Raw genomic sequence first — 57,671 nt, 5'->3', positions numbered from 1 at the left:
ACGTTAGCAATTGTTGACGCTTTTTGACCAACCGCTACGTACACACACTTAACGCCTGTGTCTTTTTGGTTGATGATAGCATCGATTGCTAGTGCTGTTTTACCAGTCTGACGGTCACCGATCACAAGCTCACGCTGACCACGACCAACTGGGATCATCGCATCGATAGACTTATAACCAGTTTGTACTGGCTCATCTACTGATTGACGCTCGATTACGCCCGGTGCGATTTTTTCAACTGGTTCAAAACCATCGTTATCAACAGCGCCTTTACCGTCGATAGGCTCACCTAGCGTGTTAACAACACGACCTAGTAGACCACGGCCTACAGGTACTTCAAGGATACGACCAGTTGATTTAACTTTTACGCCTTCTTTAAGGTCAGCGTATGGACCCATTACTACAGCACCTACTGAGTCACGCTCAAGGTTTAGTGCGATAGCATAACGGTTGCCAGGAAGCTCGATCATCTCACCCTGCATACAGTCAGCAAGACCGTGGATGCGGATGATACCGTCGGTAACAGATACGATAGTACCTTCGTTACGCGCTTCACTTACAACTTCAAACTGCTCAATGCGTTGCTTGATCAGTGCAGAAATTTCTGTGGAATTAAGTTGCATGCTCTTTTTCCCAATTACGATTGTAGCGACGTCGCAAGACGATCTAACTTGCCGCGAACAGAACCGTCGATTACGGTGTCACCGGCTTTAATCACTAGGCCACTTACAATGGCTTCGTCGATGCTACAATTCAGCTTAACTTTGCGTGCGAAACGTTTCTCAAGTGCCGCGACCAATTTTGCTTGCGTATCATCTGCAAGCACTGTTGCTGAAACCACATCTACTTCGATTTCTTTGTCATAGTCTGCTTTTAATTCTGCAAACAATTCTGCAACAGCTGGGATGGCGGCTAAACGCTCATTTTCGGCCATCAGCTTGATAAGATTTTGACCTTGTTCATTGAGTTGCTCAGCACATAACTTGATAATGATTTCAGACTGCTGTGATTCAGTAGCGATGCTACCAAGTAGCGCCTGAACCTGCTCGTCGCTGGTAACTTGACCAGCGAAGAACAGCATTTCATTCCAAGCTTCAACTGTGCCTTTTTCAACGGCAAGTTCAAAAGCCGCTTTAGCGTATGGGCGAGCGATAGTAGTCAATTCAGACATGCTCATACCCTCCTACTTAAAGCTCAGCGACAAGTTTTTCAACGATGTCACTGTGTGTGGCTTGATTGATTTCACGCTCTAAAATCTTCTCAGCGCCTGCGATAGAAAGTGCAGCGACTTGTGAACGCAGCTCTTCTTTCACACGGTTGCGCTCAGACTCAATTTCAGAGTGTCCCTGAGCAATGATTTTTTCACGCTCTTGCTGACCACGAGTAGTCTCTTCGTCAACAATCAGCGCAGCACGCTTCTTAGCTTGTTCGATGATTTCAGCCGCTTGTGCTTTTGCTTCTTTCAGCTGTTCAGCACCTTGTGCACGTACGCGCTCAAGTTCTTTCTCAGCTTCATCAGATGCCGCTAAACCATCTTCGATTTTCTTCTGGCGAGCTTCAATCGCACCATTTAGTGGTGGCCATACGAACTTCATACAGAACCATACGAAGACCACAAATGCGATTAATTCACCTATTAGAGTGGCGTTTAAGTTCACGACCGCTCCTCCTTACTTGACAGTTGTTCGTTTCAGGTATTTTGCAATATTAAAGAGCGAACAACATGTACATAGCGATACCTACACCGATCATTGCAACGGCATCGATAAGACCAGCTAGGATGAACATTTTAACTTGTAGTGAAGGCGCAAGCTCAGGTTGACGAGCACATGCTTCTAGGAACTTACCACCCATGTTACCGAAGCCTAGTGCAGTACCGATAGCACCAAAACCGATTAGTAGTGCAACAGCGATAAGTTTAATAGCAACTGCGATTTCCATTTTTATCTCCAAAGTTTTAATAGTAAATTAAAGTTTAAGTTTAAGTTGTAAAAATCTTTATTATTCAGCTGATTAGTGACTTTCTGTACTAGCCATGCTGAGGTAAACGATAGTCAGCATCATAAATACGAATGCTTGAAGTACGATTACCATAATGTGGAATACTGCCCACACGAAGTGCAGTGGTAACTGCATCAAACCAATTGCACCGATAAGGATGAAGATCATCTCACCTGCGTATAAGTTACCGAACAAACGTAGTGCTAGCGAGAACGGCTTAGCAACCAATGCGATTGTTTCAAGTAGTAAGTTAAACGGGATCAACACTGCCATCATTAGTTTGTTTTTAGAGCTAAATGGGTGCAATGTTAATTCTGCAATAAAGCCACCGATGCCTTTGATTTTAATTGAATAACCGATCATCAGAATAAACACGCCTAGCGCCAGTGCAGCTGTCATGTTTAAGTCTGTTGTAGGTACAATCTTCATGTACACATCGTGTGAATCCATACCAAATGCTTGTTCACCAACAAAGCCAGCGAATGCAGGTAGGAAGTCAACTGGAATCAAATCCATCAAGTTCATTAGGAATACCCAAACGAAGACCGTTAGGGCTAAAGGTGCAACTAACTTGCTGTTACCATGATAAGTGTCACGTACGTTGGCACCAACGAACTCAACAACCATCTCGATAAAGCACTGGAATTTACCAGGAACACCTATAGTGGATTTTTTAGCGGCACTTCGGAAGATCCATAAAAATATTAGACCTAAACCGATTGACCATGCGAGGGTATCTACATGCCATGTCCAGAAACCACTATCCGCACATGCTTTGTTGAAGGCAAGACCGGCATCGGTCGAGCACATCTTGGCATTGGTCAAGTGGTGCTGAATATGGCTTGATAGAGTAACTTCTTCTGCAGCCATGTTTTATCCCAAAAGTTAATGATTAAAAAAAATCAGGACCAACCATTGTGTCAGCATCACGAGCATATACGCGCCAAAGAAAGGCAGCATCATTACTGAAAAATGCTTAAAAATCAGTGCAAAGAGCACAACAGTTAGCAAAAATTTTAATCCATTTCCTCGTTTTATCGAGGAATATACTTGATTTGCTTTGCTTGCACCCATAAATCGAAAGGCGTAAGCAGCAAATACAAAATTAGGGAGTACCAACACAGCGCCGCCAGCTAATGCTGAAACTCCGGCTTGTACTCCCCAACCTATAAAAACGATTACTGCAGCGACTAATGCTACGATACCCTGAATCAAAACACCTTGTAATGCGGCTCGCCTGTATGGGCGGGCTAACGAATGAGTCACTTTATATTAACCTTAATGACGTTAAATTTTATCAGGGTATGAAAACTGGCGAAATTATACTTGTTTCTGCTTAATTTGCAACTTGACGAGGCGAAATGTGACGTTTTTTGGACGCCAAATAGGTCAAAATTTGTTAGGGAGGAAGGCTTAAATTAAAGCCTGTACAAGAGTGGCTATTTTTCCATCAAAGTTCTTAGTATTCTCGCTATTTCGCAGCATATCGGTGAAGAAATAGCGGCGCAAAATAAAGCACCGCATTCACTGATAGTCAATTGGTTAAGTTTACCGTTAGTCAGCTTCATTCATTTCAGGGTTAATACGCCCCAAAATACCATCAAGCTCATCCAAACTAGCATAGGAAATGACCAGTTTACCTTTACCTTTTTGGTTGTAGTTGATCTCAACTTTCGCGCCTAAATTTTCCTGTAATTGCTGTTCAAGCAGCTTCACATCAGGATCTTTTTGCTTCGCTTCTTTTTTCTCAACCGGCTCTAAAATGGTACGAACCAGTTTTTCGGTTTCTCTTACGGTTAATCCTTTGGCCACAGCGGTTCTTGCCGCTTCAGATTGCGCCTCACCAGTTAGGGCAAGTAAACAACGAGCATGGCCCATTTCTATGTCGCCATGTTCCAACAAGATTTTTACATCATCATTGAGATTGTTTAGACGAAGTAAATTGGTGACCGTTGTACGCGATTTACCCACCGCATCGGCAACTTGCTGATGTGTGAGTTCAAATTCATTAAGCAATCGATCTAGAGCAATTGCTTCTTCCATTGCATTGAGGTCTTCACGCTGAATGTTTTCAATAAGCGCAATCGCAACAGCCGCTTCATCCGGCACATCTTTGATTAAACAAGGAACGGTATCTTGCTTTGCCAATTGTGCCGCACGCCAACGTCTCTCACCGGCAATAATTTCAAAGCTTTGCGTGGTAACTTTACGCACCACAATGGGCTGTAAAATCCCCTGTGAACGGATCGAACTCGCCAGTTCCTCAAGTGCCTGTTCAGACATATCTTTACGCGGCTGATATTTACCCGGCTTTAGCCACTCAATAGGTAATCGTTGTAACTCTTGTTCAACCGCCGATTCGGCAGGTGCTTCACTGACTGTTGCAACCGCTTCTTGTTGATTAGGCACAGGTGCCGCAGCACTTGGGTTAGGTTTAGCTGAGCTGAGTAGGGCATCCAACCCCCGGCCTAAACCACGTTTTTTAACCGACATGTTCTTTTTATCCTCTTAGGCAACCGCAGCTGCTTGCTTTTCTTTGCGTCTTAGCATTTCACCCGCTAGCGCTAGATAAGCTTTCGCACCGCTTGATGCTCTATCATAATACATCGCAGGCGCTCCAAAACTTGGCGCCTCCGCTAATCGCACATTACGAGGGATCACAGTCCGGTACACTTTATCGCCAAAGTGTTGTTTTAACTGCTCAGATACGTCGTTAGCTAGACGATTACGCGGGTCGTACATAGTGCGCAAAATGCCTTCAATTTGCAATCCTGGATTCACCAACTTACCGAGTTGGGTAATGGTGTCCATTAAAGCTGTTAATCCCTCCAATGCATAATATTCACACTGCATCGGAACTAAAACCGCATCGGCGGCAGCCATGGCATTTACCGTTAGCATATTTAATGAAGGTGGACAGTCGATGAATATATACTCATATTTATCTTTTATCGTCTCAAGGGCGTTGCGTAGTCTCACTTCGCGCGCAAACAACTCCATCAGTTTGACTTCTGCCGCGGTTACATCCCCATTGGCTGCGATCAGATGATACTCACCACTGGTTTCTGTGGTGATCACTTGATCCATTGCCGCTTCTTCGATCAATAGATCATAAACCGTTGCGACATCGGCGTATTTATCAACGCCACTGCCCATGGTTGCATTACCTTGGGGATCGAGATCGATCAACAGTACTTTACGTTTAGTCGCCGCCATGGACGCGGCTAAATTCACCGCAGTGGTTGTTTTACCAACACCACCTTTTTGGTTTGCTATTGCAATGACTCTTGCCACATTGTCCTCGACAATTAATCTTTAGAAAGAATGATTAAATGGCGCTCACCTTCAAGCTTGGGCACCACTAAACTAATATCTTGCGATAAACTCACGCCGTTTGGTAATTGTTCTAGCTCATCCGCAGGGTATTGGCCCTTTAGTGCTAAGAATACACCTTGGTTATCGATTAAATGTGAACACCACTGGATCATATCTTGTAGTGATGCAAAAGCACGGCTGAGTACACCGTCTAATTTAACACTTGGCTGATATTCTTCAACTCGAGACTGTACAGGGGTTACATTCTCAATGCCAAGCCCATGTTTTACCTGCATTAAAAATCGAACTCTTTTACCAAGGCTATCAAGAAGAACAAAATTGATGTCCGGTCTAGCTATCGCTAAAACCATACCCGGTAAACCCGGTCCGGTACCAACATCAATATAGTTACTGCCCGTTAGGTGTGGCGCAACAACCAAAGAATCCATGATGTGTTTTACCATCATTTCTTTTGGGTCACGAACGGAAGTGAGGTTGTAGGCTTTGTTCCATTTATCCAGCAGCTGGACATATTCGACCAACTGCTGCTTTTGTTGTTCGCTGAGCTCGATTGAGGTATCAGCGAGTAATTCATTCAATTGTTCTAGTAACACAGTGTTCCACTGCTATTACGCCGACTTACGTAATAGCCCTTGCTTTTTCAGATACACTAATAATAGCGAAATAGCAGCAGGGGTGATACCAGAAATACGTGAAGCTTGGCCAATCGTTTGTGGACGAGCATCACTTAGCTTTGCCACAACCTCATTTGACAAGCCGCTTACCAAGCTATAATCAAACTCAGCAGGCAGTAATGCCTCTTCATGACGAAGCTGTTTATTAATCTCATCTTGTTGGCGCGCAATGTAACCGGCGTACTTAGTTTGGATCTCAACCTGTTCAAGGGCTGGAATATTATCAAACTCAGATCCTAATCCTTCAATTGCCATCAGGTCGTGATAATTAACCTCAGGACGGCGGATCAGATCTTCAAGACTGGCTTCGCGTACCAGTGGTTTTTTCAATAATCCATTTACCGCTTCAAGTGCAGGGTGATCTTTATGGATCCAAGTATTGCGCAGACGCTGTGCTTCTTGTTCCATAACTTCAAGCTTGTCGTTGTATGCAGCCCAGCGTTCATCGTCAACTAAACCTAATTCGCGACCTTTTTCCGTTAGACGTAAATCCGCATTGTCTTCACGCAGTAACAAACGGTATTCAGCACGAGAGGTAAACATACGATAAGGTTCTTTTGTACCAAGCGTTGCTAAGTCGTCAATCAACACACCGGCATAAGCTTCATCACGGCGCGGTGTCCATGCTTCACGGCCTTGAACTTGAAGAGCTGCGTTCATACCTGCAATTAAACCTTGGGCACCAGCTTCTTCATAACCGGTTGTACCGTTTATTTGACCTGCAAAGAATAAGCCATTGATAAACTTAGTTTCTAATGATTGCTTAAGGTCACGGGGATCGAAGAAGTCGTACTCAATTGCATAGCCAGGACGACAAATATGCGCATTCTCAAAGCCTTTAATAGAACGCACGATCTCCAGTTGGATATCAAATGGTAAGCTGGTGGAGATACCATTTGGATATAGCTCGTATGACGTTAAGCCTTCAGGCTCTACGAAGATCTGATGTTTTTCTTTATCAGCAAAACGCACAATCTTATCTTCGATTGAAGGGCAGTAACGCGGACCAATACCCTCAATCACGCCAGCATACATCGGCGAGCGATGTAAGTTATTGCGGATCACATCATGGGTTTTTTCATTGGTATAGGTGATATAACAAGGGATCTGTTTTGGATGATCAGACACTTTACCCATAAACGAGAAAACCGGAGTAGGAGTATCGCCTGGTTGCTCTTGCATCACTGAAAAATCAACCGTTCTTGCATCGATACGTGGTGGGGTACCTGTTTTTAGACGATCAACTCTAAAAGGCATTTCACGTAAACGCTTAGCCAAAGCGATAGAAGGAGGATCGCCAGCACGGCCGCCTTTGAAGTTTTCTAAACCAATATGGATCTGGCCACCCAAGAAAGTACCAACCGTTAGCACCACTGAAGAAGCACTAAAGCGCAAACCCATTTGAGTTACGACACCTTTGACCTGATCGCCTTCAACAATCAGATCATCACAAGATTGTTGGAAGATCTTTAAGTTTTCTTGATGTTGCAAAATGTCTTGGATCGCCGCTTTATACAATGCGCGATCTGCCTGAGCACGAGTCGCTCGTACCGCAGGGCCTTTCGATGAATTAAGGGTTCGAAATTGGATCCCACCTTTGTCGATTGCTTTGGCCATTGCACCACCAAGCGCATCGATCTCTTTAACCAAATGACCTTTACCAATCCCACCAATAGCTGGGTTACACGACATTTGGCCTAAGGTATCCATATTGTGTGTTAACAATAAGGTATTCATACCCATACGTGCAGCTGCAAGTGCAGCTTCAGTGCCTGCGTGTCCACCACCAACAACGATGACATCAAAATGTTCATGATAAATCATTTACGGGATCCTACTTAAAACAACCGAGCAAATTTAGAAAGGATGCGTATTCTACCTAGAATTAACCAGAAGTGAAATGGTTAAACTTTGCACAACGCAAAAAAGAGATCACTTAAAATATATAAGGATCTTTTTAAAGATCTTTATTGATCTTACTACTACTGATCCTTTGATCTGTGAATAGTTTTGTATTCCTGTTTAGATCCAACTGCTTAACTAAGATCAATTGGTGTGAATTAGATCGGATCAACGGGCTTAAAACCTTTGATCAACTTGCCACTTTATTCACAGGGTTAGATCTGAATTATTTTATCCAATGGATAAGTAAGCATAGATCAGCAGTTAGATCATAGGTTATCCACAATACGATCTAAAATAGACTGAATTTGTGAATAACTTCTGTGTATTTCAATGTTGCACTGTTAAGCGACACATTCAACAAACTTAGGTAACCAAGCAATAGCGGTATCTTCTGGTAGATCTGGGTGTAAAACATCGATCTTTTCTATGTCTAACAGCTGTGTAGCACCTTTTTCTTTAAGTAGATCAGCAAGATTAATAGCTGCATGATTAAAGGTGTCGTAACTTGAATCACCAATTCCCACTACCGCAAAGCGTAACTGGCTTAGATCCGAGCTCGCTTTTAACGCTGATATAAAAGGTAATAAGTTTTCTGGATAGTCACCGGCCCCATAGGTTGATGTCACCACCAGCCAAAGTGCTTGCTGACAAGCTTCAAGCTCGGGTTTTTCATGCAAATTCACGGTATAACCTTGAGATTCAAGCGATTCCATAAGCTGTTCAGCAACGTATTCTGCTGATCCCATTTGGCTGCCTACAATAAGATCTAAAGTTTGCATTGTTACCCTTACCTAAGTCGTATTGCGCGCCATCTTAGCGTTTAACGTGAATATGTAAAGAGGGCTTTGAGGTTATTGGATAAAAATATTTGCACAAATAGTGTTTAATTTTTAGTGTTTTTACTTATCTATATGAAATAAAAGCAGAAAATAAAATATTCCTAAGCTTAACTCGGTGATTTATTTGTGGATAATCTATGGGATAGCTGAGCCTAAAAATACTTTTATAAGCCAAGGCTCATGCTTGAAACGGTAAGAACTTCGCTGTTTTTGAACAAATTTTGAGGTTGTGGATGAGGTGTTGTGGATAACGATCTAAAAGCTGGAAGTCGATCCAGGCTTTTAGATCTATATAGTTAGATCCATATAATAAAAGAATCTAAAAAAACGGTCAGATCTTGGGGGGTTATTTAGTTTGACAGCCAAGTTGTGCGGACTGATTGCTCAAATAAGAAGTCTACAGTATGTTCTTCGAGCAGCCTTCTGGTGGCTGATTCTTGTAGTGCTATCACATGATCGCTGAGAGCATTACCCGATGAGATACGTTTGACTCCTAACTCTGCTAACGCCTGTTTATCACTAAATCCAGGCAACAGCATCGCATTGACTGGAATTGAAAGCAGGGCTGTTAGGCGTTTTATCATGGTGGTGTTGGTTAAACCGGGAATAAAAAAGCCATCGCAACCTGCTGCTTGATAGGCGAGTGCACGCTCATGCAGCGCCGCTTCCGTCCACTGTGGTTGTAAGCAAAGATCACAACGGGCATTAATAAAGAAATGATCGAAACCGCCATGACGTAAAGCTTGTTTGATTGCCTGCAATAATGCTTGGTGTGCCTTTATATCGCGTAAGCTGCTCTGGTGACTGGGTTTGTCTTCAATATTGATACCTGCAACGCCAAGGTCGGCCAATTGGATAATATGTTTGATGATCTGATTTTGATCCGCGCTGTAGCCTGCCTCAATATCAACACTTAATGGAATAGTGATCACCTTAAGAATGGCACTTACTGTTTGTAGTACATGGTTAAATGTGAGTTGTTCTCCATCTTTGTAGCCCTGATGATTAGACATGCCCCAGCTTGTTGTCGCAACGGCCTGACCACCAGCCTGTTCGATGATAAGCGCTGATGATGGATCCCAGCAGTTAGCTAGAAAAAGCGGGGCTGATTGTTGGTGTAGTGCATTGAAAGTTGTAGATAGCGCCATTTTATTTCTCCTAAGTTGCAGCGCTTAGGATACGCAGTGTACGGGTGTTGGACTGGCCAGATTTAGCACTTAACGTGATTGGGTAGATTTGCGGTTATCGCTTAGAACCTTATTATAAGTGTGCTATTTTTTACTTTTTATTAATATTTATCAAAAGCTTAAGGGTAAGTTTGATGTTGACCTAGTTATATGGATTCGAAATAATAGTGTCGATATTAAGGAACTACAAAAGGTAAAACATGGATAAGGATCTGCACATTAGTGCTGCTGAAAATTGGTACTCATTTCGTATTAATGCATCTGGAGAGTTGGAATTTAAACGTGTTGCACTGTGGGCTGCTGATAAACAGGGTTCTGTCAGAGGATTAGTCTCTGGTACTGCCAACAAAAAATTCGCCAACTATTTATACAATGCGCCATACGCACACGGTGGTTATATTCATTGGGATGATATGACACCCGATCAACAGAAAAAAGCAAAGCAGGACTGTCAAATAGATATCGACAGGTTAAAAGAGCTGCAAGCAGAGGACGCCAACGCGTAGCTGCCACTCGCTGTACTTAGCATTTACTTGAAATTGCCGCAGTTCACAAAGCTGCGCTTCATTATCTTTTTCTACTCTATAGCCCGATTAGTGCGGCTATACGTCAAATTCAATTAGAAATAATGACATGAACCAATTCGATAAAAACCAGATAATCACGCTGGATATCCAAAGCCCGCAACAAATACAATTAGCATTAGCTCAGTACAAGACCTTGTTGGACAGCGATAAGGCCTGTTCTAATGGTCAGTTTGATGTTGAGTTTAAGCAACTTGATGAAGAGGGGACGCGCCGTTTGCAACCGCAAGATAGTGGCAATAACCTAAAGTTGCTTCAATCTGCATTAGATTTAGGCCAAGAAGGCGGTGCTCACCATTACGATCACACCATACTCGATGATACCGAAAGCTATATTTCTGAGGTCATTTTGTTTGCAGCTGCGCTGCAATATCCTGAAATTAAAGAGGATGTTGTAGAAACCACCAAGGCAATAGTGGCCTATAGCCGACGCCAAAATGACACCGATGAAATGTGGCTTGATGATATGCGGGTATTTGGCGTTGAAGCTTTGTATATGCTTGCAAAGACGGATATACAGTACACCTATTTGCTAGCACAATATTTTGTGCCTTATTGGGATGATGAACATGCCTGCGGCTATGAAAGCTATTTAAGTTCGTTGCTACACGAGCATGGTTGGCATCGTGAAATGATCAAAGCGTTTATTTGGTGTGACAACGATAACTTTAGATCTGGCATGTTCAAAAATGATCAATACAGTGAAGAATGTGACTACCAGCCGCTTGGGGAATATTTACGTGAGAACCCTACGAGTTATGAGCAATTTAAAGCATTAGTCATTGCACGTTTTCAAGCTGAACCGGTATTACTTGCCGATGTTGACACCATGTGTGATGAGGATGAAGAAGAAGACCTTAGTGGTCATCAGCCTGTGATCTCTCTGTATCAATCGCTATTCCCCCATAGCTGTTTTTATGACGATGAAGAGGCCAAAGACAGCTTTATGGCAATGCCATTTTTTGGCAGTACCCTCGAAAATGAAGCGTATGATTTGCAACAAAAAGTCCAATCACAGGTTGATGGCCCATTAGTTAAAATTGCACAGAGTGCCATTGCTGCTCGTGCAAGCTATCGCGCTTATCTTGCTAGAGATGAGCGTAAATATGAGCTTAACTATGGTACTAATTTGTTGAAACCTTTAGTGCTGGCTATGCCCCAAGGCCAAGTATTATGGCGCTATATTGAAACTGGGGAACCACAAACAGTATTAGAAACAGTCTGTGAAGTAGATGTGCTTGAATTAGCAAAACTGCATGCCAGTGACATGGCTGAGCACCTTATTGATCAATTGAGTAGTTTTGAGCGTAATAATCAAGGCATAGCTGAGGAGCTGGAGTCGGTGCTCAGTCTTGTGCGAGGCGACCTACTTACTGATCATTTCAGTGAAGAAGCTGAATATACACAACCCAATGGCATGGTGTTGACGCTTGCGGTACGCAAAGATGCAGAAAATAACTTACTACAAGCTCGTGCTGAGCAGTACCTTCGTGTAATTGATGTATTTTACCATGCCCTAGGCAAGCGTGAGTTTAGCAAATATATGATGGCATCTCTTACCGAAGGTGATGAAGCTCTACTCTCCAGAGAAGCCTACTATCAGCGCTACACTCGACTCTCCGTGTCTGATATCAAGAGCGCGGCTGAAAGTGCCAACGCCAAAAATATCCAGTCGATATTTCGTCACTTTACTAACCCGGATGAATTACTTTGTCGCAAGCATCTTAAGTTGGTTGATGAGCATTTTCGCTCATCGCGTGCGCTGTGCCACCCAGCGCAATGGCCGCAATTGGATATGGGATTAATTACACTGGCCAGCTATCACCTGCACAGTGATTATAATCAGCATATTGGCGACGATATTACTGAGGCACTAGCAAATTATCTAAACGACAGTCATATTTGGCAACTCGCTGCCCAACACATAATTCAGAAATGTCGTAAAAAGTCAGATCATTATAACCCTGATAATTTAGGATTGTCCGAGGCACAAATAACTCGGATCTGTGATTACTTTACCGCAGACACGCCGCAAGAAGATTTGAGCAGTTTATTGGCATTAGTGCAGCCGCAGTTGTATCGAGATGAATGTTGTCGCGGCGATCTTTATCTAAACAAGTTTAGTGAAAAGCAACCAAGCTATCAGCTTTTTAAAGATCATGATGATGATTTCCAACGCTTTACCCTAACTGCATTTTTGTTGCGACAGCTACCTTTCCCCCAGCAAAATAAAGCAGATCGTTTGTGGCAATTTATTATTGCATTAGCGCCAGTTAGGGCTGCACGCAACGTGCTTCGTGCTTATTCGGATGATCATTGGAGCATAGAATTTGACACTATACTCGATGAAATTGAGGTCTACGAACAGTTAAGTAAAGCTGGGATAGATGGCGGTATACTAAATGCCTATGAAATGAGCAACCAACGTTATAACTCCGAACGCTACTTGAATTGGATAGAGATTTACAGCGAAATAGCTAGTGATGATAACAGCATGTTTGGCAGCATGGGACGTAACAAAGCCAAAGCTATGGAGCAGGGACTCGCGTATATCAATGAGCGCACGAAAGTTGAGTTTTTACATCATGTATCGCTTAAACACCCGGAAGTTGAGCTTGATTTCAGTCATGATTTACAGCGCGCGATTGATATTTTTGTGCAATTGAACCTGCACTCTTGGGAGCATGCGTTAGCACAGGAATTAGGTAGGGATTGTCTATATTTTGGTGAAGGTGAAAAGTTACCAAAGAAGCTGCATAAAGCCATTGTAGCGGATAGCCTCTCAATACACGATAAGCCTTGCCATGTTGATGGTCGAAGTTGGGAAGCGTGCACTGTGCTACAACAGCAAGGAGACAATTACGTTATTGTGATGGCCGATCATGAGGTGCCACTTGCTTGGTATGAAGAAAGGCTGCCATCGGGGCCATTACTGATATTTTCAGAGCAGCTTGAGCGTGCGGCTATTATAAAATGCGTGGCTGAACTGCAAGTGCAATCCAATCGCATTAACGCGATTGTTGAGCAAACGATGACTTATTTAGATAACGAAGTCGAGTTTGATGTCATGGCTGCGCTGTTTAAAGGACAAATCTCCACCGAGTTTATGCGTATCGATGCCGATGAATATCAAATGTATAGTCTCCGTCAGTTTGTGTGGATGTTAGATGCTAAGCGTCGCAACAAACTGGTACGTCTGCTTCTTAATCATGATTATCGGGGCTTTAAATTAATTGAAGCGCAAATGGAACAACCTTGGCTATTACATCAACTGGCACACAATGAGATAGATTTTGAAACTTACCTATCGAAAAGCGGTGAATATGAAGGCGAAGCGTCCGAAACCGGGATGGCATTTTTGCTCACCTGGTTATTTGATATCGGCGTTAAACCCGAACATTTGGTGCTGTTTTGTATTAAGCGCAGTCACTTTGACGTATGTCGTGAATTTATCGTGGCACATGCCCGTGGCCAATATGGCAGTTTTAAACAGAGTTTGAGCTATTTATATGCTGATCGCCGCGCTGAACTTCCCGAAATATTCAGTCAAGCAGCAGACGCTGAAGCATTGCTAGCTCCATTAAGAAAAGACAAATCTCGCAAGGTAAAAGAAGCGGTAAACCAATACGCTAGTTAGTGTGTAGTCATACGCCCAAAAAAGGCGTATGACTACTTAGATATTTGGGTTATTTACCAATACAAAATGAGCTAAAGATTTTGCCCAGCAAGTCATCGGAGGTGAATTCACCGGTGATCTCATTGAGGTATTGCTGGGTAAGGCGTAGCTCTTCTGCCAAAATTTCACCGGCAATATGCATTTCTAGCTGAGTTTGACCTATTTCTAGGTGCTCAGCTGCGCGCTCTAGGGCGTCTAAGTGACGACGGCGAGCCATAAAGCCACCTTCAGTTGCACCAGTAAATCCAATACAGGCTTTTAGGTGTTCCCTCAATAAATCAATGCCTTGAATATCTTTAGCACTTAGACGGATAAGGGTATGGCCATCACTCGTTGTTGCGCCAACGGCTTCACCGCTTAAATCGACTTTATTGCGGATCACGGTAATTTCCATGCCTTGCGGTAATTGCTCGATAAAATCAGGCCAGATCTTCGCAGGATCGGTTTCGTGGGTTTCGGTGCCATCCACCATAAATAGTACGTGATCGGCGCCGCGGATCTCTTCCCAAGCACGCTCTATGCCTATCTGTTCTACTTTGTCTGGACTATCACGAAGTCCTGCGGTGTCGATAATATGAAGTGGCATGCCATCAATATGAATATGTTCACGTAGTACGTCTCGTGTGGTACCTGCGATGTCTGTAACAATCGCAGCTTCACGGCCTGCTAAGGCATTGAGTAGTGAAGATTTACCAGCATTAGGGCGGCCTGCAATCACCACGCGCATGCCTTCACGCATGATGCTGCCTTGTTTGGCTTGTTTACGCACTTCTGCGAGTTGCTGAATAATGGCTTCTAGGTCACCCGAGACTTTACCATCGGAAAGAAAGTCGATTTCTTCATCGGGGAAATCTATTGCGGCTTCTACGTACATGCGAAGATGAATTACTTTCTCAACCAACGTATTGATATGTTTAGAAAAGTCACCTTGTAGTGAATGTAGCGCACTTTTTGCAGCTTGCTCGCTGGTGGCGTTGATCAAGTCTGCGATAGCTTCTGCTTGCGTTAAGTCTAGCTTGTCGTTCATAAAAGCACGTTCTGAGAACTCACCAGGCTTTGCCAAGCGCACTTGCTCAATTTTGCTGATTTCCTTTAACAGCATATCAAGTACCACGGGGCCACCGTGGCCTTGTAACTCAAGGACATCTTCACCGGTGAATGAGTTCGGCCCTTGGAAGAACAATGCAATACCTTGGTCAAGTTGTTCACCTGCTAGGGTATTGAATGGCAGGTATTCGGCATAGCGAGTTTTTGGGCACTTACCTAAGATTTGCTCGGCAACTGCTCGGGCTTTACACCCTGAAACTCGAATAATACCAACGCCACCGCGACCCGGTGCGGTAGCCTGTGCTGCTATGGTGTCTTGTGCGATCATGATGACTCTTTAGACTGTCTGGTTAATAGCCATAATTGTACAGCAATTGATATATCTCAGGTATAGCTGGTGGGTAATATCTAAGTCTGCTCATTGCGTTTTGGGTGGTTGATGACCTTAATGATACGGTTATGCGCTTTTGTCAGGTATAATTATGGTCACAGTTTTTACTGTTCTTACTAGCAAAGGTTGTATAAGGGAAACTAACGCTGTGCTGCACTTTCTTCAATACCGCTTCGATCCAAATGTCTCGTGTTTATATCGTGATGCTGAGCAAGTGCCACTTAGGCCGAGAGTCGCGCAGCTGTTGGCTTATTTTTTAGCTCATCCAAATCAAATTGTTACACGTGAAACATTGCTCAGCACATTGTGGCAACACGGTGAGTTTAGAGAAGCTGCACTAACACAAAGTATCACTGAGCTAAGACAAGCCCTCAAAGATAACGCCCAGCAACCCACATTTATTAAAACCATACCGCAGCAAGGTTATCAGTGGATTTGTCCTGTTGAGAGCCGCACATTTAGCACATTCAAACTCACTACAACAATGAAAGCGATGTTTGTCGTTGGCGCTGTCGCGTTAAGTGGAGTAGCCGCGAGTGTTTACCTCGTTTCTAGCTCAGCACCCGTTGTCACTCGTGTTAAAGCTGAACAAGACTCGTTAATCATTGTGCCTATGGTGAATGAGACGGGTGTGCAAGCCAATGCGTGGTGGGGTTATGCGCTTGAAGCGGCATTGAGACAACATTTACAGTCTCATTATCAATTAGTACCGCGAAGCCAATATCCTGAGCTTGCAGAGAATAGTGCGATTAAACAGCTCACGCTTTCACTAAAACCGATACAACAGCGTTTTTTACTCAGTGTTACTTATGGAGATACGCAAAGCGAGATAATTGTTGAACAGTTAGATGAGAGCTTTGAAGCGATTGCAACAGAGGTTATTGCGCAGTTAGCGCTAGGTGTTGACACTAAAACCGCCAAAAAATCATCCTTAAATCTAGCAATGAATGACTATTACCGCGGTGTACAAGCATTAAATGAACAGGGACCTCAACTGGCAAAGGCATATTTTGAGGCGGCTGTGGCACAAATGCCAGAACATCTAGAAAGTCAGTTGGAGCTTGCGCAAATTTGTTGGCAGCTCGGTGATATTGATTCTGCCACACGTCGATTCGAACAGATTTCACTAAGTTCAGCTTCAACCGCAACTCGTGCTCGCTACCACCTCTATTACGGAGAGTTTTTCAAGGCACGAGGCTTACATCAGCAAGCGTTGCAGCAAGCTCAGCTTGCCCTCGATGCTGCTGAGCAAAGCCAGCAAGTTGAATTGATTGCGATGGCATATCAACTCAAAGCGGATGCTTTTTGGGTGTTACAACGTTGGGATGAATACCAGCAAGCGATGAGCTCAGCGCATGTTTTGATAGGCAGTCGCTCGTTTGCCTATAGCGAAGCACAGCGGAGTTTCTATCTTGCCAATCCACCAGCGGCTGGTCCCGCAGAGAAAACGTTACTAAACTTAGAGAAGAGTAAACCTGTGCTCGCGCAAGCCATTGCCTATTATGAGCAAACAGAGCAGACCATGAATCTAATAAAAGCTTTGTTTGCTTATGGTCAAAATTACTTAGTGCCAGTGGTTGAAAGTGAGCCTAGTTTATTAAAAGCCCTCGCTTTAGCTCAGAAAAATGGTTATCACTATTTAGAAAAGCAAATACTCACTTACCTAGGATTCTACTATATTCAGCTACATCAGGGAGAAAAGGCGCTACGGTATTTAAATGAGATTAACGGCGAGCCGCGTTTTATTCCAAGTTATGAGCAACAGCAATTACTGATTGGCATGGCGCATATGGATATCGCATTGCAAACGGGTGATACGGATGCAATGCAAAGTGCAATTACGCAATATCGAATGCTGTTAGAAAGCGATTATATTTCTTCGGTGACGCGTGCCAACGTTAAATTGTTACTGGGTTGGACCTGGATCAAAGCGGGCAAGCTCGAATTTGCAGAGCAGTTGACGATTGATGCAATGCACGATTATCAAATGTTACAGCTACAAGAAGTTGAGACCTATGCGCTCTATACGCAAATGTATATCCACCTTTTGAGAAACGAGCCTCAACAAGCGCTTGAGATCATTACAGCACATCAACATACCAATTCACATCTTTTATTGCTTTACGGTGTTGTTGCGGCTGATATGTTAAATGAAGAAGCGCTGCAAAAGCGCTTTTCAGATAAATTAGCTGGACTCGAAAACAGCCAATTACTACAGCAACAGTTGCTGCAAATACGCCAGCAAAGCAGCATCGATAAGCATTTTATTGCTGAGCTTATCGATGCCCCTTACAGCGTCTATTGTCAGAGTAAATGGACGATAAATTAGGCCCTAGTCTAAGTTGGGTGGCTGATTACCGCGATAAACGATTTCACCGCGTTTGTCTTGTACCACCCAGTAAGGTAGCTCTCTAATCTCAAACTGGCTAAATACTTCGTTGTGGTGATCGAACACAATATCGTGTTTGATCTCAAAACGTTGTTGGTAGTCTCGAGCACTTTGTTCTTCCACATAAAAGGGCTTAATCACAGTAACGACCGGATACGCACTCGAGGCAGCGAGTTGATTGTTTTGCTTTATTCTCATTTCACAGGCAGGAATATGTTGAAACGGACACAAGCTATCGCTGAAAAATAACACTCTGTATTGGCTGTTTATAGTCGCTATCGAAAATGGCGTACCAGTGAGTGTTTGCAATGGGATCCGTGTTTCTTTCTCTGTGCTTGGTGCACTGTTAGTCGTCAGCAACTCTCGTTTGATAACTTTGTCGTCTTTAACGATAACACGTACAGGCGTTTGCCTTACTGCAAAGCGTTGCATCAACTGGTTTTGCTTATCAATGGCTAACTCAGCATAGCTTGGATAGGCCATTTTAAACTGCGCTAAGCTTGCCTCATCAATATTAATATCGGGCTGTAGCAATCTCCTTGGTGCTAGTGGCGTTGGTAGAGTTGTGGGCTGTACATACTCATCCCAAATATTAATAAATACATACTCTTGCGTGTTAGCGTGCGCAAACAAGCTGAGACACACAGCGGCGAATATAAGCAGGGCTTTAATTGATGACATTAGTTTGCTCCTTGAAGTGTGTTCAGATGTTGTTGCAGTTCATCTGTAAACAACGCGCTGCGATAGATCTCTTTGCCGTTTTCATCAATGAGGATGTGTTGTGGCGTGCCTAACACTTGAAACTGCTGAGTTATCTTGCCACTACTATCAAATACCGTTGGAAACTGGTAATTATGTTTATCAAGGTAAGCTTGCACGCCTTTTTTCGACTGATTGAAGCCAATATTGATGGCGATAACTTGATAGTGGTTATTGGCTTGCTGAAAGCTTTGCTCAAGCAGTGGCATTTCCTCCACACAGTAGGAGCACCACGTTGCCCAAAACTTCAAGTAAGTGACTTTGCCCTGACTGGTTACGGTATTGTTTGCAAGCGTATTGGCGGTAAGTACGGGATAGTCCTTTGCTGCAGACATTGTGCTGAGTAACATAAAGAGTGAATAAAAAATGATTTTTTTCATGGTGGTTCCTTTGCGTTTTATAGCCAACTTTTGCCAGCTTGAATAAGAAAATATTGCGCCATCGCGACTAAGATAAGTGCGGTTGCTGTAGTGATGTGATTTAACCAAGCTCCAGATCTTGGTAATGTATGCAAAAAGCGCGTGCTTAGCCCTGCTAGCAGTAATAGGGTGCTCATACCGAGCGCAAAACTAAACAGCAACGCGCCTCCTAAAAGAGGTTGCTGGGCATTAGCAACGAAGAGCAATATGCCACCTAGTATTGTAGATGTACAAGGAGCCGCAACAAGAGCGCTGGCCATGCCCATTAGAAGAGGTGCTGGTGAGCCTGTTGAAATAGCATTTGGCAAGCGTGGCAGAGAGGTTAAGCCTTTTGATACCGCAGCAAAGTAGAGTAATAGATTGGCAAAAATAAGCAGGACCCAAGGGTTTGTAGCTACTTGGCCAAAGAAGCTACCGGTTAATGCTGCAATAAATCCAAGCGCGGCGTACACCGCTGCAAAGCCTAGTGCATACCAGATTGGAGCAAGGCGAATATGGCGTTGTTGGCTAAGGGTTGCAACTGTTATGGGAAGTATGGGATATACGCAGGGCGTAAAGCTGGTGAGTACACCTACTAAGAGTGCAATAGGCACTAACCACCAATCAGTTTCGGCACTGGAGAGTGCCTGTAGTAACGTAGATTCAAGCATCGTCTTCTCTTTGCATTTTTTAACTGCAAAAGAGCATGACGGATAGCACTAGTTTGACCTATCAAATCGTTATAAAATCGCTATCAAATTTTATCAAGTGCTTGTTTAAAATGCATAAAAAAACGGCTCAAAGGAGAGCCGCTTTTTACTATAGTGCGTCGGTATTAACCGCGTACTTTCATGCCTTTTTTCTCCATGCCACGGTAGATGATAAGCATCTGAGCGATAGAGATAAGGTTTGAAACCAACCAGTAAAGTACCAGACCTGATGGGAACCAAATAAAGAAGATTGAGAACACGACTGGCATGTAAGTCATCATCTTTTGTTGCATTGGGTCTGTAACTGTCATTGGCTGTAGTTTTTGGGTTAGGAACATACTTGCGCCAAATAGCACAGGTAGTACGTAGTACGGGTCCATAGCTGAAAGGTCTGTTAGCCATAACATAAACTCAGCATGACGTAGTTCTGTTGATTCAAGGAATACGTAGAACAAGGCTAGGAAGATTGGCATTTGTAGTAATAGTGGGAAACAGCCACCCATTGGGTTCACTTTTTCCTTACGGTACATTTCCATCATCGCTTGGCCGAACTTCTGGCGGTCATCGCCATAACGTTCTTTTAGTGCCTGCATCTTAGGCTGTAGCATGCGCATTTTAGCCATTGAGGTGTATTGCGCTTTAGTTAGAGGGTATAACGCTGTTTTCACAATCAAAGTGATAGCAATAATCGCCAGACCCCAGTTACCTAATATACCGTAAAGGAACTTAAGCAGAGTCAGTAAAGGTTGTGAAATGAACCATAACCAGCCGTAGTCTACAGTGAGATCTAGATCTTCTTGAATTGCTTCAAGCGCTTCTGTGTCTTTAGGACCCATGTAGTACACTGCATGGATAGTTGCCGTGCTGTTTGCTTGCACATTGGTTGGCTCGCTCTTCATACCAACAATACCACTACCATTTCTAAGCGCGGTATAAATCGTATTATTGGTTTGCTGATCTGGCACCCATGCACTGACGAAGTAGTGCTGTAGGAAAGCAACGTAGCCGCCTTGGGTATTTTTATTCAGGTTCGCATCCGCCATATCAGAGAAGCTGTATTTCTCATAAGGTTCTTCAGCGGTACCATAGGCTGCGCCTAAGTAGGTCTGATCAACCATGCTGCCCTTATCTTGGCGTGTACGTTTGATTTGTGTGTATAGTTGTACTTGAACAGGTGATGAGGTGGTGTTGTTAACTTGGTATTCTAAGTCAACGTCATATTTACCTGCTTTAAATACATAAGTTTTTGTGTACTGTACGCCTTTCTCATCAGTAAAAGTCAGTGGTACACGTAATGTATCGCCATTTAGCTCATATTGCTGTTGTGCCGACTCATAGACTGGGCGACCAGCTTTGTTTGCATCTGGGCCGTTTAAACCAATTAAACCACTCTGTGAAACATACTGCTTGCCTTCAAATTCACCAAGTAACATGAAAGGCGTGTCGCTGCCATGGGTTTCTGCGTGTTGTAGTAAGTTGGCTTCAACGATATCACCGCCTTTAGTATCAATTTTTACCGAAAGTACATCGGTAGTGATACTAATGACAGAACGTGTTGCCTGAGTTGCTACAACTGGGACATCGGATTGGCTTGATGCTGGTACATCAGCTTGCTCTTCTGTTGGGGTTGAGTTCGCCACTTGTTGTGTGACGGCACTGGTATCAGCTTGTGGTTGGTTTTGTTCTTGTGTCCACTCTTGGAACAGTAGGAACGAAACCAGCAACAAACCGATAAATAAAAACGTGCGTTGCGATTCCATAACAGCTCTTATTTCTCGTGTTGTTTAACTTTAGTCGACTTCACAGGTACAGGATCATCTCCACCTGCGCTCAAAGGGTGACATTTTAATATGCGTTTAACCGCTAACCAACTCCCTTTTGCAATTCCATGTAAATTAATTGCTTGAATTGCATAACTAGAACAGGTCGGGTTAAAGCGACAATGAGGCCCGAGTAGGGGGCTAATCCATTGTTGATAACCGCGGATCAGCAATATAAGCAGGTGCTTGGGAAGCGAACAAACTGCTTTGAACTGATCTCTGATCTTGTTATGCCCTGAAGTTGAATTCATGGCTTTGTAGATATCAATTTCCTCAATTTACTGCTTCAACCCAAGTGGGTAAAAACAGACTATTTTTCCATTGATATAGCTGATTAAAAGGTGAGCTAACCTTACCTTAATTGGCGTAAAATTACTATGCTAGCAAGGGTAAATGCGCCGTAAAAAGGAAAGGCTAAAGCAGATTATTGCTTTTTCGCGTTAGCTTGAGGATTTTTTGAACGCTTGTGTTGAGGTTTCGGCTTAAAAGGTGGTTTAGGTGCACCTGGCTTACAACGTTCATTTATTTTGCGCCACATCTTAGTGAGCTGTTTAGTTAGCTCTTCATTAGATTGCTCGTCAACACCGGTTTTGACCATCAACACAATATCGATGTTATCAAGTTTATGACGATTTAATCGAAAGCTTTCTCTGGCAAGTCGTTTGATACGGTTTCGTTGACATGCTTTTTTGCAGCGTTTTTTAGCTACAGTTAAGCCGAGTCTTGGATGACCAACATCATTTGGTTTTGCAAGTAGAGTAAAATAAGGCGTAGCAGCGCGAGCTGGCTCTTGAAATATGCGGGAGTAATGCGAGGGAGTTAACAGACGTAACTCCCTGCTAAAGCTAAAGTCTTCCACTAAATATTAAGCAGAAAGTACTTTACGGCCTTTAGCACGACGACGTGCTAATACTTTACGACCGTTCTTAGTCGCCATGCGAGCACGGAAACCGTGAGTGCGCTTGCGCTTAAGTACGCTAGGTTGAAAAGTTCTTTTCATAACAATTCCATCCGATCGGTTAAAAGTTAAAACATCCTATGCAGGTCGCGATCCTGGCACAGGTGCCATTGCGAGCGCGAGATATTAAAGCTGAGCGCGTCTAAAGTCAATCAAAATCTGTTCTCTGTGGCTAAATAATCCACAGTAGGATTTCTTTATCCTTATATATAGACAAAACTTGGCAAAGCTATCGAGCAAACATAGACGATCTACATAAAGTAGGATCAATACGAAATCGATCTGCATAGATCTGATCCGATGGGCGGCATTATAGCATTTAGTAAGAATAGGAAAAGCTCTGGAAAACTAAATTTGATCTTAATTTTGGGGTGAGATCGGGAGAGTTTTTTGCTATGATCTTACTTGTGGGTAAAAAATAAAAACCTTTAAATTTCATATGTTTATTTTTTTGCTAGGGTGAGATCTTGCTTTTTCTAAATGTCAATATTGAACTTGTGGATAAGATCACTTCATAATACCCCGCTTCCACCAGTGATTTTGTAATAAAAACTAAGTATTTCCGGCGATCCTTTCATTTAGATCTGACTATTTAGATCTGAATGCTCTATTTTTTATTTCCGGGAATCAAAACCTATTGGAGTTCAGAGTGTATCTGTCGGTTTGGCAAAGTTGTTTATATGTTTTGCAAGATGAATTGCCATCTCAGCAATTTAGCATGTGGGTAAGACCACTACAGGCAGAAAGTACTGATGATACGCTAACTATCTATGCGCCGAATCGTTTTGTATTGGATTGGGTACGAGAAAAGTATCTCCACCGCATCAATGAACTGCTGATTGAAATCTGTGGTGATGAAGCACCAGAGCTGCGTTTTGATGTGGGTAGCAAACCTGTGTTAGCTGCACAGCCAAGTGTATCTAACGAAAAGGCCACAAGTGTAGGTCATGCAGCTGATAATATGTCGATGCTGCAAGGCACTCAGCCAAAAATGGCAGAAAAAGTTGAGCCTGCTCCTAAATCTTCGCACAAGTCTAATATTAAAGAGAATTACACCTTTGATAACTTTGTAGAAGGTAAATCTAACCAATTGGCTAAAGCTGCTGCAACACAAGTTGCTGATAATCCAGGTTCTGCATTCAACCCCGTATTTATTTATGGTGGAACTGGTTTAGGTAAGACGCACCTGTTACACGCTGTAGGTAATGGCATCATTGAGCAAAAACCGGATGCAAAAATTGTTTATATGCATTCAGAGCGTTTTGTTCAGGACATGGTTAAAGCACTACAGAATAATGCCATTGAAGAATTCAAGCGTTACTACCGCAGCGTTGATGCATTGATGATTGATGATATCCAATTCTTTGCAAACAAAGAGCGTTCGCAAGAAGAGTTCTTCCATACTTTTAATGCGCTGCTTGAAGGCAACCAACAAATTATTCTAACTTCTGACCGTTACCCTAAAGAAATAGAAGGGGTCGAGGATCGACTGAAGTCGCGTTTTGGTTGGGGGTTAACTATTGCTATTGAGCCTCCAGAATTAGAGACTCGCGTTGCTATCTTAATGAAGAAAGCGCAGCAAAGTAATATTAACTTGCCACACGAAGTTGCCTTTTTTATCGCTAAGAAATTACGCTCTAATGTGCGAGAGTTAGAAGGTGCGTTAAACCGCGTGATAGCTAATGCCAACTTCACTGGTCGTCCAATTTCTATCGATTTTGTTAAAGAAGCGCTACGCGACTTATTAGCGCTACAAGACAAACTCGTTACCATCGATAATATCCAGCGCACCGTGGCGGAATATTATCGAATTCGTGTTTCTGACTTATTGTCAAAACGTCGTAGCCGTTCGGTTGCAAGACCAAGACAAGTAGCCATGGCATTGTCTAAAGAACTGACAAACCACAGCTTGCCAGAAATAGGTGATGCATTTGGTGGCCGCGACCATACCACCGTGTTACACGCGTGTAGAAAAGTAAAAGCACTTCGTGATGAAAGTCATGAGGTAAAAGAAGATTATCAAAACTTAATTAGAACGCTGTCTTCTTAAGGGTTAAATGATGCAAATAACGATTCCAAGAGAACTATTTTTAAAGCCACTGGTACAGGTGTCGGGTGCCATTGAGCGCAAACATACACTGCCTATCTTGTCTAATGTATTGCTAGAAGTGAAAAATGGCGCGTTACATATGACAGGTACAGATTTAGAGATAGAGCTTGTTGCATCTGTTGCCCTTGAAACCAATGTGCCAGACGCCAAGATCACTTTACCGGCGAAAAAGCTCCTAGATATTTGTAAGAGCTTGCCTGATAACTCGGATTTAGTGCTGAGTAGCCAAGAGCATCAACTGCTACTGACTAGCGGTCAAAGTCGCTTTTCATTGACAACCTTAGCCGCTGAAGACTTCCCTAATCTTGAAGAGTGGGACGGTGAAGTTGAGTTTGCCATAACGCGTTTAGAGCTTAGAAAATTGCTAGAAGCAACGCATTTTTCTATGGCTAACCAAGACGTACGTTACTATTTAAATGGTATGTCGTTCGAAGTAGATAATAATGAAATTAAAACGGTAGCCACTGACGGTCACCGTTTAGCAATTGCGCAGCAAAAATTACCAGAGTCATTGCAAACGCAACGTCAATTGATCATTCCTCGTAAGGGCGTGCAAGAGATCATGCGCTTACTGCCTGCGGATGATGAAACTATCACCATTCAATTTGGCGCTAATCATGTGCGCATCATCGACAGCGAATTTACTTTCACGAGTAAGCTAGTGGATGGGCGATTCCCTGATTATCGTCGCGTATTACCTCGTGGCGGGGACAAGTTGGTTACCGCAAATCGCGATTGGCTACGTAGTGCATTTCAGCGCGTATCTATTCTTTCTAACGAGAAGTTTCGTGGTGTGCGATTGAATCTGAGTAATGGGCAATTAAAAATTAGTGCCAATAACCCAGAGCAGGAGCAAGCTGAAGAAATTGTTGAGGTAGGTTACCAAGGCGATGATCTTGAAGTTGGTTTTAACGTTTCTTACTTATTAGACGTGTTAAATACAATAAAGTCTGAAGATGTACAGTTTACGCTTTCTGATGCGAACAGCAGTGCGCTTATTGAAGCCGCTGGTGACGAACATGCAATGTATGTAGTTATGCCGATGCGTTTATAGAGTTATGAGTTTAACTCACCTTAGCCTCAATGCGTTTCGAAACATTGAGGCGATGGCGCTTTCACCTAGCAATGCCGTTAATGTCATTCTCGGTGAAAATGGTAGCGGTAAAACCAGTCTGCTCGAAGCCATTTACTTTCTCTCCAGTGGTAAATCTTTCCGTACCAATCTGCAAAAATTAATGATCAAGCATGAGGCTTCTCATTGCGTTATTCATGCTAAAAAACAACTACATAACTTGTCTATACCGCTTGGTATTAGTAAATATACCAGTGGTGAAACTAAGCTTCGAATTCAGGGGCAAGCAAGCCGGAAAGTGGCAGAATTAGCACAGGTTTTACCTGTTCAAGTTATTACACCAGAAAGCTATGAGCTGTTTTTTGGTGGTCCAAAAGAGCGTCGTAAGTTTCTTGATTTAGGTGTGTTCCACGTGGAACATCAGTTCTATTCCACATGGAAAATGTTTAATCAGGTGCTCAAGCAACGTAACGCTTTATTGAAATCTAAACCGAGAGATCTCCAATCCCAGCTAAGTTATTGGGATAAGGAGTTTGTACGCCTTGCTGAGCAAATAAATATGTTTAGAGAGGCTTATATAGGTAGGTTTCAGACGCATTTTTTTGATAAGATAGGGGATATAAGCCCTATATTTAAAGGCCTTGAAATTCGCTTTCAAGCGGGCTGGAAGGGGGAACTCGCTGAGGTATTAACGAATCAGTTAGAGCGAGATGTAAAACTTGGCTATACAAGTAAAGGGCCGCATAAGGCTGACTTTAACTTTTATACTCAAGGAAACAGCGTAGAACATATTTTTTCTCGTGGTCAACTCAAGTTATTACTGTATGCACTTAAAGTAATGCAAAACAGTTTGATTGACCAAGAGAGTAATAAGCAGTCAATACTGCTTATTGATGATTTACCTTCGGAGCTTAGTGAAGATACTAAGGTGGCTGTATCGCGTCTGTTGGCGCAATGTCAGTCACAGCTGTTTATCACTGCTATTACTCCAGAAAGTATTGCCGCCGTTATTGAACCAATGGAACGTGAAATTAAAATGTTCCACGTGGAACATGGCAGCTTAATAACAAAATAATTGGAAGAAACCATGTCGGAAAATTACGATTCGTCGAGTATTAAAGTACTTAAAGGATTGGATGCTGTAAGAAAGCGTCCGGGAATGTATATCGGTGACACAGACGATGGTACGGGTTTACATCACATGGTGTTTGAGGTCGTTGATAACTCAATCGACGAAGCACTAGCAGGATATTGTGACGATATTTTCGTAACAATTCATACCGATGGCTCTGTATCTGTTCGAGATAATGGTCGTGGTATCCCAACTTCAATTCACGAAGAAGAAGGGGTTTCTGCGGCGGAAGTTATCATGACTGTACTACATGCCGGTGGTAAATTTGATGATAACTCATATAAAGTATCTGGCGGTCTGCACGGTGTAGGTGTTTCTGTTGTAAATGCACTTTCTGAAAAACTACAATTAACAATCCGCCGTGATGGCAAAGTGCATCAGCAAAAATACACAATGGGTGTTCCAGATGCGCCGCTAGGTATTATCGGTGAAGCGGAATCTACTGGTACAGAATTGAGATTCTGGCCAAGTGCTGAAACTTTCTCAGATACAAATTTCCACTACGATATTCTAGCCAAGCGCCTACGTGAACTATCTTTCCTTAACTCTGGTGTAAGCATCATTTTGAGTGATGAGCGCGAAGAGAATAAACAAGATCACTTCAAATACGAAGGCGGTATTCAAGCATTCGTTGCATATCTAAATCGTAAGAAGACGCCAGTTCATCAAAGCGTTTTCCACTTTTCGACTGAGCGTGATGATGGCATTAGCGTAGAAGTCTCTATGCAATGGAATGATGGTTTCCAAGAAAACATCTACTGTTTTACCAATAACATTCCTCAACGCGATGGTGGTACTCACTTAGCGGGTTTCCGTGCAGCACTTACGCGTACGCTTAACACCTACATGGAAAAAGAAGGCTTTAATAAAAAGTATAAAACCAGTGCTACAGGTGACGATGCCCGTGAAGGTTTGACCGCTGTTGTTAGTGTTAAAGTTCCTGATCCTAAATTCTCTTCACAGACAAAAGATAAGCTCGTTTCTAGTGAAGTGAAAGGGGCTGTTGAGCAAATGATGGCTGAAAAGCTAACGGAATTCTTGCTAGAAAACCCAGGCGATGCAAAAACCGTTGTAAACAAAATCGTTGATGCTGCGCGCGCACGTGAAGCTGCACGTAAGGCCCGTGAAATGACTCGTCGTAAGGGCGTTATGGATTTAGCTGGTCTACCGGGTAAACTCGCTGACTGCCAAGAACGAGATCCTGCACTTTCTGAACTATATATAGTGGAGGGTGACTCGGCGGGTGGTTCTGCTAAGCAAGGTCGTAACCGTAAGAACCAAGCAATTCTGCCGCTCAAAGGTAAAATCTTGAACGTAGAAAAAGCACGCTTTGATAAGATGCTTTCTTCTCAGGAAGTGGCAACACTAATTACTGCATTAGGCTGTGGTATTGGCCGTGATGAATATAACCCTGAAAAGCTAAGATATCACCGCATCATCATCATGACCGATGCGGACGTGGATGGTTCACACATCCGTACGCTGCTACTGACTTTCTTCTATCGTCAAATGCCAGAGATCATCGAGCGCGGTTATGTCTATATTGCTCAGCCACCACTATATAAAGTGAAGAAAGGTAAGCAAGAGCGCTATATTAAAGATGATAATGCACTAACTTCATACCTAACGACATTAGCACTTAACGATGCTGCGTTATACCCAGCAGAAGGTGCTGAGCCAATTTCTGGTAACAAGTTAGAAAACTTAGTGCATGATTATCAAAATACGATAGATATTATTGAACGTTTAAAGCGTAAGTACCCGTCTTCAATCATGAACCGCTTGCTTTATCATCCAGAGCTCACCGAGTCAGACTTATCTGATGAAGCAAAGGTAACGGCGTGGACTGAAAACTTGGTTGCTGACCTTGTGAAGAAAGATGAAGACGCCACTATCTTCAACGCAGAAGTTGCATTTGATGAAGAGCGTCATATGTATTATCCGGTGATCAATATTCGTCAGCACGGTGTTGATAAAGCGCATACTTTGAACTTCGATTTTATTACATCTAAAGATTATGTTCGCATTGCGAACACGGGTCGTCAGATTGGTAGTTTGATCAGCGAAGGCGGTTATGTACAGCGTGGTGAGAAGACGCAAGCAATCGAATATTTTGAGGCTGGTCTTGAATGGCTTATCTCAGAGTCTAAGCGTGGCTTGTATACACAACGCTATAAAGGATTGGGTGAGATGAACCCTGACCAACTTTGGGAAACAACGATGGATCCAGATGCTCGCCGTATGCTACGTGTGACTATTGAAGATGCCATTGCTGCAGACCAATTGTTTGCAACCTTGATGGGTGACCAAGTTGAACCTCGTCGAGAGTTTATCGAAACAAATGCACTGAGAGTTGTTAACTTAGACGTGTAAACTCAAACATCAAGTAAAAAGGAGGGATTTTCCCTCCTTTTTTTATGCTTTAAAGCTTAAAACCCTCCTGCGCTCGCGGTATACTGAGCATAATTTTCAATCATTGAATCTAGCGTAAGCGCCAAATTACTGCAGGCGTTTACATACGATAAGTACCAGATAAAAATAAGCCAACTATGCAAAAATACGATATCAAAACCTTCCAAGGTTTGATCCTGGCTTTACAGGATTACTGGGCGCAGCAAGGCTGTGTTGTAGCTCAACCTTTAGATATGGAAGTTGGTGCGGGTACATTCCACCCGATGACCTTCCTTAAGTCCATTGGTCCTGAGCCAATGTCGAGCGCATACGTACAACCTTGTCGCCGCCCGACGGATGGTCGCTATGGTGAAAACCCTAACCGTCTTCAGCATTACTACCAATTCCAAGTTGTATTGAAGCCATCGCCTGAAAATATTCAGGAGCTCTACCTAGGCTCTTTAGAAGCGTTGGGCATTGATACATTAACGCATGAAGTGCGCTTTGTTGAAGACAACTGGGAGTCACCAACGCTAGGTGCTTGGGGATTAGGTTGGGAAGTATGGTTGAATGGCATGGAAGTGACTCAGTTTACTTACTTCCAGCAAGTTGGCGGTATTGAATGCTCACCGGTAACGGGTGAAATTACTTATGGTTTAGAGCGCCTTGCGATGTATATACAAGGTGTAGATAGCATTTATGATCTCGCTTGGACAGATGGTCCAATGGGGCGCGTAACTTATGGTGACGTGTTCATGCAGAACGAGATCGAACAGTCGACATATAACTTTGAATATGCGGATGTAGAGGCATTATTCAAGCAGTTTGATCAGTGTGAAAAAGAAAGCGAAAAGCTAATCGAAGCAGGGCTTCCTCTACCAGCTTATGAGCAGGTAATGAAGGCATCTCATGCATTTAACCTGTTAGACGCACGTCATGCTATCTCAGTAACTGAGCGTCAGCGCTATATATTAAGAGTTCGTGCTTTATCAAAAGCCTGTGCACAGGCTTACTATGACGCACGTGAAGCACTTGGCTTCCCGCTTTGTAAGGATAAATAATGTCGATTGAAAACTTACTCGTAGAAATTGGTACCGAAGAGCTACCACCAAAGGCGTTACGCAACCTTGCTGAGTCATTCGCAGAAAATACTAGGCAAGAGCTTGAATCATTAGAGCTTAGCCATGAAGGCGTGAGCTGGTATGCATCACCTCGTCGCTTAGGCATTCAAGTTAAAGCATTACAAACGCAACAAGCCGATAAAGTGGTTGAAAAGCGTGGTCCAGCTATTCAGGCGGCATTTGACGCCGATGGTAACGCGACTAAAGCGGCGCTAGGTTGGGCTCGTGGTTGTGGTATTGATATTAATGATGCTGAGCGTTTAGAAACTGACAAGGGTACTTGGCTGCTACACAAAGCGAAAGTAGAGGGGCAACAGACCTTAGCGTTACTAAGCGATGTGATCAACAAAGCACTGGCTAAGTTACCTATTCCAAAGCCGATGCGCTGGGGTGCGAACAAGACACAATTTATCCGTCCTGTGCATACCGTGGCTGCACTACTTGGTAGTCAACAAGTTGAAGGTGAAGTGCTAGGTAAAGCTATCAGCAATGAGCTGCAAGGACATCGTTTCCATCACCCAGAGCGTGTTCGTGTTGAACATGCTGATGATTGTCATGCAGTGCTAAAAGGTGCATACGTTATTGCGGATTACGAAGCACGTAAAGCGTTAATTCGTAGTCAGATTGAAGCTGAAGCTGAAAAGCTCGGCGCGCAAGTAGCGATGGATGAAGATCTTCTTGAAGAGGTTACATCACTAGTCGAGTGGCCAGTAACTTTAGTTGCTTCGTTTGAAGAAGCTTTCTTGCAAGTGCCTGATGAAGCACTTATCTACACCATGAAAGACGACCAAAAATACTTTCCACTGTTAGATAAGCAAGGCAACTTGATCAACAAGTTCTTGTTTGTTTCTAACATTGAAAGTAAAGATCCGAGCGTGGTGATCTCGGGTAACGAGAAAGTGGTTCGCCCACGTCTGGCAGATGCTCAGTTCTTCTTTGAAACGGATAAGAAGAAAACGCTGGAAAGTCGTCTTGAGTCACTTGATTCAGTGTTATTTCAGAAGCAGCTTGGCACACTAAAAGACAAGTCAGAGCGTATTTCGGCACTTGCAGGTTTTATTGCTGAGCAGCTTGGAGCTGATAAGGCACTAGCAGAGCGTGCAGGTTTACTAAGTAAAACCGATTTAATGACTGAAATGGTCATGGAATTTACTGACGTTCAGGGCGTGATGGGTATGCATTACGCGCGCATTGATGGCGAAGCGGAAGAAGTCGCGCTAGCACAAAATGAGCAATATATGCCGCGTTTTGCTGGTGATAATCTACCGTCTAACCCAATCAGTTTTGCCGTGGCGCTTGCGGATAAGTTTGATACTTTGGTTGGCATTTTTGGTATCGGCCAGACACCAAAAGGCGATAAAGACCCGTTTGCACTGCGTCGTGCTGCCATTGGCGCATTGCGTATTATGGTAGAAAAAGAACTACCATTAGACATTCAGAATATCGTTGCCAAAGCAATGACGTTATTCGGTGATAAGCTAAGCAATGCAAATGTTGCCGATGAAGTGGTTGAGTTTATGTTAGGTCGTTTCCGTGCCTGGTACCAAGATGAAGGTATCAGCGTGGATGTGATCCAAGCAGTACTTGCAAGACGTCCAACGAGCCCAGTTGATTTTGATCGCCGAGTAAAAGCGGTTAGTCACTTTAGAACGTTGGCGGAAGCTGAAGCGTTAGCTGCTGCCAATAAGCGTGTTAACAACATTCTAGCGAAGAATAACGTCGCGTCAGAAGCTGCGGTGGAGAGCTCACTCCTGCAAGAAGAAGCTGAGCAAACATTGGCTGCACAAGTTGCTGCGTTAACTGCTGAGCTTGCGCCTGTTTACGCTGAAGGTGATTATCAAACTGCACTGACGCGTTTAGCAAGTTTACGTGAAGCAGTAGATAACTTCTTTGATAATGTTATGGTAATGGCGGACGATGAAGCGGTTAAGGCCAATCGTTTAGCACTACTTGGTCAGTTAAGTAAGTTATTCCTTAATACTGCAGATATTTCAGTGTTACAAAATTAATTGCTGATACAAAAGCCAGCAACCTGCTGGCTTTTTGCTGATTGGTAAAAGCAAGTAAAAGGCAGTCTAGCTATGATTAAAAAACAAGGGGCAATGGCGATTGCGCTATTAGCACTTACCGCTTGTAGTAGTAACTTTCAATTGCCAACGACTTCAACTTCACCGGTTGTTGCCGGTGAGTTGGATAAGACAATGTATCTACGCGGTGACTTCACTCTGTGGGATGCCGAACCTCAGTATCGCCTAGAAGAAACACAACCGGGGATCTACGCAACAAAAGCAAGATTCATGAGCCCGGGTAAAGTGTATGAATTTAAAATTGCTGATGAGCAGTGGAGTGAAGGCTACAACTGTGGCTATAAGAGTGAAGGGCAGTTAACGCTAGGGCAACCGCTGGTCGCGGATTGTAACACGGTGTATAACTACTTTAGCTTCAAGCCAAGTAAAAAAGGCTGGTACGAAATCCGCTTAGATTATCGTAATCCTCGTTCACCAAAGGTGGTGATTGTAAAATCTTAAAAAAGCGGCAGGTGCCGCTTTTTTATTGTCTATGACTCACGAGCTCAAACAGTGTGTTAAAGAGGAGATCACTGACCTTTCTTAATCACATACTTGTAGGGAGATTCGGCCACTGCTTTGGCAACCAAAGTGTGATCCATAAATTCACAGAAGCTCGGAATGTCTCTTGTTGTTGATGGATCATCTGCGATAACTAACAACGTCTCACCTAAGTTCATCCGTCTTACCATGCCTCTAATCATCATTACTGGCTCCGGACAACGTAAGCCTACTGCATCTAAGGTGTGGTCGGTATTATCAAAACTCATTGTGGGTGGCCTTGTTAGTTACGTTGTTAGTGACGAAAACTGCTATTTTAACCGCATGTTGTAAGTAAGCTCAAGTTTGGATAACTCAAGTCTTAGCCAACCGAGGTGAGGCAAATGCAGGTAATAAAAAAGGCAAAACAGCTGTGCCGTTTTGCCTTGGTCACCAAGTTGAAGTTGTGTGCTGGTATTGTCTTATAAAAGCCCAGTACCAGCTGGTTGGAATTAGTTATCTACGCGCTCGAATACGGTAGCGATACCTTGGCCTAAACCAATACACATAGTTGCAAGACCATACTTCGCGTCTTTCTCTTCCATTAGATTGATAAGCGTTGTGCTAATACGTGAGCCTGAGCAACCAAGTGGGTGACCGAGTGCAATTGCACCACCGTTGAGGTTCACTTTCTCATCTACCTTGTCTAGTAGACCAAGGTCTTTTAGCACTGGTAGTGATTGCGCTGCAAAGGCTTCGTTTAGCTCTGCAACATCAATATCATCGATAGTGATACCCGCTTGCTTCAAGGCTTTTTGTGATGCCGGAACTGGACCGTAACCCATGATGGAAGGATCGCAACCTGCGACTGCCATTGACTTAACACGAGCACGAATTGGAAGACCGAGTTCTCTTGCTTTAGACTCGCTCATGACCAACATAGCTGAAGCACCGTCAGAAAGCGCTGAAGAGGTACCAGCAGTTACCGTACCCGATGCAGGGTTAAATACTGGACGTAGCTGTCCTAGACCTTCTAGGCTTGTCTCTGGGCGGATAACTTCGTCATGCTCGACAAGTACAGGTGTACCATCGGCATCATGACCTTCCATAGGCAAGATTTCTTTTGCAAAACGCCCTTCAAGGGTTGCGGCATGTGCGCGCTGGTGTGAACGTACGGCAAATTCATCTTGCTGCTCACGACTGATACCGTGCATTAGCGCTAAGTACTCAGCCGTTAAACCCATCACGCCGGCAGCTTGTGCTACAGACGTCGCAAGGCCTGGGTGAAAGTCATTACCATGTGTCATTGGTACGTGACCCATGTGCTCAACACCACCGATAAGGTAAGTGTCACCAGCACCAGTCATGATGGCGCGAGCTGCGTCATGCAATGCTTGCATTGACGAACCACATAGGCGGTTTACGGTTACCGCCGGTACGGTGTGAGGAATGCCAGCTAAGAGTGCAGCGTTACGACCAACGTTAAAGCCTTGCTCTAAAGTTTGCTGTACACAGCCCCAGTAAATGTCATCAATTGAGTCTGGTGCTACTTGAGGGTTACGCTCAAGTAGGCCTTTCATCAAGTGTGCGCTGAGGTCTTCGGCACGTTTATGCTTAAATACACCGCCTTTTGAACGGCCCATTGGGGTACGAATACAATCTACGATTACCGCGTTTTCCATGTTACTGGCCCTCCACTTGATAGAACACTTTACCTTCATCTGCCCACTGTCTAGTTTGCTCAGAAACCTGATAAATTTCACCAAGATGAGCGTACTTGTCAGCCATTGCTACAAAGTTTGCGAGGCCGATTTGGTCTAGATAGCGGAATGCACCACCTCTGAATGGAGGGAAGCCGATACCATAGATCAGTGCCATGTCTGCTTCTTGCGGTGAAGCAACAATGTTTTCTTGCAGACACAGTAACACTTCATTGATCATTGGCACCATACAACGCTCAATAATCGTTTGTTTATCAAATTCAGTTGGTGCGTCACAAATACCGCTCAGCAACTCAAGCGCGCTGTCGTCTTTACTCTTCTTCAGACGACCTTTGCGATCTGGAGCGTATTGGTAGAAGCCTTTTTGGTTTTTCTGACCAAAGCGATCGGCACCCGCAAGTACTGCGACAGGATCTTTGTCTTTACGTGCCATGCGAGTAGGGAAGCCATCAGCCATTACGCCAGTACAGTGATTTGCCGTATCGATACCCACTACGTCTAGTAGGTACGCAGGGCCCATTGGCCAGCCGAAGACATTTTCCATAACCTTATCTACTTTTGCGAAGTCAGCACCTTCTACAACAAGTTGGCTGAAGCCTGCAAAGTAAGGGAATAGAACACGGTTGACGAAGAAACCCGGGCAATCGTTAACAACGATAGGAGACTTGCCAAGCTTTAAGGCATAATCTACCACTGCGGCAACGGTTTCATCCGATGTTTGTTCACCACGAATGATTTCTACCAATGGCATTTTTGGCACTGGGTTAAAGAAGTGCATACCACAGAAGTTTTCTGGCTTCTCAAGTGCGGTGGCTAACTCATCAATACGAATAGTCGATGTGTTTGAAGTCAGGATGGTACCTTCTGGCAATTGCGACTCTAAACTCGCCAATACCGTTTTCTTGATTTTAGGGTTTTCAACAACGGCTTCTACGATGATGTCTGAACCTTGTAAGTCGTGATCGTTGAGCGTTGCTTTGATTTTACCTAAAGTGGCAATCATCTTGTCCATCGACATGTGGCCGCGCTGTACTTTTTTACCAAGTAGTTTTGCAGCCTCACCCATACCAAGGTCTAGGGCACCTTGTTGGATGTCTTTCATGACAATTGGTGTACCTTTGTAGGCTGATTGGTAAGCGATACCGCCACCCATAATACCAGCACCAAGTACCGCTGCTTGTTTGATCTCTGTTTTGCTTTGTTTCGCTTGTTTCTTGGCAACCGTTTTGATGTATTGATCCGCTAAGAAAATACCGGTTTGCGCTGCGGCTTCTGCCGTTTTGGCAAGCTTAGCAAAGTTTTGGTTTTCGAGTGCCATCGCTTCGTTGCGGCTTAGGTTAGCTGCCGCTTTAAGCGTTTGTACCGCCATCATTGGTGCTGGGTAATGACCTTTGGTCTTTGCCATGACTAAGCCTTCGGCCATACCAAAGCTCATACCTTGTTCAACACGATTCATCTTCAATGGATCAAGCTTGATTTGGCGTTTCGCGCGCCAATCCAATTTACCTGCAATGGCTTGCTCTAAGGTACGAATAGCGGCAGCCATGAGTTTGTCAGCAGGCACTACACCGTCAACCGCACCGACTTTTAGTGCGTCATTCGCTCGATTTTCTTGACCTGTGGTGATCCACGTCATTGCGTTGTCAGCGCCGATTAAGCGAGGAAGTCTTACGGTACCACCAAAGCCTGGCATAATTCCAAGCTTAACTTCTGGTAGGCCAATTTTTGCGTTGTCGGTTGCGATACGGTAATCCGTGGCAAGTAACCACTCGCAACCACCGCCAAGCGCGAGGCCATTTACTGCAGATAGTGTAGGGAAAGGTAAATCTTCTATTGCGTCGAAGACATCGGTTGCGGTTTTAATCCAACCAACAAGTTCTTCTTCTGGGCGTTGGAAAGTCGGAAGGAATTCAAAAATATCAGCGCCGACAATAAAGTGGTCTTTGTCGCTGGTAAAAATTAAGCCGTCGATGTCGTCGCGTTGGCTCAATTCGATAAGCGCTTCGTGGCTTTCCTTTAGTACTTGCTGAGATAGTTTGTTTACTGAGCCTGGTAGGCAAAACTTAAACTCAGCGATATTGCCTTTGCAAAAATCAACTACAAAGGACTCGCGTTTGATTAACATACATGTTCTCCCGTGCTTTACACTGGTACGATGAGTTGTAATTTCAATCAGTGTGGATCCTTTGGCGGCAAATTGCAATGAAAAATTTACCGCACATTTACTGAAATACCTGAGTCGGTTTGCTATGGTGGCTTTACGCACCTCGCATTTAGTGTCATTTATGAGCACGCTCGCAAGTGACAAGCCGAATTTTGGTCTTCAGCGCCATCTTTAGATAAGCATAATTTGGCTGTATTTCAATTTAGGTGTGTATTCTTTTGGCAGATAAAAAAGGGTTTGCATGACATATTGGTTACCCCGCTTAGCTGCAGGCAGCTTATGTATGGTGAGCTGGCTCTGTGCAGCCGATAGCACTCACGACGAATTTAAAGAGGCTGAGCGTGTCGCTTGGTCTGGTAATTATAATAATTTTAAAGCTGCAACAGCGCAGCTCGATCACCCACTTAAACCGTACGTTGAAAAGGCGTTTTATGAACGTCATCCTAAGCTCAAGTACCAGCAAGAAATTCAGCACTTTTTAACAGTATACGAACACACCCCATTAGAATGGCCAGTACGCTCTGCTTGGCTCGATTATTTAAAGCGTCATAAAAAGAAAGCACGATTCATCGAGTTTTATCGTGAGACCAGCGATATTGAACTCAAGTGTACGTATTTAGCGTATCAGTTGGATTTAGGCGCTCCAAAAAAAGCCATTCTTGATCAGGTAACCGATATTTGGACGGTGGGAAAGTCTCAGCCTAAAGCCTGTGATGGCCTTTTTAGCCAATGGCAAAAGGCGGGGTATAGAACGCCTGAACGTGTCTGGCAACGTATTTCCAGTGCCGCGCAATCAGGTCAAACGTCATTGCTAGATTATCTTGAGAAGCTGTTACCAAAAAATGAGGCGTATCTTGCCGAGCTTTATAAAAAGGTTCGCCAAGATCCGAGTTCCGCAGCTGGGCTTTATCGTTTTGGTAAACGTACTGAAAAAGAAGCCGAAATTGCGGTATATGGTGTAAGGCGCCTAGTTTGGCGTGATCCTGATTTAGCGCTGCGTGCCTGGCAGAAGATGCAGGATATGTTTACCTTTACCCAGCAGCAAAAGGATAGCGTTGCTTATCGTTTTGCTCTGGCACTTGCGTCTAAAGGCCATGAAGACGCACGGTTTTGGCTTAATAAAGTGCCTAAATCGCTGCAGGACAAAAAGCTACTCCAGTGGCTGATGAGTAACATGCTGAAAGAGCAAGATTGGGAAGGGATCTCGGCCTTATTCGTGGGTCACGAGCAGCTTAGCAATGGTCAACAATACTGGCTTGCATATAGCCTCGCGAAGCGTAGCGAATTGGCTAAGGCTAACGAGATTTGGCAGCAATTAGCACAAGAGCGTGATTACTACGGCTTTTTGGCTGCTGCCCGGTTAGGATTACCAGTCTCACTAAATGAAGAGCCGTTAAATGTTGACCCCAGCATTGTAGAAAGGGTATCTCATGCGCCTGGTTTTAAGCGAGCAAAGGCTTTATACGAGCTGGAAAGGTATACTCAAGCACGCCGAGAGTGGAACTACCTTACTAACACTTCAAGCAAAGAGGAAAAGCTTGCAGCATCCATATTGGCTGCTGAGTTTGATTGGTACGACAGCACTATTTTTACTCTTGCACAGATCAAAGCTTGGGATTACGTTGATTTACGTTTCCCGATGGCGTTTAAAGATCTGTTCACTAAATATAGTGAGCGTAATCGAGTCGATATCGCATGGAGCATTGCGATTGCTCGTCGGGAAAGCTCTTTCGCACCGGATGCACGCTCGAGTGCGGATGCTCACGGTTTAATGCAGCTGCTGCCAAGCACCGCCAAATACGTTAATAACCGCAAGCGCGTGGCAAAAAATCGCCTCTATCATCCGGCCACAAACATTCGTTTGGGGACCAGTTATTTAGAGTATTTGAAGCGTAAAAATGCCGGAAATGAGATTTTGGCGACAGCATCGTACAACGCGGGTTATCATAGAATTAAGCGTTGGCTGCCGTCAGAGGCCATGCCTGCTGAGCTTTGGATTGAGTTGATCCCGTATCGAGAAACACGTGACTACGTGAAAAATGTGATGGCATATCGACAGGTTTACCATACCCGTCTTGGTCGTGATGGCAACATATTGGCAAGTATCTTGGATATGAAAATTGTGAAATAACCGCACATGGCTGGTGCTTAGACTCAGTTCGTCGTTTTTAGGTAGCAGCTATGATAGACTCGATAGTATGTGAATTTTTGAAAATGGGTACACCATGGATAAGTTAGCAAATTTATACGCAGAGCATATTGCCACGTTGCAACAGCGTACAAGAACGATAGTAGAACGAGAAGGGCTAGATGGACTTGTGATCCATTCGGGGCAAGCAAAGCGTCAATTCCTTGATGATATGTACTATCCGTTTAAAGTTAACCCGCAATTTAAAGCTTGGTTGCCTGTTATCGATAATCCGCATTGCTGGATTGTGGTCAATGGTAGTGACAAGCCGAAACTCATTTTTTATCGTCCGGTTGATTTTTGGCATAAAGTGCCTGATGAGCCGAGAGATTTTTGGGCCGAGTATTTTGATATTCAACTGCTGGTTAAGCCAGATCAGGTTGAACAGCTACTGCCATACGACAAAGCGAACTATGCCTATATCGGTGAATATTTAGAGGTTGCACAAGCGCTTGGCTTTACTCAAGTGAATCCAGAGCCAGTGATGAACTTCTTGCATTATCATCGTGCATATAAAACTCAGTATGAAATGGCATGTTTACGTGAAGCGAGCCGCCTTGGTGTGCTTGGTCATATGGCGGCACGCGATGCCTTCTTTGCTGGTGGCTCCGAGTTTGAAATTCAACAAGCTTATCTTAATGCAACTCAGCATATGGAAAACGATACACCGTATGGCAATATTGTCGCCTTGAATGAAAATTGTGCGATTTTGCACTATACCCATTTTGAGCGTAAAGCGCCGAGTAAGCACTTGTCATTTTTGATTGATGCCGGTGCAAACTTTAACGGTTATGCGTCAGATATTACCCGTACTTATGATTTTGCTAAACAAGGCGAGTTTGCCGAGTTGGTGAAAGTCATGAACGATCACCAAATTGAGTTGGGCAAAGCATTGCAACCGGGCAAACTATACGGTGAGCTGCATATCGATTGTCATAATCGCGTGGCGCAAGTGCTGAGTGACTTTGGTATTGTTAAGCTTGATGCTCAGGCCATCGTCGAGAAGGGGATTTCTTCCACTTTCTTCCCTCATGGTCTCGGTCACCATATTGGTTTACAGGTACACGATATGGGCGGATTCATGGCTGATGAAGCCGGTACGCACCAAGCACCACCTGAAGGTCACCCGTTCTTGCGTTGTACTCGTAAGATAGAGGCTAATCAGGTGTTCACTATTGAGCCTGGGTTATACTTCATCGATTCATTGTTGGAAGACTTGGCGCAAACAGAAAACAAACAGTATATCAATTGGGATAAGGTTGATGCACTGAAGCCTTACGGTGGTATCCGTATTGAAGATAACATCATTGTGCATGAAGATAGACTAGAAAATATGACGCGAGATTTCGGCCTCGAGTAAGCTGACTTCTAGCGCTAAAAGTAAGTATATTTGGGGGCCGATTGGCTCCCTTTTAGTTTGGAACATTATGTCTGAATATTTCATTCCGAGTGGATCACTGAGTCATCATGAGGAAATTAAGAAAAGCACGTTTATCGTGCATTTGGCCCACACGCCAACCATCGAAGATGCTAAAGCGTTTATTAAACAGATTAATGACGCGTATCCCGATGCAAGACACAATTGTTGGGCACACATCGCTGGGCCCCCTGGTGGCAGCCATGTATTAGGGTTTTCTGATGATGGAGAGCCTAACGGGACGGCTGGTAAGCCAATGCTTAATGTGCTGATGGGATCAGGGATTGGTGAGATCACTGCGGTGACGACGCGTTATTTCGGTGGTATTAAGCTCGGCACTGGGGGATTGGTCAGAGCCTATGGTGGTACGCTTAATAACGCGCTAGCACAGCTAAGCACGACTAAAAAGGTACCGGCTTCTATTATTGTTGGCCACAGTGATTACCATCTTCAAGGTGTGATAGAGCAGCTATTACAAAGTCAGTTTACAGTGCTAAATTTAGATAAAGAATACGCTGCTAATATTACCTGGAAAATAGCAGTAGATAGTCGTGAAACACAACAAATCATTGATGCTATTTATGAATTAACCAATGGTGTTGTATTATTTAAGCAACTCAAGGAGTAGGCTCTACTTCTTTACATTCACTAATTAACCTCTGGTTAAATAACAAAAAGCGCAGCGTACAAAATGCAATTTCGTACCATAATAAAAATACTCGGGCAGTTAGTCGCTCTATTTAGTATCACTATGGTGCCACCAGCCATTGTATCTTTGATATACAAAGATGGTGGTGGTGTACCTTTTGTTTTAGCTTTCATTTTTAGTGTGCTAATGGGTCTGTTTGCGTACTACCCAAACCGCAAGGAAAACGGCGATCTTAAAGCCAGAGAAGGCTTCTTAATCGTTGTCTTATTCTGGTTGGTACTGGGGTCGTTTGCGTCATTGCCGCTCATTTTCTTAGATAAACCGAATCTATCTCTAGCAGATGCCGTTTTTGAAGCTTTTTCAGGGCTGACAACTACAGGGGCTACGGTATTGACGGGCATAGAACATTTACCCAAAGCGGTATTATTCTATCGCCAGCAGTTGCAGTGGCTTGGTGGTATGGGGATCATCGTATTGGCCGTAGCCGTTCTTCCTATGCTTGGGGTTGGTGGCATGCAGTTATATCGTGCTGAAACACCCGGTCCAGTTAAAGACTCAAAAATGACACCGCGTATTGCCGATACCGCCAAGCACCTTTGGTATATCTATGTGTCTCTAACGGCGGCTTGTACGCTGGCTTACTGGATAGCAGGAATGAATTGGTTTGATGCTATCTGTCATGCGTTTGCCACGATAGCCATCGGTGGCTTCTCAACCTATGATGCTTCTATGGGCTATTTCGATAATCCATTTATTAATGTTATTTGCGTCGTCTTCTTGTTGATTGCTGCCATTAACTTCTCGCTACATTATGCTGCGGTATCGAGTCGCAATATTAAAGCCTATTTGCGAGATCCTGAGTTTAAAGTCTTTCTGTTTATACAGTTAGCGTTGGTGGTGATTTGTTTTGCGGTATTGTCGTCAAACAATGTCTATGAAACGGGTGATGAGACCTTAGATCAAGCGATGTTTCAGGCTGTGTCAATTAGTACTACCGCAGGCTTTGCGACCGATAGCTTCTCAACTTGGCCGCTGTTTTTACCTATTCTCTTGATTTTCTCTAGCTTCATTGGTGGCTGTGCTGGCTCTACGGGTGGTGGTATGAAGGTTGTACGTGTCTTCTTGCTTTATTTACAGGGGATCCGTGAGCTTAATCGTTTAGTGCATCCGCGTGCTATATACTCGATAAAATTGGGTCGAAAGGCACTACCAGATAAAGTGGTCGAGGCTGTGTGGGGGTTTTTCTCGGCTTATGCACTGGTGTTTGTGATTATTATGATTGCATTGCTGGGGACGGGACTCGATAACATTACTGCATTTTCAGCAACTGCGGCTTGTCTAAACAATTTGGGACCGGGGTTGGGAGACGTTGCGGCGCATTATGGCGATATTAGTGATACTGCAAAGTGGATCCTTACCCTTGCAATGGTCTTTGGTCGCTTAGAGATCTTCACACTGTTAGTCTTATTTACTCCTACCTTCTGGCGTGGGTAACTGTGCTTAAGTTGTGGGCTCCTTTGCTGAGAGCCTACAACTGACTGTGTCATTACCTCGTTTCTGCCACTCTAGTGACAAGTTGTCATCTTATTTTTGAACTTCGCAAAGAAAAAGTTAATAAAAATTTCAAAAACTCGGATTTTCGGGGTTTTCAAGTGTCAGTATTTTTACAACGATTTAACTTGGAGGCGACGATATTGCTTGCCACACGCTTTTCAGATAAAGGATTTAAAGTGATAAAGGGATTTGCTGCTAGCCATGAGCAGGGTTTAGGTATGCAGCTTATAGAACGAAGCGTAATACAGTTGAATAGCTTAATCGATGAAGTCGGTTACTTGCAGCTTAATCAGCTTACATTAGGTCGTGCCCAGAGCTATGACTTATTTCATCAAGTTGGCTGTGAGAGCGGTGCACGTTTCGTTGTTCAAGTGATCTCAGAAAATGAGCTCTGGCAAAAGCGCCAGATACCAGCAATTATCGATGATTTTGAGACTGAGGGAGTGGGCTGTTTATTCAAGCGTGATGTCTCGGGTATATTATTTGTTGCTAAGCGCAATAGTGAACCTATGATGTTATTTATTGAAGCAGAAGAGCTTGCATTGCCACAAAGCTCACTTGAAGTACAAAGCAGAATGATGACCCTAAGAGATGGCGCATTAATGCTAAAAAGCCATTTTTTAGTAAAGTGATTGACCCCTTTTTAGGTATTGTTGGTAGTCGAAGAGTTGTAATTAATCTGAATTCAGTTTTAAATAGCCTTCCGCTAAAACTGCTACAATAAAAAAGTAGTAGAGTAAACTCAGGAAGGGTTGGATCCATGTTAAAAACTCAGGAGGTTGGGCAGGATACTTTGCTCACCGCTATCAGCGCTGGAAGTATTGTTGACTTAGAAATTTGTTTACCGGCAAATAGCAAAAGAGTAAAAACAGAATACGTCGGTATGCTCCAAGGGGCATTTTTAATTCTTAACCATCCCAACCCTAAGCGATTAGGCGCGGCGCTGGACTTTGTGATGGAAGGGACTTCGGTTATCGTCCGAGCTTTGCTCGAGAATGGCGATGGGCAAGTCATTGCATTCAAATCGCAAATAAAAGCGGTCTCAGTCCATCCCGCGCGGCTTATTTTTCTTTATTTACCCGAAAAAGTACAAACCTACAAACTCCGCTCGCAAAACCGTGTGCCAACCTTAATCCCCGCAAAATTTCACTGCCATGGCAGTAGAGATGTTGGGGTAATAAAAGACATTTCACTTGCTGGTTTACAGCTAGACTTAACGTCGATTGATGCCGAGCATATGGAAGAGGGGCTGAAATGTGAGGTTTTCATTGAAGGAAAAGAAGGGAATCAGATCACGCTAGAGGGCGATATTCGGCGCATAAAGAGCCATGATCAAATCGTCTCTTTAGGTATTCACTTAACCTCAGCTCCGGACATAATCCGTAGTGTATTAAAAGATTACCTAATCGATTTGTCTATTTTTCAAGATCAACAAGATACCTAGGGCGCTTTAAACGAATAAAGCGCTTACTTGGAAGAGTTTTTCCACAACACCGATTTGTTTTTTGTCAATCAGGAACATGATCACATGGTCACCTGAGAGAATAATGGTATCGTCATGTGCGATCAGTACATCTTCATCACGGACAATGGCACCGATAGTCGCGCCCGGTGGCAATTTAATATCTCGAATTGCACGACCGACAACTTTAGAAGTGTTTTCATCACCATGTGCGACAGCTTCAATGGCCTCTGCTGCACCTTTACGCAATGAATAAACGTTAACGATATCACCACGGCGAACATGGGTGAGTAGCGCTGAAATAGTGGCTTGCTGTGGTGAGATAGCAATATCAATGTCGCCACCTTGCACGAGGTCGACGTAGGCACCACGTTGAATAAGCGCCATGGTCTTTTGTACACCCATACGTTTTGCAAGCATCGCAGCCATAATGTTGGCTTCGTCGTCGTTCGTCACCGCGATGAACACGTCTACTTGTTCTATATGTTCTTCTGATAACAGTTCTTGGTCTGAGGCATCGCCACAAAAAACCACCGTATTATCGAGCGTTTCAGACAATTGTGTGGCACGAGCTTGATTACGTTCAATAAGCTTGACGCTATGGTTCTTGTCTAATGAGCTGGCCAGTCCCGCACCTATGTTACCGCCACCTGCAATCATAATTTTCTTGTAAGAGCGTTCGAGCTTTTGTAGCTCGTTCATGACCGCGCGAATATGCTTGGTTGCGGCGATAAAGAAGACTTCATCATCGGCTTCAATTACGGTGGTGCCGAGTGGTTTGATGGCTTTGCCTTGACGATAAATAGCGGCAACGCGGGTATCGACGTTTGGAATATGCTCTTTTAATGCAGAAAGTGCATAGCCAACGAGTAAACCGCCGTAATAAGCCTTAACCGCCACGAGTGACAGCATACCCTCGGCAAATTGCAGCACCTGCAAAGCGCCTGGGTAATCTATTAGCCTGCGGATATATTGCGTTACTAGCTGCTCCGGTGCGATGTAATGATCGACCGGTAAGTCGTCATTGTGAAACAGCTTTTCTTTGTACTTTAAGTATTGCTCAGAGCGGATCCGCGCAATTTTGGTCGGCGTATTGAAAATACTATAGGCAACCTGACACGCAATCATATTGACTTCATCTGAGCTGGTTACGGCGATTATCATGTCGGCGTCTTCAGCACCTGCTTGACGTAAGATCTCAGGGTGAGCACTGTGGCCAGTGACCCCCTGTAGATCGTATTTGTCTTGCAGCTCTCTTAAGCGCTCGCCATCGATGTCGACAACGGTAATTTCATTTTCTTCACCGACGAGGTTTTCTGCCAGTGTCCCGCCGACTTGGCCGGCGCCTAAGATGATGATTTTCATATTGGTTACGGTCGATTTTCTATTATTGTTTTGTCAACTTTGCGTAGTAAAACCCATCACTCAATCCGGGTAATAGCTGCAAGCCTGGTTGTGTTTGTGTGTCTGCATCATGCAAAGGTATAAGCGTCGCATCAGGGGTCACAGAAAGAAAGCGTGCGATCTGTTGCTGGTTCTCTTGCGGCAGTACCGAGCAGGTAGCATAAACTAGTGTGCCACCGGGCTTAAGCAATGGCCAGATTTTATCAATAATTTGTGCCTGTAACGTCACCAAGTTATCAATATCAGAAGCGCGTCTTAGCCATTTGATGTCAGGGTGTCTTCTAATAACGCCAGTTGCAGAGCAAGGTACATCCAATAAAATGCGATCATATTGCTCGCCATCCCACCATGCTTCGGGGTCACTTGCATCGCCCTCAAGGCATTTGGCCGACAATCCGATCCGTTCAAGGTTTTGCTCTACGCGTTGCAAGCGATCGCCATCAGCGTCAATTGCAGTCACTTTGGCGTCTGCTAACTCCAAAATATGACAAGTCTTACCGCCTGGGGCGGCACAAGCATCAAGGATATTTTCACCTGCTTGTGGTGCTAATAATCTCGCTGCTTTTTGGGCGGCTGCATCCTGCACTGAGCAAGCACCAGCAGTAAATTGTGGTAGCGCATAAACGTCAATCGGGCTATCAAGCAAGATCCCGTCAGGGTATTCACTATGAAGCTGATAGGCTACCCCTTCTTGGTCTAGCAGAGCTGCATAATCGGCAGTAGAGAATTGCGATTGGTTTACACGTAGCCACATAGGTGCTTGTTGTTGATTCGCTTCTAAAATAGCTTGCCATTGAGTTGGGTAAGCGGTTTTTAGTTGATTGATAAACCAGCCCGGGTGGTTGTATAAACAAGCTGGGATTTCGGCTGCACTGGTTTCCAGTTCGACCTGATGACGTTGGAAGCTGCGTAAAATTGCATTAACTAAGCCTTTCATGCCGGGCGCTCTTAGTGGCGTAAGTGCGTTTACCGTTTCGGCTACTGCAGCATGAGCTGGTACGCGCATATGTTGTAGTTGGTAAATACCCACATACAGCAAAAACTGGAAAACACGGCGCTTACCTTTAAGCGGTTGCTCAAGTAATTGCTGGCAATAGTGTTCAAGCGAAGGCAAATATCTTAATACGCCGTAGCAAATTTGCTGTAGCAGGGCTTTGTCTTTACCGTCTAACTGGCTGGTGGCAAGTGGTAATTGAGCACTTAACGACGCGCCTTTATCGACGACTTGAAATAGGGTTTGGGCAGCGAGTGCGCGTACATTACTCACGCGTCACCAACCTTAGCACCAATTGCTACCCAGTCGGCTCGACCATTCAAAAAGTCTTGTGCAGACATGGGCTTTTTACCTTGTGGTTGTAAGGTGTGAATTTCCAATGCCTGTGTGCCACAGGCAATTACGATACCGTGCTTGTCCGCACGTAGCACATGTCCTGCATCACCCTGTTCGTCAACTACCTTCGCTTGCCAAATCTTAACGCTGTTACCTGCCATATTGGTAAAGCAAACCGGCCATGGATTAAATGCGCGGATGTTACGTTCAATTTGCGCAGCTTCCATCTGCCAGTCAATGTCGGCTTCTTCTTTGCTTAGCTTCTTAGCATAATTCGCTAGTGTATCGTCTTGCTTTTTTGGCGTGATCTCGCCCGCAGATAAGCGTGCTAGCGTATCGATCAGTGCATCAGGGCCAAGTTCAGCAAGCTTGTTGTAGAGATCTGCACTGGTATCAGTAGCTGTAATAGGGCAGCGGGCGATGTGCAACATATCACCGGTATCTAGGCCCTCGTCCATTTGCATGATGGTTACACCAGTTTCATTGTCGCCAGCCCAAATAGCACGTTGAATAGGCGCTGCGCCTCGCCATCGTGGTAAAATTGAGCCATGAACATTCAGGCAGCCAAGTCGAGGAGTATCTAAAATGGCTTTTGGTAATAATACTCCGTAGGCGACAACAATCATGACATCGGCATCAAGCGCAGCTAGTTCTGCCTGTGCTTCCGGTGTTTTTAATGATTGCGGTTGTAGCACTGGCAGGTTGTGTTCTTGTGCTAGCACTTTTACTTCACATGCTTTGAGCTTTTTCCCGCGTCCTGCTGGGCGGTCGGGTGGGCAGTACACTGCCACGACGTCATGTTGTGATTGAATAAGTGCGTCAAGGTGGCGCGCTGCAAAGTCAGGCGTGCCTGCGAAAACGATACGCAAAGGATTACTCACGAAATACCCTAAAGTCAGTTAGTTGGAGGTTGGTTAAGCTTGCTTTGCAGCGAACTTAGCTTCTTTTTCGAGCTTCTTACGAATACGATCACGCTTTAGTGGTGATAGGTAATCGATAAATAGCTTACCAACTAAATGGTCTAATTCGTGTTGAATACAAACGGCAAGCAGACCATCTGCGTCTAATTCATACGTTTCACCATGTTCGTTTGTTGCCTTTACCGTGACGGTTTCAGCGCGATCTACTTTTGCGTATGAATATGGCACTGACAAGCAGCCTTCTTCACTCACAGTAGAACCATCGCGTTTGGTTATTTCTGGGTTGATTAATACGCGGGGTTCGTCGCGCTCTTCAGAAACGTCAATAACGACGATTCGCTGATGAATATCCACTTGCGTAGCCGCAAGGCCGATACCATTTTCATCGTACATCGTTTCCAGCATGTCTTTAACTATTTGACGTACTTCGTTATTAACCTCTGCTACAGGCTGTGCGACAGTGCGTAAACGCTCATCTGGGAACTTTAAAACTTCTAATATGGCCATGATTACCCTAAATCAATTTATCGTGTAAGCTGTTGTAAGCTAGTGTATGGTCTTATTTTAGCCATTCAAGTTCCCCTTTAACAGGTTTTGGTGGATAATAACCAAAAATAACCACAAGGAAGCCATCATGAAATATCCGATTGCTGCATTAATACTCGCTGGCTGCTCAGTTTTCTCTGTGAAAGCGGACACTTTGTCTGTAAAAGCAGATGCGCCGCAGCGTTATGTGGTGAAAAAAGGCGATACCTTGTGGGATATTTCAAAAATGTACTTACGTTCTCCATGGAAGTGGAAGCAATTGTGGCAGTGGAACCCTAGTATTCAAAACCCAGATCTGATTTATCCAGGAGACAGTCTTAAACTACTCTACGATGAAGATGGTAATCCGATGCTGGTGTTAGACAAAGGTGTGAAGAAGCTGTCGCCGCATACGCGTATTGTTAACCAAAAAGCGGCTGCCATTCCTACGTTACCACTCCCTATCATGGAACCTTTTTTGCGTTTTGAGCAAGCGCTTTCTGAGTCGGAGTTTTCTGATAGTCCAATAGTTCTCGGGGCTAACCGTAATATTAAAAATGCGACTCCGGGTCATCTCTTGTACGTTAAAGCTGATTTAGTCAAAGGCGGGCACTATGCCATCTATCGTCGTGGTGAAAGCTACCGTACCTTAGACAGCCAACAACTGCTTGGCTTGGAAGCCGTGTTAGTTGGTTCAGGCCATGTGGTTGAGCAGGGAGATATCGTGGCGGGGCGTCCAGCAAAGCTACAGTTAGAAGTTGCCAAACAAGAGGTTAGGGCCGGGGATATTGTACTACCCATATCTACAGGACAAAGTTTTCCGGCACAGTTTTCTATGTCTCGCCCTGAGCAGCAAACTTTGGGCCGTATTATTGCGAGCGATAATAAACTCAGAGAGTTTAGCACCATGAGCGTAGTGGTGCTGGATGTGGGCAGTAAAGCGCAGCTAAAAGAGGGACATGTCCTTGATATCGTAAGGCAATCGCCTACAGTTATAGAAAGCCAACACGGTCCGCGCTATATTGAAGATGCATCAAGACTCGACAAACTGATCACCGAAATGGGATCTTGGTTTGGTGAGGAAAACGATGACGATAGCGTGGTATGGCATATGCCAAAGGAAAAAGTCGGTGAGCTAATGGTCTTTAAAGTGTATGAAGACTTAAGCTACGCTATGGTTGTTGAAACTTCGGAGCCGATCCGCGTTGGTGATCATGTACAAGCATTCAAGGAAACTGCCAGTAATTAAGTGGTAGAATTTCTCCTTGAGTGAGTCAGTAAACTCAAGGAGAGAGTATGAAACAAGCTAAACTAGCTCAAGCTTTGGCATTAACCCTGTGCCAAGGGCTGGGTATCAAAACCATCACCGCATTACTTAATCACGTCCCCCTTGCGCAATTATTCACATTAAACCAAGATGAGCTTTGTAAGCTTGGGCTGCAAGAAAATATTGCTGCTAACTTAGCGAGCACAGATTGGTCTCGTATCGAGCACATATTGGCTTACTGTCAACGTCAGCAAATTCATGTTGTATCTTTGTTTTCTCCTGAATATCCCGAGCAACTAAAAGAGATCTGTAACTCTCCCTTAGTACTATTTTGCAGAGGGAATATTGCGTTATTAAAACAACCACAAATTGCGATTGTTGGCAGTCGCAGTTCAACGAGAACCGGGCTTGGGCTTGCACATGAATTTGCACAGGGCTTAAGTCGTTCTGGGTTGGTGGTGACGTCGGGTATGGCAAGAGGGATTGATGGCGCAGCGCACCAAGGTGCACTTGATGTTCAAGGAGGAACCATTGCCGTGCTAGGGACAGGTGTTGATGTTGTTTACCCCAAACGCCATCAACGGCTTTATGAAGACATCGTACAGCATGGTTTGGTGGTGAGTGAATTCTTACCAAACACTCAAGTAAATAGTAATCACTTTCCGCGGCGTAATCGCATAATCTCGGGTTTATCTTTGGGTGTTTTGTTGGTTGAAGCCGAAGTAAAAAGTGGCTCGCTGATCACCGCACGCTATGCATTGGAGCAAAATAAAGAAGTGTTTGCGATCCCTGGCTCAATTAAAAATCGATTAAGTAGCGGTTGTCATTACCTGATCAAGCAAGGGGCAAAACTCACCGAAAATATTGAGGATATTTTGGAAGAAGTGAGCTTTTTTTGTGAAAACAGTCTATATAGTATAGAAATAGGGGAGCAAAAAGAGGAGCAATGTCCCGTATTAGAAAACCTTGGCTTTGAGGTGACGTCAGTTGACACTTTAACGCAAAGGACCCAGTGGCCAGTAGAGCAGGTGATTGCCAGACTATTGGACCTAGAACTCGAAGATAAAGTAGAGCGTGTACTCGACGGCTACATAAAACTCGCGAGGGGTTAAGAAGATGTTTGATATTTTAATGTATTTATTTGAGAACTATATTCACAGTGAGGCAGAAATCTTTGTCGAACAAAACGAACTCACCGATGAACTCCTTCGCGCCGGCTTTAATCAAGGCGAAATATACAAAGCACTTGATTGGCTTGAGCAACTTGCAGATTTACAACACAGTGACGAAAACCCCTATTTAAATGCTAAACCGGACCATGCGACACGGATCTACACCGATAGCGAATGCAATATGCTAGACGTTGAGAGCCGTGGCTTTTTAATGTTTGTGGAACAAGTCGGAGTGATTGACAGTACTACCAGAGAAATGGTGATGGATCGCTTATTCGCGTTGGATAAAACCTATATCAGCCTAGATGATTTAAAATGGGTGATACTAATGGTGCTATTTAATGTGCCGGGTAAAGAACATGCTTATGCGCAGATGGAAGATCTGATTTTTACCGAGCCTGCATCTGTAGTTCATTAGCTCTGCTCTAGCATGACAAGTTTCCTTCGGTAAGTTGAGGTTTTGACCTCAGCTTACCGCCTTTCAAATAATGTTCCTGCTTAGTTGAAAACACTGATATCAAATACTTGCAAGGGGGAATTTCCATCATTTCCTTGACCCTAAAAACGAGGCTATTATATTAGGCGCATACTGGCACAAGGGGGCGGTGGTAAAGCGATGAGTAAAATAGACCATGCATTATTTAATGCAGACAAACATGCATTAGAAAAAGAGTATGAAGTATGCCCAGAATGTGGCTCTGAGCTGGTAATCAAAAACAGTAAAAATGGTCCATTTATTGGCTGCGCTAGCTATCCAACTTGTGATTATATTCGCCCACTCGCACATCATGATAGCCATGTAATTAAAGTACTAGAAGATGTGGCTTGTCCTGAGTGCGGCAAAGATTTAGTGATAAAAAATGGCCGCTATGGCATGTTTATTGGCTGTACGGGGTATCCTGATTGCCACTATATTGGTCATGAAGATGCGCCACCCTCAGCGGCGTTGCCAGCGTGTCCAAAATGCCAAAAAGGCACCCTAATTCAGCGTAAAAATAAGTTTGGTAAACACTTTTATAGTTGTGACACTTATCCAAGCTGTAAATATACCTTGAATGCCAAGCCTGTAGAGCAGAGCTGCCCTGAGTGTCATTGGCCTGTGCTGGTGGAGAAAACCCGAGCGTGTAAAGCTGTGCTACAATGCCCACAGAAATCATGTCAAAAGATAGTGGAAATACCGTGAGTAATGACAATAAAGCGGATGCTGCGACAATAACAACGCCTGAGTCAGCACTTCAAGCTGGCGAAGTGATCTGTTATCCAACGGAAGCCATTTATGGTTTAGGCTGTGATCCTGATAACCAAGATGCGGTCACTAAGTTACTAACAATCAAATCTCGACCCATAGAAAAAGGGTTAATCTTAATCGCCGACAATTATGGTCAATGTTTGCCCTACGTGGATGACAATAAAATCCCGATGGATAAGCGCGCTGATATTTTTTCGTCATGGCCTGGCGCCATTACTTGGTTATTGCCAGCGAAAGCCAGTACGCCGCATTGGTTAACAGGGGGACACGACACTATCGCTATTCGAGTTACTAGCCACCCCATAGTAAAGCAGTTATGTCAACGCTTTGGTAAGCCGATTGTATCTACCAGTGCCAATGTAACGGGTCAAACTCCAGTTGCTTCGTTGTCGGAAGCTCGTAGCCAGTTTGGCTCACAAGTTGGCTATTATGTTGAAGGTGAGTTAGGCGGTAATACGACCCCAAGCGTCATTAAAAATGCAATGACTGGCCAAGTGATCCGAGGATAAAAAGTACCATGAGTAAAATAAACCTAGAGACCGTAAAAGCCTTTTTATTACAACTACAAGATAATATCTGCCAAGGCTTAGAGGCTGCCGATGGTAACGCCCAGTTTGTTGAAGATGCCTGGGAGCGTGCTGAAGGTGGTGGCGGTCGCACTCGCGTGATCCGTAATGGCGATGTTATTGAGCAAGGCGGGGTAAACTATTCACATGTTTTTGGCGCTTCCATGCCAGCCTCAGCGACGGCGCACCGTCCAGAGTTAGCAGGCAGAAGCTTCCATGCCTGTGGAGTATCTTTAGTGATCCACCCCAAGAATCCCAATATTCCAACTAGCCACGCCAATGTGCGTTTTTTCATTGCTGAGAAAGAAGGTGAAGAGCCGATTTGGTGGTTTGGTGGTGGTTTTGATTTAACGCCATTTTATCCAGTTCTTGAGGATGTGAAGCACTGGCACCAAGTTGCAAAGGATTTGTGCGCACCATTTGGTGACGCGGTATACGGTGACTACAAAAAGTGGTGTGATGAATATTTCTATTTAAAACATCGAGATGAGACTCGAGGTGTGGGTGGTTTATTCTTTGATGACTTAAACCAATGGGGCTTTGAAAAGAGCTTTGCATTTATGCAAGCTGTTGGTAACGGCTTCCTTGATGCTTATCTGCCTATTATTGAAAAACGCAAAGATACACCGTATAGCGAACAAGAGCGTCAATTCCAGCTATATCGCCGAGGCCGTTACGTTGAATTTAACCTGGTATGGGATCGAGGCACATTGTTTGGTCTACAAACAGGTGGACGTACCGAGTCTATTTTAATGTCGATGCCACCATTGGCACGTTGGGAGTATGACTTCCAGCCAGATCCAGGATCGAAAGAAGCTGAGCTGTATAATTATCTTACGCCAAAGAATTGGTTGGCGATGTAATAGAGTAAAAAGGAGCCTCGGCTCCTTTTTACTTTTAGCGGTTCACTTAGTTTAATTTAAATCCGCGCACTTGCTCATCCAAATTGCGCGCAAGGGTGAGTAACTCCTCACTGATCTGTTTAGAGCCGTGGGCATCAACTAGCGAGCGCTCAGCATTATCGCTAATCGCCACTACGCTACGATTGATTTCTTCAGCGGCCAAGTTTTGCTGCTCAGTGGCATCGGCAATTTGCAGGTTTAAGGCATTAATTTCGTGCATCTGTGTCGAGATGTCTTTAAGCGCTTGTGCCACTTTCTTGACCTGATGTGCGCGGTCATCTGCTTCTTCGCAAGAAGCACTCATTGCTGCCACGGTTTGTTGTGCCTCGGACTGTAGCTTATCGATAGTACGTTTGATTTCATCGGTTGAGTCATGTGTTCGTGTCGCAAGTGTTCTGACTTCGTCCGCAACAACCGCAAACCCTCTTCCTGCTTCCCCAGCGCGCGCGGCTTCTATTGCTGCATTGAGCGCTAAGAGATTGGTTTGCTCCGCGATACTACTGATCACTTCGAGTACTTTACCCACTTCAAGAGTTTGTGCTTGAAGCTGAGAAACTTGTTCTGCAGCTTGCCTTACATCTTGTGCTAATTGGTTGATACTTTGCTCAGTATGATTAGCAACAGCCATGCTTTCCTCTGCGAGGTGATTGCTGCTATCCGACTTTTCTGATGCAAAGTGGGTGGTATTTTTTACTTCACTTGAAGAGCTTTCAAGCTCATTAATCGCGGCTGCAACAGAGTCCGTCCCTTGTTTTTGCTCTTGAATGGCAAGCTCAGTGGTTTCCGCTGAAGCATATATAGATTCTGCTGAGTGAATAAGTATTTTCGAAGAGTTGGATAACTGCGCAATATTGTCTTTAAAGCTATCCATCATTTTATTGAAGTTAATCGCCAAGCGTCCAAGCTCGTCATCGACTTGGTCGTCTATTCGTAATGATAGGTCTTTATTCGTCGTTGCGAGGCGCATGGTTCGGCCTAGCGTTTTTAGTCGTACTATAAAGAGCTTCCTAAAAAGTACGCCTAAAATCACAAAGGTGGTAATAAAGATAGCAGAGAGAAGCGCAGTGCTAAACCAAGTATTAGTGTGTACCGTATTATCAATATCATCCAAAGAGTAGCTGATCCGCACAACACCGAGCACATCGCCTTCCTTTGCCTGATGACAACCCAAGCAATTTGTTCCTTTATAGCTTTCTTTGGCCACCATCGGCTTTAAATAAGTCATGATGCGACTACCGTCGCGCTGTTCAATAACTAAGGTTTCTTTCCCGTTCAATGCATCAAACTCAGCCTCAGAGTTAGGTGCTTGATTTGCATTACCTGGACCGTAAAGCTTATTAACTTGCTCGGAGCGGATAATATGCGCATCTTCGATATTTGGATGATTGCGAATTTTATCACTCAGAATTTCACGGTTTGCCATGGTGCCGGTCAGCATCATAGTATTGATAGAGTCAAAGTAATTATCTGCCAGTAGCTTAATATTACTTTCGACTGTTTCTTCAGCGAGCGTCTTTTGTTGACTGCTGCTACTAAGGATACTGGCAATCAAGACGAGCACGCCCGTCACTGCCAGTAACGCATAAATTTTATGTTGAATAGATTTCACACGCATCGCACCTGTACACAATTAGAACAGTGATTATGCATCTCTACTCAAGAACGGGATTTGACCTAGCGCAAAATAGCCGTGTAATTTTAATTAACTAATACTTTAGTTTTATTCCTGATTAATCATATGTGTCGCAAGCTGAGCGAGGGACTGCCTTAATCCTTCTCTTAATAATGGATTTCCTACCTCTAAGTCTAATGCTTTATTCATGCAGTGCATCCATTGATCCCGTAAATCTTGGTCGATAGGGAAGGGCATATGGCGCATTCTTAGGCGTGGGTGACCATATTTCTCTGCAAATAAATCGGGCCCGCCTAACCAACCAGAAAGAAATTCAAAAAATACCTGTCTGATCCTATCTAATGGCTGTGGATGCATATCGTAAAGCGGCTTTGCATAGGGGTCGGTTGCCATAATATCGTAAAAGCGGTTGGCAAGATCGCGGGCGCCTTGTTCTCCACCAATGATTTCATAAGGTGTTTTTTCTGGCGTGGGGGCACTATTTGTTTGTTCTACGGTTGCATCTTTATTAAAGATACGTTTAATTAACTGCTTCATAATGACTCTTTCAAGGCGCTCTTATAACGATGGACAAATACGCGGTATTCGGTAATCCGATAAAACATTCTAAATCGCCAGCAATCCATGCGCAATTCGCACAGCAATGCCAGCAGCAATTAGAATTCGAGGCTATTTTGGCACCAGAAGATGCCTTTATTCAAACTGCATCGACATTTTTTGCCCAAGGTGGTTGTGGTGCGAATGTGACTTTACCTTTTAAAGAGCTGGCATTTGCCTTTGCGGATACCCTCACCGAACGAGCTAAGCTCGCTGGTGCCGTCAATACCCTAATCAAACAGCAAGATGGCAGTATTACAGGCGATAATACTGATGGTGCAGGTCTGGTACGAGATCTCATGAAACACCAAACTAAACTTGAGGGAGCTACTGTACTATTGATTGGTGCAGGTGGCGCCGCCAAAGGCTGTATCTATCCGCTCCTCCAGGCCGGAGCAAAACGGATCGTCGTGACCAACCGTACTGAGTCAAAGGCATTGCAACTAGCAGAGCAATTTGCCTCGTATGGAGAGGTTACAGGGTGTGGCTTAAACAATACCCCCAACATTGGTTTCGATATTGTGATTAATTCCACCTCATCGAGCATCACAGGGGAGGTGCCAGATGTTAGCCCTACTGTTATTACATCCTGCTTAGTTGCCTACGATATGTTCTACAGCGACCAGCAAACAAGTTTCTTAGACTGGGTGGCGCAACATAATCAACAAACGCAATTGATTGATGGCATAGGTATGTTAGTTGAGCAGGCCGCAGAAGCGTTTTACCAATGGCGAGGGGTGAGACCTGATACGTCCGAAACATTTAGGCTTATTAGAGGGTAAATATGAACCAAGCAATACTGTTTAATGATGACATCAGTTATCAACAGGGAGAGTTAACGTTTACGGCGATGGCCAGTGGTCAGCTGATCCGCTGTAAAATTGCAACCAAGCTTGAGCAGGAAGCTGCAATAGCGCACTTTGCTCAGCACCAATTCGATTATGAAATGCAGGCTGAGCAATTAATAGAAGATGAAGCGTTTAATGAGGCGGGAGAGATAAGCTTAGCTTTCCTCTAAATATTCATCTTTCAGTTCCACGTAATTTTGAGCAGATACTTTTAAAAAGTGTAGTTCTTGTTCGGTGAGGGGTCTGGCTTGTTTTACCGGACTACCGACATATAAAAAACCGGACTCAAGATTTTTATTAGGCGGGACAAGTGCACCACCACCAATAATAACGTCATCTCCTACGGTGACGTTGTCCATAATAATTGCACCCATACCTACGAGAATACGATTACCAAGTTTGCAACCATGCAACATGACTTTATGACCAACAGTCACATCATCACCAATAATAAGCGGGTAACCGTCAGGTACTGAAGCGCTCTTTCTTGTTAAATGCAGTACGCTGCCGTCTTGAACATTGGTTCGCTTCCCTATCTTGATGTAGTTCACATCGCCTCTGGCTGCAACCAATGGCCAAACGCTGCTATCTTCGCCAACTTCAATATCACCGACCAAAACGGATGATTCATCAATATAAACGCCTTGTGCCAAGCGCGGGGATTTACCTTTATAACTTCTAAGCATGTCTAGATTACTCATCTCTCGTGTCTTGTGTCACTAGTGTAGAGTGTTGAATTGTAAAACTCTAGTACGAAAAAACTGCAAAAGGATAAGCAAAAGTGTCAAAAAAAAGCGTTTCGCTTCATTTTTGCTCGAACAAACGTTTTTTCGCAATTTTCTTTAAAAAAAGGGTTGCACTAAAATCGGATATCCCTATAATGCGACCCCACTGACACGGGGCGCCACGCTGAAAAGCAAAGCAGCAACGAGTTAGCGTCAAGTAAAACTTAAGTTCGAAACTTCTGCTAAAGAAATTTAAAATTAAGTGTTGACAAAAAACCGGGAATGCTTAGAATGCACATCCCTCGAAACAACGAAATGTTTCGAAACGTTCT

54 protein-coding genes (1 of these 54 running past the window's edge) are annotated in these 57,671 nt (G+C 44.0%); 24 read left to right on the top strand and 30 right to left on the bottom strand.

Annotation, left to right across the window (positions count from 1 at the left end; all coding sequences use genetic code 11):
- From atpA to A587_RS0116980, 12 genes are all read right to left on the bottom strand, one after another.
- Positions 1–623, bottom strand: the beginning of a protein-coding gene (gene atpA / locus A587_RS0117035; protein ID WP_010376884.1) for a F0F1 ATP synthase subunit alpha. The gene continues 919 nt to the left of window position 1, outside the view; the window shows 623 of its 1,542 coding nt (coding positions 1–623); its start codon is at positions 621–623; its stop codon lies off the left edge, out of view.
- A gap of 14 nt (positions 624–637) precedes the next feature.
- Entirely contained in the window at positions 638–1,171 is a 534-nt protein-coding gene (atpH, locus tag A587_RS0117030) for a F0F1 ATP synthase subunit delta (RefSeq protein WP_010604141.1), read from the bottom strand.
- A 16-nt stretch (positions 1,172–1,187) separates the two neighbouring features.
- Positions 1,188–1,658 carry a F0F1 ATP synthase subunit B gene (gene atpF, locus A587_RS0117025; RefSeq protein WP_010376882.1) on the bottom strand — a complete coding sequence of 157 codons (471 nt, stop codon included), beginning with the start codon at positions 1,656–1,658 and terminating at the stop codon, positions 1,188–1,190.
- A 49-nt stretch (positions 1,659–1,707) separates the two neighbouring features.
- Positions 1,708–1,941, bottom strand: coding sequence for a F0F1 ATP synthase subunit C (gene atpE / locus A587_RS0117020; protein WP_010376881.1), 234 nt, complete (start codon positions 1,939–1,941; stop codon positions 1,708–1,710).
- Positions 1,942–2,013: 72 nt separating this feature from the next.
- The gene (gene atpB, locus A587_RS0117015) at positions 2,014–2,871 is read right to left on the bottom strand and encodes a F0F1 ATP synthase subunit A (RefSeq protein ID WP_017218544.1); all 858 of its coding nucleotides are present in this window, start codon (positions 2,869–2,871) and stop codon (positions 2,014–2,016) included.
- Positions 2,872–2,886: 15 nt separating this feature from the next.
- Entirely contained in the window at positions 2,887–3,267 is a 381-nt protein-coding gene (locus A587_RS0117010) for an ATP synthase subunit I (RefSeq protein WP_010604145.1), read from the bottom strand.
- A 288-nt stretch (positions 3,268–3,555) separates the two neighbouring features.
- Complete coding sequence (locus A587_RS0117005; protein WP_017218543.1) at positions 3,556–4,494, bottom strand: ParB/RepB/Spo0J family partition protein; 939 nt, start codon at positions 4,492–4,494, stop codon at positions 3,556–3,558.
- A 15-nt stretch (positions 4,495–4,509) separates the two neighbouring features.
- A complete protein-coding gene (locus A587_RS0117000; protein ID WP_017218542.1) occupies positions 4,510–5,295 on the bottom strand; it encodes a ParA family protein in 786 nt (261 codons plus the stop codon).
- Positions 5,296–5,309: 14 nt separating this feature from the next.
- Positions 5,310–5,930 (bottom strand): 16S rRNA (guanine(527)-N(7))-methyltransferase RsmG, encoded by a 621-nt coding sequence (gene rsmG / locus A587_RS0116995; RefSeq protein ID WP_010376874.1) that lies wholly within the window; start codon positions 5,928–5,930, stop codon positions 5,310–5,312.
- Positions 5,931–5,945: 15 nt separating this feature from the next.
- Positions 5,946–7,835 carry a tRNA uridine-5-carboxymethylaminomethyl(34) synthesis enzyme MnmG gene (gene mnmG, locus A587_RS0116990; protein WP_017218541.1) on the bottom strand — a complete coding sequence of 630 codons (1,890 nt, stop codon included), beginning with the start codon at positions 7,833–7,835 and terminating at the stop codon, positions 5,946–5,948.
- Positions 7,836–8,257: 422 nt separating this feature from the next.
- Complete coding sequence (gene mioC, locus A587_RS0116985; RefSeq protein WP_010604148.1) at positions 8,258–8,695, bottom strand: FMN-binding protein MioC; 438 nt, start codon at positions 8,693–8,695, stop codon at positions 8,258–8,260.
- Between the two features lie 410 nt (positions 8,696–9,105).
- A complete protein-coding gene (locus A587_RS0116980; RefSeq protein ID WP_017218540.1) occupies positions 9,106–9,903 on the bottom strand; it encodes an isocitrate lyase/PEP mutase family protein in 798 nt (265 codons plus the stop codon).
- Between the two features lie 239 nt (positions 9,904–10,142).
- On the opposite strand from A587_RS0116980, the gene A587_RS0116975 reads away from it, so the two are divergent.
- The gene (locus A587_RS0116975) at positions 10,143–10,448 is read left to right on the top strand and encodes a hypothetical protein (RefSeq protein WP_017218539.1); all 306 of its coding nucleotides are present in this window, start codon (positions 10,143–10,145) and stop codon (positions 10,446–10,448) included.
- 127 nt (positions 10,449–10,575) lie between these two features.
- The gene (locus tag A587_RS0116970) at positions 10,576–14,163 is read left to right on the top strand and encodes a hypothetical protein (protein WP_017218538.1); all 3,588 of its coding nucleotides are present in this window, start codon (positions 10,576–10,578) and stop codon (positions 14,161–14,163) included.
- Positions 14,164–14,212: 49 nt separating this feature from the next.
- Here A587_RS0116970 and mnmE read toward each other — a convergent pair whose 3' ends face one another.
- Positions 14,213–15,577, bottom strand: a complete 1,365-nt coding sequence (gene mnmE, locus A587_RS0116965) for a tRNA uridine-5-carboxymethylaminomethyl(34) synthesis GTPase MnmE (RefSeq protein ID WP_017218537.1) — start codon at positions 15,575–15,577, stop codon at positions 14,213–14,215.
- A 211-nt stretch (positions 15,578–15,788) separates the two neighbouring features.
- Between mnmE and A587_RS0116960 the strand changes: the two genes are divergently transcribed.
- A complete protein-coding gene (locus A587_RS0116960; protein ID WP_232288085.1) occupies positions 15,789–17,969 on the top strand; it encodes a winged helix-turn-helix domain-containing protein in 2,181 nt (726 codons plus the stop codon).
- A gap of 3 nt (positions 17,970–17,972) precedes the next feature.
- Here A587_RS0116960 and A587_RS0116955 read toward each other — a convergent pair whose 3' ends face one another.
- The 7 genes from A587_RS0116955 to rpmH all read right to left on the bottom strand — a co-directional run bounded on the left by A587_RS0116955 (position 17,973) and on the right by rpmH (position 22,716).
- Complete coding sequence (locus tag A587_RS0116955) at positions 17,973–18,710, bottom strand: TlpA family protein disulfide reductase (protein WP_017218535.1); 738 nt, start codon at positions 18,708–18,710, stop codon at positions 17,973–17,975.
- Complete coding sequence (locus A587_RS0116950) at positions 18,710–19,168, bottom strand: TlpA family protein disulfide reductase (protein WP_017218534.1); 459 nt, start codon at positions 19,166–19,168, stop codon at positions 18,710–18,712. The genes A587_RS0116955 and A587_RS0116950 overlap by 1 nt, the downstream gene beginning before the upstream one ends.
- A 17-nt stretch (positions 19,169–19,185) precedes the next feature.
- Positions 19,186–19,857, bottom strand: coding sequence for a cytochrome c biogenesis protein CcdA (locus A587_RS0116945; protein WP_017218533.1), 672 nt, complete (start codon positions 19,855–19,857; stop codon positions 19,186–19,188).
- A gap of 164 nt (positions 19,858–20,021) precedes the next feature.
- The gene (gene yidC, locus A587_RS0116940; RefSeq protein ID WP_017218532.1) at positions 20,022–21,656 is read right to left on the bottom strand and encodes a membrane protein insertase YidC; all 1,635 of its coding nucleotides are present in this window, start codon (positions 21,654–21,656) and stop codon (positions 20,022–20,024) included.
- Positions 21,657–21,664: 8 nt separating this feature from the next.
- The gene (gene yidD / locus A587_RS0116935) at positions 21,665–21,967 is read right to left on the bottom strand and encodes a membrane protein insertion efficiency factor YidD (RefSeq protein WP_017218531.1); all 303 of its coding nucleotides are present in this window, start codon (positions 21,965–21,967) and stop codon (positions 21,665–21,667) included.
- 173 nt (positions 21,968–22,140) lie between these two features.
- On the bottom strand, positions 22,141–22,575 hold the full coding sequence (gene rnpA / locus A587_RS24185) for a ribonuclease P protein component (RefSeq protein ID WP_010376847.1): 435 nt from the start codon (positions 22,573–22,575) through the stop codon (positions 22,141–22,143).
- Between the two features lie 6 nt (positions 22,576–22,581).
- Positions 22,582–22,716, bottom strand: coding sequence for a 50S ribosomal protein L34 (rpmH, locus tag A587_RS0116925; protein ID WP_010376846.1), 135 nt, complete (start codon positions 22,714–22,716; stop codon positions 22,582–22,584).
- A gap of 607 nt (positions 22,717–23,323) precedes the next feature.
- Here rpmH and dnaA point away from each other — a divergent pair.
- The 7 genes from dnaA to A587_RS0116890 all read left to right on the top strand — a co-directional run bounded on the left by dnaA (position 23,324) and on the right by A587_RS0116890 (position 33,028).
- Complete coding sequence (gene dnaA, locus A587_RS0116920; protein WP_017218530.1) at positions 23,324–24,724, top strand: chromosomal replication initiator protein DnaA; 1,401 nt, start codon at positions 23,324–23,326, stop codon at positions 24,722–24,724.
- A gap of 10 nt (positions 24,725–24,734) precedes the next feature.
- Positions 24,735–25,838 carry a DNA polymerase III subunit beta gene (gene dnaN, locus A587_RS0116915; RefSeq protein ID WP_017218529.1) on the top strand — a complete coding sequence of 368 codons (1,104 nt, stop codon included), beginning with the start codon at positions 24,735–24,737 and terminating at the stop codon, positions 25,836–25,838.
- Between the two features lie 4 nt (positions 25,839–25,842).
- Positions 25,843–26,931: a DNA replication/repair protein RecF gene (gene recF / locus A587_RS0116910; RefSeq protein ID WP_017218528.1), complete on the top strand. Its 1,089-nt coding sequence runs from the start codon at positions 25,843–25,845 to the stop codon at positions 26,929–26,931.
- A gap of 12 nt (positions 26,932–26,943) precedes the next feature.
- Positions 26,944–29,361, top strand: a complete 2,418-nt coding sequence (gene gyrB, locus A587_RS0116905; protein ID WP_017218527.1) for a DNA topoisomerase (ATP-hydrolyzing) subunit B — start codon at positions 26,944–26,946, stop codon at positions 29,359–29,361.
- A 176-nt stretch (positions 29,362–29,537) separates the two neighbouring features.
- Positions 29,538–30,440, top strand: coding sequence for a glycine--tRNA ligase subunit alpha (gene glyQ / locus A587_RS0116900; protein WP_017218526.1), 903 nt, complete (start codon positions 29,538–29,540; stop codon positions 30,438–30,440).
- Positions 30,440–32,509 (top strand): glycine--tRNA ligase subunit beta, encoded by a 2,070-nt coding sequence (gene glyS / locus A587_RS0116895; protein ID WP_017218525.1) that lies wholly within the window; start codon positions 30,440–30,442, stop codon positions 32,507–32,509. The genes glyQ and glyS overlap by 1 nt, the downstream gene beginning before the upstream one ends.
- A 72-nt stretch (positions 32,510–32,581) precedes the next feature.
- On the top strand, positions 32,582–33,028 hold the full coding sequence (locus A587_RS0116890; protein ID WP_010376831.1) for a hypothetical protein: 447 nt from the start codon (positions 32,582–32,584) through the stop codon (positions 33,026–33,028).
- 68 nt (positions 33,029–33,096) lie between these two features.
- Here A587_RS0116890 and tusA read toward each other — a convergent pair whose 3' ends face one another.
- The 3 genes from tusA to fadB all read right to left on the bottom strand — a co-directional run bounded on the left by tusA (position 33,097) and on the right by fadB (position 36,892).
- Positions 33,097–33,336 carry a sulfurtransferase TusA gene (gene tusA / locus A587_RS0116885; protein ID WP_010376829.1) on the bottom strand — a complete coding sequence of 80 codons (240 nt, stop codon included), beginning with the start codon at positions 33,334–33,336 and terminating at the stop codon, positions 33,097–33,099.
- Positions 33,337–33,558: 222 nt separating this feature from the next.
- Positions 33,559–34,728 carry an acetyl-CoA C-acyltransferase FadA gene (fadA, locus tag A587_RS0116880; protein WP_010604167.1) on the bottom strand — a complete coding sequence of 390 codons (1,170 nt, stop codon included), beginning with the start codon at positions 34,726–34,728 and terminating at the stop codon, positions 33,559–33,561.
- A gap of 1 nt (position 34,729) precedes the next feature.
- On the bottom strand, positions 34,730–36,892 hold the full coding sequence (gene fadB, locus A587_RS0116875; RefSeq protein WP_017218524.1) for a fatty acid oxidation complex subunit alpha FadB: 2,163 nt from the start codon (positions 36,890–36,892) through the stop codon (positions 34,730–34,732).
- Between the two features lie 280 nt (positions 36,893–37,172).
- On the opposite strand from fadB, the gene A587_RS0116870 reads away from it, so the two are divergent.
- From A587_RS0116870 to A587_RS0116845, 6 genes are all read left to right on the top strand, one after another.
- Positions 37,173–39,062 (top strand): transglycosylase SLT domain-containing protein, encoded by a 1,890-nt coding sequence (locus A587_RS0116870; protein WP_017218523.1) that lies wholly within the window; start codon positions 37,173–37,175, stop codon positions 39,060–39,062.
- Between the two features lie 94 nt (positions 39,063–39,156).
- The gene (gene pepQ, locus A587_RS0116865; RefSeq protein WP_010376819.1) at positions 39,157–40,479 is read left to right on the top strand and encodes a Xaa-Pro dipeptidase; all 1,323 of its coding nucleotides are present in this window, start codon (positions 39,157–39,159) and stop codon (positions 40,477–40,479) included.
- A 67-nt stretch (positions 40,480–40,546) separates the two neighbouring features.
- Positions 40,547–41,164 carry a YigZ family protein gene (locus A587_RS0116860; RefSeq protein WP_017218522.1) on the top strand — a complete coding sequence of 206 codons (618 nt, stop codon included), beginning with the start codon at positions 40,547–40,549 and terminating at the stop codon, positions 41,162–41,164.
- A gap of 63 nt (positions 41,165–41,227) precedes the next feature.
- Positions 41,228–42,679, top strand: coding sequence for a TrkH family potassium uptake protein (locus A587_RS0116855; protein WP_010376815.1), 1,452 nt, complete (start codon positions 41,228–41,230; stop codon positions 42,677–42,679).
- Between the two features lie 158 nt (positions 42,680–42,837).
- Entirely contained in the window at positions 42,838–43,371 is a 534-nt protein-coding gene (locus A587_RS0116850) for a hypothetical protein (protein ID WP_232288084.1), read from the top strand.
- A gap of 128 nt (positions 43,372–43,499) precedes the next feature.
- Positions 43,500–44,183, top strand: a complete 684-nt coding sequence (locus A587_RS0116845) for a flagellar brake domain-containing protein (RefSeq protein WP_010376812.1) — start codon at positions 43,500–43,502, stop codon at positions 44,181–44,183.
- A 6-nt stretch (positions 44,184–44,189) separates the two neighbouring features.
- Here A587_RS0116845 and trkA read toward each other — a convergent pair whose 3' ends face one another.
- The 4 genes from trkA to def are packed head-to-tail and all read right to left on the bottom strand — an operon-like array spanning position 44,190 to position 48,362.
- On the bottom strand, positions 44,190–45,566 hold the full coding sequence (gene trkA / locus A587_RS0116840) for a Trk system potassium transporter TrkA (RefSeq protein WP_017218519.1): 1,377 nt from the start codon (positions 45,564–45,566) through the stop codon (positions 44,190–44,192).
- 22 nt (positions 45,567–45,588) lie between these two features.
- The gene (gene rsmB / locus A587_RS0116835; protein ID WP_017218518.1) at positions 45,589–46,872 is read right to left on the bottom strand and encodes a 16S rRNA (cytosine(967)-C(5))-methyltransferase RsmB; all 1,284 of its coding nucleotides are present in this window, start codon (positions 46,870–46,872) and stop codon (positions 45,589–45,591) included.
- Positions 46,869–47,816: a methionyl-tRNA formyltransferase gene (fmt, locus tag A587_RS0116830; RefSeq protein WP_017218517.1), complete on the bottom strand. Its 948-nt coding sequence runs from the start codon at positions 47,814–47,816 to the stop codon at positions 46,869–46,871. Before fmt ends, rsmB begins: the two co-directional genes overlap by 4 nt.
- Before the next feature lie 33 nt (positions 47,817–47,849).
- On the bottom strand, positions 47,850–48,362 hold the full coding sequence (gene def, locus A587_RS0116825; protein WP_017218516.1) for a peptide deformylase: 513 nt from the start codon (positions 48,360–48,362) through the stop codon (positions 47,850–47,852).
- A 127-nt stretch (positions 48,363–48,489) separates the two neighbouring features.
- On the opposite strand from def, the gene A587_RS0116820 reads away from it, so the two are divergent.
- The 6 genes from A587_RS0116820 (at position 48,490) to hemF (ending at position 53,497) form a co-directional block, all read left to right on the top strand.
- Complete coding sequence (locus A587_RS0116820; RefSeq protein WP_017218515.1) at positions 48,490–49,629, top strand: LysM peptidoglycan-binding domain-containing protein; 1,140 nt, start codon at positions 48,490–48,492, stop codon at positions 49,627–49,629.
- 47 nt (positions 49,630–49,676) lie between these two features.
- Positions 49,677–50,759, top strand: a complete 1,083-nt coding sequence (gene dprA / locus A587_RS0116815; protein ID WP_017218514.1) for a DNA-processing protein DprA — start codon at positions 49,677–49,679, stop codon at positions 50,757–50,759.
- A 4-nt stretch (positions 50,760–50,763) separates the two neighbouring features.
- Positions 50,764–51,237: a DUF494 family protein gene (locus A587_RS0116810; protein ID WP_010376797.1), complete on the top strand. Its 474-nt coding sequence runs from the start codon at positions 50,764–50,766 to the stop codon at positions 51,235–51,237.
- A 198-nt stretch (positions 51,238–51,435) separates the two neighbouring features.
- Entirely contained in the window at positions 51,436–52,002 is a 567-nt protein-coding gene (locus A587_RS0116805) for a DNA topoisomerase family protein (RefSeq protein ID WP_017218513.1), read from the top strand.
- The gene (locus A587_RS0116800; RefSeq protein WP_017218512.1) at positions 51,999–52,577 is read left to right on the top strand and encodes an L-threonylcarbamoyladenylate synthase; all 579 of its coding nucleotides are present in this window, start codon (positions 51,999–52,001) and stop codon (positions 52,575–52,577) included. The genes A587_RS0116805 and A587_RS0116800 overlap by 4 nt, the downstream gene beginning before the upstream one ends.
- Positions 52,578–52,585: 8 nt before the next feature.
- The gene (gene hemF / locus A587_RS0116795; protein WP_017218511.1) at positions 52,586–53,497 is read left to right on the top strand and encodes an oxygen-dependent coproporphyrinogen oxidase; all 912 of its coding nucleotides are present in this window, start codon (positions 52,586–52,588) and stop codon (positions 53,495–53,497) included.
- Between the two features lie 46 nt (positions 53,498–53,543).
- Here hemF and A587_RS0116790 read toward each other — a convergent pair whose 3' ends face one another.
- Both A587_RS0116790 and A587_RS0116785 read right to left on the bottom strand, forming a co-directional pair.
- Positions 53,544–55,151 carry a methyl-accepting chemotaxis protein gene (locus A587_RS0116790; protein ID WP_017218510.1) on the bottom strand — a complete coding sequence of 536 codons (1,608 nt, stop codon included), beginning with the start codon at positions 55,149–55,151 and terminating at the stop codon, positions 53,544–53,546.
- 105 nt (positions 55,152–55,256) lie between these two features.
- A complete protein-coding gene (locus tag A587_RS0116785; RefSeq protein WP_010379482.1) occupies positions 55,257–55,706 on the bottom strand; it encodes a group II truncated hemoglobin in 450 nt (149 codons plus the stop codon).
- A gap of 29 nt (positions 55,707–55,735) precedes the next feature.
- On the opposite strand from A587_RS0116785, the gene aroE reads away from it, so the two are divergent.
- Together aroE and A587_RS0116775 are read left to right on the top strand one after the other, a co-directional pair.
- The gene (aroE, locus tag A587_RS0116780) at positions 55,736–56,548 is read left to right on the top strand and encodes a shikimate dehydrogenase (protein ID WP_017218509.1); all 813 of its coding nucleotides are present in this window, start codon (positions 55,736–55,738) and stop codon (positions 56,546–56,548) included.
- Between the two features lie 2 nt (positions 56,549–56,550).
- Entirely contained in the window at positions 56,551–56,784 is a 234-nt protein-coding gene (locus A587_RS0116775) for a DUF1488 family protein (RefSeq protein ID WP_010604187.1), read from the top strand.
- On the opposite strand, the gene A587_RS0116770 is transcribed toward A587_RS0116775, so the two are convergent.
- On the bottom strand, positions 56,770–57,315 hold the full coding sequence (locus A587_RS0116770; RefSeq protein ID WP_017218508.1) for a gamma carbonic anhydrase family protein: 546 nt from the start codon (positions 57,313–57,315) through the stop codon (positions 56,770–56,772). The genes A587_RS0116775 and A587_RS0116770 overlap by 15 nt on opposite strands.
- Positions 57,316–57,671 lie beyond the last annotated feature (356 nt).

It is taken from the genome of Pseudoalteromonas sp. NJ631, assembly GCF_000276645.1.
Taxonomy (GTDB): domain Bacteria; phylum Pseudomonadota; class Gammaproteobacteria; order Enterobacterales; family Alteromonadaceae; genus Pseudoalteromonas; species Pseudoalteromonas piscicida.
The sequence above is the reverse complement of the archived record's forward strand: the minus strand, read 5'-3'. Positions and strand labels throughout refer to the sequence as shown.

What these genes read in the sequence shown, in the direction of transcription:
- atpH (WP_010604141.1), bottom strand. Translation starts at nt 1,171, where the DNA reads ATGTCTGAATTGACTACTATCGCTCGCCCATACGCTAAAGCGGCTTTT.
- atpE (WP_010376881.1), bottom strand. Translation starts at nt 1,941, where the DNA reads ATGGAAATCGCAGTTGCTATTAAACTTATCGCTGTTGCACTACTAATC.
- atpB (WP_017218544.1), bottom strand. Translation starts at nt 2,871, where the DNA reads ATGGCTGCAGAAGAAGTTACTCTATCAAGCCATATTCAGCACCACTTG.
- A587_RS0117005 (WP_017218543.1), bottom strand. Translation starts at nt 4,494, where the DNA reads ATGTCGGTTAAAAAACGTGGTTTAGGCCGGGGGTTGGATGCCCTACTC.
- mnmG (WP_017218541.1), bottom strand. Translation starts at nt 7,835, where the DNA reads ATGATTTATCATGAACATTTTGATGTCATCGTTGTTGGTGGTGGACAC.
- mioC (WP_010604148.1), bottom strand. Translation starts at nt 8,695, where the DNA reads ATGCAAACTTTAGATCTTATTGTAGGCAGCCAAATGGGATCAGCAGAA.
- A587_RS0116980 (WP_017218540.1), bottom strand. Translation starts at nt 9,903, where the DNA reads ATGGCGCTATCTACAACTTTCAATGCACTACACCAACAATCAGCCCCG.
- A587_RS0116975 (WP_017218539.1), top strand. Translation starts at nt 10,143, where the DNA reads ATGGATAAGGATCTGCACATTAGTGCTGCTGAAAATTGGTACTCATTT.
- A587_RS0116970 (WP_017218538.1), top strand. Translation starts at nt 10,576, where the DNA reads ATGAACCAATTCGATAAAAACCAGATAATCACGCTGGATATCCAAAGC.
- mnmE (WP_017218537.1), bottom strand. Translation starts at nt 15,577, where the DNA reads ATGATCGCACAAGACACCATAGCAGCACAGGCTACCGCACCGGGTCGC.
- A587_RS0116955 (WP_017218535.1), bottom strand. Translation starts at nt 18,710, where the DNA reads ATGTCATCAATTAAAGCCCTGCTTATATTCGCCGCTGTGTGTCTCAGC.
- A587_RS0116950 (WP_017218534.1), bottom strand. Translation starts at nt 19,168, where the DNA reads ATGAAAAAAATCATTTTTTATTCACTCTTTATGTTACTCAGCACAATG.
- A587_RS0116945 (WP_017218533.1), bottom strand. Translation starts at nt 19,857, where the DNA reads ATGCTTGAATCTACGTTACTACAGGCACTCTCCAGTGCCGAAACTGAT.
- yidC (WP_017218532.1), bottom strand. Translation starts at nt 21,656, where the DNA reads ATGGAATCGCAACGCACGTTTTTATTTATCGGTTTGTTGCTGGTTTCG.
- yidD (WP_017218531.1), bottom strand. Translation starts at nt 21,967, where the DNA reads ATGAATTCAACTTCAGGGCATAACAAGATCAGAGATCAGTTCAAAGCA.
- rpmH (WP_010376846.1), bottom strand. Translation starts at nt 22,716, where the DNA reads ATGAAAAGAACTTTTCAACCTAGCGTACTTAAGCGCAAGCGCACTCAC.
- dnaN (WP_017218529.1), top strand. Translation starts at nt 24,735, where the DNA reads ATGCAAATAACGATTCCAAGAGAACTATTTTTAAAGCCACTGGTACAG.
- recF (WP_017218528.1), top strand. Translation starts at nt 25,843, where the DNA reads ATGAGTTTAACTCACCTTAGCCTCAATGCGTTTCGAAACATTGAGGCG.
- gyrB (WP_017218527.1), top strand. Translation starts at nt 26,944, where the DNA reads ATGTCGGAAAATTACGATTCGTCGAGTATTAAAGTACTTAAAGGATTG.
- glyQ (WP_017218526.1), top strand. Translation starts at nt 29,538, where the DNA reads ATGCAAAAATACGATATCAAAACCTTCCAAGGTTTGATCCTGGCTTTA.
- glyS (WP_017218525.1), top strand. Translation starts at nt 30,440, where the DNA reads ATGTCGATTGAAAACTTACTCGTAGAAATTGGTACCGAAGAGCTACCA.
- A587_RS0116890 (WP_010376831.1), top strand. Translation starts at nt 32,582, where the DNA reads ATGATTAAAAAACAAGGGGCAATGGCGATTGCGCTATTAGCACTTACC.
- tusA (WP_010376829.1), bottom strand. Translation starts at nt 33,336, where the DNA reads ATGAGTTTTGATAATACCGACCACACCTTAGATGCAGTAGGCTTACGT.
- fadA (WP_010604167.1), bottom strand. Translation starts at nt 34,728, where the DNA reads ATGGAAAACGCGGTAATCGTAGATTGTATTCGTACCCCAATGGGCCGT.
- fadB (WP_017218524.1), bottom strand. Translation starts at nt 36,892, where the DNA reads ATGTTAATCAAACGCGAGTCCTTTGTAGTTGATTTTTGCAAAGGCAAT.
- A587_RS0116870 (WP_017218523.1), top strand. Translation starts at nt 37,173, where the DNA reads ATGACATATTGGTTACCCCGCTTAGCTGCAGGCAGCTTATGTATGGTG.
- pepQ (WP_010376819.1), top strand. Translation starts at nt 39,157, where the DNA reads ATGGATAAGTTAGCAAATTTATACGCAGAGCATATTGCCACGTTGCAA.
- A587_RS0116860 (WP_017218522.1), top strand. Translation starts at nt 40,547, where the DNA reads ATGTCTGAATATTTCATTCCGAGTGGATCACTGAGTCATCATGAGGAA.
- A587_RS0116855 (WP_010376815.1), top strand. Translation starts at nt 41,228, where the DNA reads ATGCAATTTCGTACCATAATAAAAATACTCGGGCAGTTAGTCGCTCTA.
- A587_RS0116845 (WP_010376812.1), top strand. Translation starts at nt 43,500, where the DNA reads ATGTTAAAAACTCAGGAGGTTGGGCAGGATACTTTGCTCACCGCTATC.
- trkA (WP_017218519.1), bottom strand. Translation starts at nt 45,566, where the DNA reads ATGAAAATCATCATCTTAGGCGCCGGCCAAGTCGGCGGGACACTGGCA.
- def (WP_017218516.1), bottom strand. Translation starts at nt 48,362, where the DNA reads ATGGCCATATTAGAAGTTTTAAAGTTCCCAGATGAGCGTTTACGCACT.
- A587_RS0116820 (WP_017218515.1), top strand. Translation starts at nt 48,490, where the DNA reads ATGAAATATCCGATTGCTGCATTAATACTCGCTGGCTGCTCAGTTTTC.
- dprA (WP_017218514.1), top strand. Translation starts at nt 49,677, where the DNA reads ATGAAACAAGCTAAACTAGCTCAAGCTTTGGCATTAACCCTGTGCCAA.
- A587_RS0116810 (WP_010376797.1), top strand. Translation starts at nt 50,764, where the DNA reads ATGTTTGATATTTTAATGTATTTATTTGAGAACTATATTCACAGTGAG.
- A587_RS0116805 (WP_017218513.1), top strand. Translation starts at nt 51,436, where the DNA reads ATGAGTAAAATAGACCATGCATTATTTAATGCAGACAAACATGCATTA.
- hemF (WP_017218511.1), top strand. Translation starts at nt 52,586, where the DNA reads ATGAGTAAAATAAACCTAGAGACCGTAAAAGCCTTTTTATTACAACTA.
- A587_RS0116790 (WP_017218510.1), bottom strand. Translation starts at nt 55,151, where the DNA reads ATGCGTGTGAAATCTATTCAACATAAAATTTATGCGTTACTGGCAGTG.
- A587_RS0116785 (WP_010379482.1), bottom strand. Translation starts at nt 55,706, where the DNA reads ATGAAGCAGTTAATTAAACGTATCTTTAATAAAGATGCAACCGTAGAA.
- aroE (WP_017218509.1), top strand. Translation starts at nt 55,736, where the DNA reads ATGGACAAATACGCGGTATTCGGTAATCCGATAAAACATTCTAAATCG.
- A587_RS0116775 (WP_010604187.1), top strand. Translation starts at nt 56,551, where the DNA reads ATGAACCAAGCAATACTGTTTAATGATGACATCAGTTATCAACAGGGA.
- A587_RS0116770 (WP_017218508.1), bottom strand. Translation starts at nt 57,315, where the DNA reads ATGAGTAATCTAGACATGCTTAGAAGTTATAAAGGTAAATCCCCGCGC.